The 54,096-nt window shown below is 74.3% G+C and carries 56 protein-coding genes (2 of these 56 only partly in view); 28 read left to right on the forward strand and 28 right to left on the reverse strand.

All coding sequences use genetic code 11. The features are described from left to right. On the reverse strand, nucleotides 1-1,090 hold the 5' portion of the coding sequence (gene metG / locus ACZ6A9_RS09750) for a methionine--tRNA ligase (protein WP_468981717.1). Its footprint begins 527 nt before the window's first position; the window shows 1,090 of its 1,617 coding nt (coding positions 1-1,090); the start codon lies at nucleotides 1,088-1,090; its stop codon lies beyond the left edge, outside the window. A 155-nt stretch (nucleotides 1,091-1,245) separates the two neighbouring features. Further along, nucleotides 1,246-2,985, reverse strand: coding sequence for a VWA domain-containing protein (locus tag ACZ6A9_RS09755; RefSeq protein WP_468981720.1), 1,740 nt, complete (start codon nucleotides 2,983-2,985; stop codon nucleotides 1,246-1,248). A gap of 277 nt (nucleotides 2,986-3,262) precedes the next feature. On the opposite strand from ACZ6A9_RS09755, the gene ACZ6A9_RS09760 reads away from it, so the two are divergent. Next, nucleotides 3,263-5,335, forward strand: a complete 2,073-nt coding sequence (locus ACZ6A9_RS09760; RefSeq protein ID WP_468981724.1) for a PhoX family protein — start codon at nucleotides 3,263-3,265, stop codon at nucleotides 5,333-5,335. Here ACZ6A9_RS09760 and ACZ6A9_RS09765 read toward each other — a convergent pair. Continuing rightward, nucleotides 5,275-6,291, reverse strand: a complete 1,017-nt coding sequence (locus tag ACZ6A9_RS09765; RefSeq protein WP_468981726.1) for a LysR family transcriptional regulator — start codon at nucleotides 6,289-6,291, stop codon at nucleotides 5,275-5,277. The genes ACZ6A9_RS09760 and ACZ6A9_RS09765 overlap by 61 nt on opposite strands. Nucleotides 6,292-6,492: 201 nt before the next feature. On the opposite strand from ACZ6A9_RS09765, the gene snpA reads away from it, so the two are divergent. Continuing rightward, on the forward strand, nucleotides 6,493-7,179 hold the full coding sequence (gene snpA / locus ACZ6A9_RS09770) for a snapalysin (RefSeq protein ID WP_468981731.1): 687 nt from the start codon (nucleotides 6,493-6,495) through the stop codon (nucleotides 7,177-7,179). Between the two features lie 199 nt (nucleotides 7,180-7,378). On the opposite strand, the gene ACZ6A9_RS09775 is transcribed toward snpA, so the two are convergent. From ACZ6A9_RS09775 to ACZ6A9_RS09785, 3 genes are all read right to left on the reverse strand, one after another. Beyond that, on the reverse strand, nucleotides 7,379-8,380 hold the full coding sequence (locus ACZ6A9_RS09775; protein WP_468981737.1) for an endonuclease/exonuclease/phosphatase family protein: 1,002 nt from the start codon (nucleotides 8,378-8,380) through the stop codon (nucleotides 7,379-7,381). 43 nt (nucleotides 8,381-8,423) lie between these two features. Continuing rightward, nucleotides 8,424-9,344, reverse strand: a complete 921-nt coding sequence (locus ACZ6A9_RS09780; protein ID WP_468981742.1) for a hypothetical protein — start codon at nucleotides 9,342-9,344, stop codon at nucleotides 8,424-8,426. Nucleotides 9,345-9,474: 130 nt separating this feature from the next. Continuing rightward, nucleotides 9,475-9,915, reverse strand: a complete 441-nt coding sequence (locus ACZ6A9_RS09785) for a hypothetical protein (RefSeq protein ID WP_468981748.1) — start codon at nucleotides 9,913-9,915, stop codon at nucleotides 9,475-9,477. Nucleotides 9,916-10,048: 133 nt separating this feature from the next. Between ACZ6A9_RS09785 and ACZ6A9_RS09790 the strand changes: the two genes are divergently transcribed. Further along, nucleotides 10,049-11,260, forward strand: a complete 1,212-nt coding sequence (locus ACZ6A9_RS09790) for a PP2C family protein-serine/threonine phosphatase (protein WP_468981753.1) — start codon at nucleotides 10,049-10,051, stop codon at nucleotides 11,258-11,260. Between the two features lie 64 nt (nucleotides 11,261-11,324). Next, nucleotides 11,325-12,404 carry a hypothetical protein gene (locus tag ACZ6A9_RS09795; RefSeq protein WP_468981756.1) on the forward strand — a complete coding sequence of 360 codons (1,080 nt, stop codon included), beginning with the start codon at nucleotides 11,325-11,327 and terminating at the stop codon, nucleotides 12,402-12,404. 229 nt (nucleotides 12,405-12,633) lie between these two features. On the opposite strand, the gene ACZ6A9_RS09800 is transcribed toward ACZ6A9_RS09795, so the two are convergent. Next, nucleotides 12,634-12,798 (reverse strand): hypothetical protein, encoded by a 165-nt coding sequence (locus ACZ6A9_RS09800; RefSeq protein ID WP_468981760.1) that lies wholly within the window; start codon nucleotides 12,796-12,798, stop codon nucleotides 12,634-12,636. Between the two features lie 97 nt (nucleotides 12,799-12,895). Between ACZ6A9_RS09800 and ACZ6A9_RS09805 the strand changes: the two genes are divergently transcribed. From ACZ6A9_RS09805 to ACZ6A9_RS09815, 3 genes are all read left to right on the forward strand, one after another. Then, complete coding sequence (locus ACZ6A9_RS09805) at nucleotides 12,896-14,239, forward strand: helix-turn-helix domain-containing protein (RefSeq protein WP_468981763.1); 1,344 nt, start codon at nucleotides 12,896-12,898, stop codon at nucleotides 14,237-14,239. Between the two features lie 181 nt (nucleotides 14,240-14,420). Further along, nucleotides 14,421-15,179: a GAF and ANTAR domain-containing protein gene (locus tag ACZ6A9_RS09810; RefSeq protein WP_468981766.1), complete on the forward strand. Its 759-nt coding sequence runs from the start codon at nucleotides 14,421-14,423 to the stop codon at nucleotides 15,177-15,179. 69 nt (nucleotides 15,180-15,248) lie between these two features. After that, on the forward strand, nucleotides 15,249-15,524 hold the full coding sequence (locus tag ACZ6A9_RS09815) for a hypothetical protein (RefSeq protein WP_468981767.1): 276 nt from the start codon (nucleotides 15,249-15,251) through the stop codon (nucleotides 15,522-15,524). 24 nt (nucleotides 15,525-15,548) lie between these two features. On the opposite strand, the gene ACZ6A9_RS09820 is transcribed toward ACZ6A9_RS09815, so the two are convergent. Continuing rightward, entirely contained in the window at nucleotides 15,549-16,361 is an 813-nt protein-coding gene (locus tag ACZ6A9_RS09820; RefSeq protein WP_468981769.1) for a hypothetical protein, read from the reverse strand. 296 nt (nucleotides 16,362-16,657) lie between these two features. On the opposite strand from ACZ6A9_RS09820, the gene ACZ6A9_RS09825 reads away from it, so the two are divergent. Continuing rightward, on the forward strand, nucleotides 16,658-17,641 hold the full coding sequence (locus tag ACZ6A9_RS09825; RefSeq protein ID WP_468981773.1) for a nucleoside hydrolase: 984 nt from the start codon (nucleotides 16,658-16,660) through the stop codon (nucleotides 17,639-17,641). Nucleotides 17,642-17,788: 147 nt separating this feature from the next. Next, complete coding sequence (locus ACZ6A9_RS09830) at nucleotides 17,789-19,492, forward strand: glycoside hydrolase family 13 protein (protein ID WP_468981776.1); 1,704 nt, start codon at nucleotides 17,789-17,791, stop codon at nucleotides 19,490-19,492. A gap of 95 nt (nucleotides 19,493-19,587) precedes the next feature. Here ACZ6A9_RS09830 and ACZ6A9_RS09835 read toward each other — a convergent pair whose 3' ends face one another. Both ACZ6A9_RS09835 and ACZ6A9_RS09840 read right to left on the reverse strand, forming a co-directional pair. Further along, on the reverse strand, nucleotides 19,588-19,959 hold the full coding sequence (locus tag ACZ6A9_RS09835) for a DUF6479 family protein (protein ID WP_468981779.1): 372 nt from the start codon (nucleotides 19,957-19,959) through the stop codon (nucleotides 19,588-19,590). A gap of 357 nt (nucleotides 19,960-20,316) precedes the next feature. Continuing rightward, nucleotides 20,317-21,516 carry a cytochrome P450 family protein gene (locus tag ACZ6A9_RS09840; protein ID WP_468981782.1) on the reverse strand — a complete coding sequence of 400 codons (1,200 nt, stop codon included), beginning with the start codon at nucleotides 21,514-21,516 and terminating at the stop codon, nucleotides 20,317-20,319. Between the two features lie 111 nt (nucleotides 21,517-21,627). Here ACZ6A9_RS09840 and ACZ6A9_RS09845 point away from each other — a divergent pair, with 111 nt between their 5' ends. From ACZ6A9_RS09845 to bla, 4 genes are all read left to right on the forward strand, one after another. Then, nucleotides 21,628-22,368 carry a TetR/AcrR family transcriptional regulator gene (locus tag ACZ6A9_RS09845; protein WP_468981785.1) on the forward strand — a complete coding sequence of 247 codons (741 nt, stop codon included), beginning with the start codon at nucleotides 21,628-21,630 and terminating at the stop codon, nucleotides 22,366-22,368. A 168-nt stretch (nucleotides 22,369-22,536) separates the two neighbouring features. Continuing rightward, the gene (locus ACZ6A9_RS09850; RefSeq protein ID WP_468981788.1) at nucleotides 22,537-22,917 is read left to right on the forward strand and encodes a MerR family transcriptional regulator; all 381 of its coding nucleotides are present in this window, start codon (nucleotides 22,537-22,539) and stop codon (nucleotides 22,915-22,917) included. Between the two features lie 241 nt (nucleotides 22,918-23,158). Beyond that, nucleotides 23,159-23,362, forward strand: a complete 204-nt coding sequence (locus tag ACZ6A9_RS09855) for a cold-shock protein (protein WP_004985680.1) — start codon at nucleotides 23,159-23,161, stop codon at nucleotides 23,360-23,362. Nucleotides 23,363-23,514: 152 nt separating this feature from the next. Next, the gene (gene bla / locus ACZ6A9_RS09860; RefSeq protein ID WP_468981790.1) at nucleotides 23,515-24,438 is read left to right on the forward strand and encodes a class A beta-lactamase; all 924 of its coding nucleotides are present in this window, start codon (nucleotides 23,515-23,517) and stop codon (nucleotides 24,436-24,438) included. A 24-nt stretch (nucleotides 24,439-24,462) separates the two neighbouring features. Here bla and ACZ6A9_RS09865 read toward each other — a convergent pair whose 3' ends face one another. After that, nucleotides 24,463-24,783: an antibiotic biosynthesis monooxygenase family protein gene (locus ACZ6A9_RS09865; RefSeq protein ID WP_468981795.1), complete on the reverse strand. Its 321-nt coding sequence runs from the start codon at nucleotides 24,781-24,783 to the stop codon at nucleotides 24,463-24,465. 309 nt (nucleotides 24,784-25,092) lie between these two features. On the opposite strand from ACZ6A9_RS09865, the gene ACZ6A9_RS09870 reads away from it, so the two are divergent. The 3 genes from ACZ6A9_RS09870 (at nucleotide 25,093) to ACZ6A9_RS09880 (ending at nucleotide 28,577) form a co-directional block, all read left to right on the forward strand. Next, nucleotides 25,093-26,232: a sugar ABC transporter substrate-binding protein gene (locus tag ACZ6A9_RS09870; RefSeq protein ID WP_468981798.1), complete on the forward strand. Its 1,140-nt coding sequence runs from the start codon at nucleotides 25,093-25,095 to the stop codon at nucleotides 26,230-26,232. Between the two features lie 87 nt (nucleotides 26,233-26,319). Next, entirely contained in the window at nucleotides 26,320-27,264 is a 945-nt protein-coding gene (locus ACZ6A9_RS09875) for an RNA polymerase sigma-70 factor (RefSeq protein WP_468981801.1), read from the forward strand. 92 nt (nucleotides 27,265-27,356) lie between these two features. Next, nucleotides 27,357-28,577, forward strand: coding sequence for an NAD(P)/FAD-dependent oxidoreductase (locus ACZ6A9_RS09880; protein WP_468981803.1), 1,221 nt, complete (start codon nucleotides 27,357-27,359; stop codon nucleotides 28,575-28,577). Nucleotides 28,578-28,632: 55 nt separating this feature from the next. Here the strand turns inward: ACZ6A9_RS09880 and ACZ6A9_RS09885 are convergent, their stop codons facing one another. After that, nucleotides 28,633-29,082 carry a DUF5707 domain-containing protein gene (locus ACZ6A9_RS09885; protein WP_468981805.1) on the reverse strand — a complete coding sequence of 150 codons (450 nt, stop codon included), beginning with the start codon at nucleotides 29,080-29,082 and terminating at the stop codon, nucleotides 28,633-28,635. A 265-nt stretch (nucleotides 29,083-29,347) separates the two neighbouring features. Here ACZ6A9_RS09885 and ACZ6A9_RS09890 point away from each other — a divergent pair, with 265 nt between their 5' ends. From ACZ6A9_RS09890 to ACZ6A9_RS09900, 3 genes are all read left to right on the forward strand, one after another. Further along, entirely contained in the window at nucleotides 29,348-31,633 is a 2,286-nt protein-coding gene (locus ACZ6A9_RS09890) for a sensor histidine kinase (RefSeq protein WP_468981808.1), read from the forward strand. Beyond that, nucleotides 31,630-32,313 carry a response regulator gene (locus ACZ6A9_RS09895; protein WP_468981813.1) on the forward strand — a complete coding sequence of 228 codons (684 nt, stop codon included), beginning with the start codon at nucleotides 31,630-31,632 and terminating at the stop codon, nucleotides 32,311-32,313. The genes ACZ6A9_RS09890 and ACZ6A9_RS09895 overlap by 4 nt, the downstream gene beginning before the upstream one ends. Nucleotides 32,314-32,394: 81 nt before the next feature. Further along, on the forward strand, nucleotides 32,395-32,769 hold the full coding sequence (locus ACZ6A9_RS09900; protein ID WP_468981816.1) for an SCO4225 family membrane protein: 375 nt from the start codon (nucleotides 32,395-32,397) through the stop codon (nucleotides 32,767-32,769). 46 nt (nucleotides 32,770-32,815) lie between these two features. Here ACZ6A9_RS09900 and ACZ6A9_RS09905 read toward each other — a convergent pair whose 3' ends face one another. Both ACZ6A9_RS09905 and ACZ6A9_RS09910 read right to left on the reverse strand, forming a co-directional pair. Beyond that, nucleotides 32,816-33,844 carry an MBL fold metallo-hydrolase gene (locus tag ACZ6A9_RS09905; RefSeq protein WP_468981820.1) on the reverse strand — a complete coding sequence of 343 codons (1,029 nt, stop codon included), beginning with the start codon at nucleotides 33,842-33,844 and terminating at the stop codon, nucleotides 32,816-32,818. An 83-nt stretch (nucleotides 33,845-33,927) separates the two neighbouring features. Beyond that, the gene (locus tag ACZ6A9_RS09910; RefSeq protein WP_468981822.1) at nucleotides 33,928-34,848 is read right to left on the reverse strand and encodes a serine hydrolase; all 921 of its coding nucleotides are present in this window, start codon (nucleotides 34,846-34,848) and stop codon (nucleotides 33,928-33,930) included. Nucleotides 34,849-34,911: 63 nt separating this feature from the next. Here ACZ6A9_RS09910 and ACZ6A9_RS09915 point away from each other — a divergent pair, with 63 nt between their 5' ends. From ACZ6A9_RS09915 to ACZ6A9_RS09935, 5 genes are all read left to right on the forward strand, one after another. Further along, nucleotides 34,912-35,883, forward strand: coding sequence for a LysR family transcriptional regulator (locus ACZ6A9_RS09915; RefSeq protein ID WP_468981825.1), 972 nt, complete (start codon nucleotides 34,912-34,914; stop codon nucleotides 35,881-35,883). Between the two features lie 116 nt (nucleotides 35,884-35,999). After that, entirely contained in the window at nucleotides 36,000-36,926 is a 927-nt protein-coding gene (locus ACZ6A9_RS09920; protein WP_468981828.1) for a hypothetical protein, read from the forward strand. A 24-nt stretch (nucleotides 36,927-36,950) separates the two neighbouring features. Beyond that, nucleotides 36,951-38,159: a hypothetical protein gene (locus ACZ6A9_RS09925; protein ID WP_468981830.1), complete on the forward strand. Its 1,209-nt coding sequence runs from the start codon at nucleotides 36,951-36,953 to the stop codon at nucleotides 38,157-38,159. Between the two features lie 55 nt (nucleotides 38,160-38,214). Then, nucleotides 38,215-38,631 carry an effector-associated constant component EACC1 gene (locus ACZ6A9_RS09930; protein ID WP_468981833.1) on the forward strand — a complete coding sequence of 139 codons (417 nt, stop codon included), beginning with the start codon at nucleotides 38,215-38,217 and terminating at the stop codon, nucleotides 38,629-38,631. Further along, entirely contained in the window at nucleotides 38,628-39,734 is a 1,107-nt protein-coding gene (locus ACZ6A9_RS09935; protein WP_468981836.1) for a caspase, EACC1-associated type, read from the forward strand. The genes ACZ6A9_RS09930 and ACZ6A9_RS09935 overlap by 4 nt, the downstream gene beginning before the upstream one ends. 258 nt (nucleotides 39,735-39,992) lie before the next feature. On the opposite strand, the gene ACZ6A9_RS09940 is transcribed toward ACZ6A9_RS09935, so the two are convergent. Both ACZ6A9_RS09940 and ACZ6A9_RS09945 read right to left on the reverse strand, forming a co-directional pair. Further along, nucleotides 39,993-40,577: a TerD family protein gene (locus ACZ6A9_RS09940; RefSeq protein ID WP_468981838.1), complete on the reverse strand. Its 585-nt coding sequence runs from the start codon at nucleotides 40,575-40,577 to the stop codon at nucleotides 39,993-39,995. Between the two features lie 146 nt (nucleotides 40,578-40,723). Continuing rightward, nucleotides 40,724-41,299: a TerD family protein gene (locus ACZ6A9_RS09945; protein WP_468981840.1), complete on the reverse strand. Its 576-nt coding sequence runs from the start codon at nucleotides 41,297-41,299 to the stop codon at nucleotides 40,724-40,726. 487 nt (nucleotides 41,300-41,786) lie between these two features. On the opposite strand from ACZ6A9_RS09945, the gene ACZ6A9_RS09950 reads away from it, so the two are divergent. Continuing rightward, nucleotides 41,787-43,199 (forward strand): phosphatase PAP2 family protein, encoded by a 1,413-nt coding sequence (locus tag ACZ6A9_RS09950; protein WP_468981844.1) that lies wholly within the window; start codon nucleotides 41,787-41,789, stop codon nucleotides 43,197-43,199. Nucleotides 43,200-43,256: 57 nt separating this feature from the next. Here the strand turns inward: ACZ6A9_RS09950 and ACZ6A9_RS09955 are convergent, their stop codons facing one another. Further along, the gene (locus tag ACZ6A9_RS09955; protein ID WP_468981845.1) at nucleotides 43,257-44,030 is read right to left on the reverse strand and encodes a polysaccharide deacetylase family protein; all 774 of its coding nucleotides are present in this window, start codon (nucleotides 44,028-44,030) and stop codon (nucleotides 43,257-43,259) included. A gap of 185 nt (nucleotides 44,031-44,215) precedes the next feature. Continuing rightward, complete coding sequence (locus ACZ6A9_RS09960; RefSeq protein WP_468981848.1) at nucleotides 44,216-44,719, reverse strand: TspO/MBR family protein; 504 nt, start codon at nucleotides 44,717-44,719, stop codon at nucleotides 44,216-44,218. Between the two features lie 163 nt (nucleotides 44,720-44,882). On the opposite strand from ACZ6A9_RS09960, the gene ACZ6A9_RS09965 reads away from it, so the two are divergent. Beyond that, entirely contained in the window at nucleotides 44,883-45,317 is a 435-nt protein-coding gene (locus ACZ6A9_RS09965) for an ATP-binding protein (protein ID WP_468981852.1), read from the forward strand. Between the two features lie 114 nt (nucleotides 45,318-45,431). Here ACZ6A9_RS09965 and ACZ6A9_RS09970 read toward each other — a convergent pair whose 3' ends face one another. After that, nucleotides 45,432-45,602, reverse strand: coding sequence for a hydrophobic protein (locus tag ACZ6A9_RS09970; RefSeq protein ID WP_189557396.1), 171 nt, complete (start codon nucleotides 45,600-45,602; stop codon nucleotides 45,432-45,434). Between the two features lie 138 nt (nucleotides 45,603-45,740). On the opposite strand from ACZ6A9_RS09970, the gene ACZ6A9_RS09975 reads away from it, so the two are divergent. Continuing rightward, a complete protein-coding gene (locus ACZ6A9_RS09975) occupies nucleotides 45,741-45,914 on the forward strand; it encodes a CsbD family protein (protein WP_468981856.1) in 174 nt (57 codons plus the stop codon). Between the two features lie 153 nt (nucleotides 45,915-46,067). Here the strand turns inward: ACZ6A9_RS09975 and ACZ6A9_RS09980 are convergent, their stop codons facing one another. The 9 genes from ACZ6A9_RS09980 to ACZ6A9_RS10020 form a co-directional block, all read right to left on the reverse strand. Next, nucleotides 46,068-46,712 carry a response regulator transcription factor gene (locus ACZ6A9_RS09980; RefSeq protein ID WP_468981859.1) on the reverse strand — a complete coding sequence of 215 codons (645 nt, stop codon included), beginning with the start codon at nucleotides 46,710-46,712 and terminating at the stop codon, nucleotides 46,068-46,070. Further along, on the reverse strand, nucleotides 46,703-47,926 hold the full coding sequence (locus ACZ6A9_RS09985) for a sensor histidine kinase (protein ID WP_468981863.1): 1,224 nt from the start codon (nucleotides 47,924-47,926) through the stop codon (nucleotides 46,703-46,705). Before ACZ6A9_RS09985 ends, ACZ6A9_RS09980 begins: the two co-directional genes overlap by 10 nt. Nucleotides 47,927-48,030: 104 nt before the next feature. Continuing rightward, entirely contained in the window at nucleotides 48,031-48,684 is a 654-nt protein-coding gene (locus ACZ6A9_RS09990) for a DedA family protein (protein ID WP_468981866.1), read from the reverse strand. A 233-nt stretch (nucleotides 48,685-48,917) separates the two neighbouring features. After that, the gene (locus ACZ6A9_RS09995) at nucleotides 48,918-49,370 is read right to left on the reverse strand and encodes a protein-tyrosine phosphatase family protein (RefSeq protein ID WP_468981868.1); all 453 of its coding nucleotides are present in this window, start codon (nucleotides 49,368-49,370) and stop codon (nucleotides 48,918-48,920) included. Between the two features lie 107 nt (nucleotides 49,371-49,477). Further along, the gene (locus ACZ6A9_RS10000) at nucleotides 49,478-50,815 is read right to left on the reverse strand and encodes a UDP-glucose dehydrogenase family protein (RefSeq protein ID WP_468981870.1); all 1,338 of its coding nucleotides are present in this window, start codon (nucleotides 50,813-50,815) and stop codon (nucleotides 49,478-49,480) included. A 30-nt stretch (nucleotides 50,816-50,845) separates the two neighbouring features. Further along, the gene (locus ACZ6A9_RS10005; protein WP_468981872.1) at nucleotides 50,846-51,076 is read right to left on the reverse strand and encodes a hypothetical protein; all 231 of its coding nucleotides are present in this window, start codon (nucleotides 51,074-51,076) and stop codon (nucleotides 50,846-50,848) included. Nucleotides 51,077-51,191: 115 nt separating this feature from the next. Next, nucleotides 51,192-53,108 (reverse strand): AfsR/SARP family transcriptional regulator, encoded by a 1,917-nt coding sequence (locus ACZ6A9_RS10010; RefSeq protein WP_468981875.1) that lies wholly within the window; start codon nucleotides 53,106-53,108, stop codon nucleotides 51,192-51,194. Next, nucleotides 53,105-53,284 carry a hypothetical protein gene (locus tag ACZ6A9_RS10015; protein ID WP_468981877.1) on the reverse strand — a complete coding sequence of 60 codons (180 nt, stop codon included), beginning with the start codon at nucleotides 53,282-53,284 and terminating at the stop codon, nucleotides 53,105-53,107. Before ACZ6A9_RS10015 ends, ACZ6A9_RS10010 begins: the two co-directional genes overlap by 4 nt. A gap of 236 nt (nucleotides 53,285-53,520) precedes the next feature. Then, nucleotides 53,521-53,826 carry a hypothetical protein gene (locus tag ACZ6A9_RS10020; protein ID WP_468981880.1) on the reverse strand — a complete coding sequence of 102 codons (306 nt, stop codon included), beginning with the start codon at nucleotides 53,824-53,826 and terminating at the stop codon, nucleotides 53,521-53,523. Nucleotides 53,827-53,978: 152 nt separating this feature from the next. Between ACZ6A9_RS10020 and ACZ6A9_RS10025 the strand changes: the two genes are divergently transcribed. Beyond that, nucleotides 53,979-54,096 carry the 5' portion of a LuxR C-terminal-related transcriptional regulator gene (locus ACZ6A9_RS10025; protein WP_468981883.1) on the forward strand. 869 nt of this gene lie beyond the right edge of the window, so only the first 118 of its 987 coding nucleotides appear in the window; its start codon is at nucleotides 53,979-53,981; the stop codon falls past the right edge of the window.

A 54,096-nucleotide genomic window follows, 5' to 3' on the forward strand; every position in this document is an offset into this window, starting at 1 on the left:
CGCTGGTGTAGCGGGCGGAGAAGTCCTCCCAGGAGAAGCTGCCGTCCTGGCCGAAGGCGATCGCCCGCAGGAAGTACCAGCGGTACGCGTCCACACCGAAGTGCGAGGTCAGGTCCTGCGGCTTGATGCCGGTCAGGTTCGACTTGCTCATCTTCTCGCCGCCGACCATCAGCCAGCCGTTCGCGGCGATCTTGCCCGGCAGGGGGAGGCCCTGCGCCATCAGCATGGCCGGCCAGATGACCGCGTGGAAGCGGAGGATGTCCTTGCCGACGAGGTGGACGTCGGCGGGGAAGGTCGCCTCGAACTTCTCCGGGTTCTCGTTGTAGCCGACCGCCGTGGCGTAGTTCAGCAGGGCGTCGACCCACACGTAGATGACGTGCTTGTCGTCCCACGGGACCGGCACGCCCCAGTCGAACGTCGAGCGGGAGATGGAGAGGTCCTGGAGGCCCTGGCGGACGAAGTTCACGACCTCGTTGCGCGCGGACTCGGGCTGGATGAAACCGGGGTTCGCCTCGTAGTGGGCGAGCAGCTTCTCGCCGTACTCGCTCAGCTTGAAGAAGTAGTTCTCCTCGCTGAGGATCTCCACCGGCTTCTTGTGGATCGGGCACAGCTTCTGGCCCGCGTGGTCGCCCTCGCCGTCGAGCAGCTCGCCGGGGAGCTTGTACTCCTCGCAGCCCACGCAGTACGGGCCCTCGTAGCCGCCCTTGTAGATCTCGCCCTTGTCGTACAGGTCCTGCACGAACTCCTGGACGCGGTCGGTGTGCCGCTTCTGCGTGGTGCGGATGAAGTCGTCGTTCGCGATGTCGAGGTGCTCCCACAGGGGCTTCCACGACTCCGTGACGAGCTTGTCGGCCCAGGCCTGCGGGGTGACCCCGTTCGCCTCGGCCGTGCGCATGATCTTCTGACCGTGCTCGTCCGTGCCGGTGAGGAACCACACCTTCTCGCCGCGCTGGCGGTGCCAGCGGGTGAGCACGTCGCCTGCGACGGTCGTGTAGGCGTGGCCCAGGTGAGGAGCGTCGTTGACGTAGTAGATGGGGGTCGAGACGTAGTACGCCTTCGCCCCCTGCTTCTCTGATCCAGTGGCCGCCATGGGCGAAATCCTACTGGCCCGGTGGGGGTCGGCTCACACGCGTTTCGGGGGGCGGACGGAGGGCTTCCGGTGCTTCCGGTGCCCTGTCCCGTCCACCCCCCGGGGTGTCGCGGTGCGGCTGCGGTGTGCGGCTGCGGTGTGCGGCCCGGCGATCCCTACGGGCGCCAGGACGCCAGGACGGCCTCGTACAGCTCCTTGTCGGTGAGCTCCCGCGGGGTCTCGCCGGCCATGAAGTGCGCGGTGTTCGGCGTCTTGAGCTTGCGGAGGTAGTCGAACGCCTTGTTCTCCGGGTCACCGAACGCCACGAACGAGAAGAAGACACCGGGGTGGGACTTCGCGGCCTCGGTGAGGGCCTGGGTGGCCGGGGTCTTCGCGTCCGGGGCACCGTCCGTCTGGAAGACCACCAGGGCGGGTGTGCCGGGGCCGGCGTCCGACGCGTCGTACTGGGCGAGGACCTCGGCGACGGCCGCGTGATAGCTGGTGCGGCCCATGCGGCCCAGCGACGCATGCAGGGTGTCGATCTTGTCCTCGTAGTCGGTGAGGGTGAGGTCGCCGGTGCCGTCGAGCTCGGTGGAGAAGAAGACGACCTTGAGGGTGGCCTCGGTGGCCTCGGTGGCCTCGGTGGCCTCGGGGTCGAGGTGGGCGGCGAGGGCGAGGGTCTGCTCGGCCAGCGCCTGCGCGGAACCGTCCTTGTAGTACGGACGCATGGACGCGGAGCGGTCGAGGACGAGGTACACCTTGGCGCGCGTGCCGGTGAGGTCGTGCTGGGCGAGGGTCGCCCTGGCGGCGTCGTAGGCGGTGGTGAGGGCTGCGGGGACGGAGGGTTCGGATCCGGCCTCGGCGGTGGCCTCCGGCTTGGGGTTCGGCTCGGATCCGGCCTCGGCTTCGCCTTCGGCCGGGGTTTCGTTCCCACCCGCACCGCCCGTGCGGCTTTCGTCGTCGGGTGCGGGTGGCCCCTGAGGGGCGGTCTCGCCGTCGGCGGCCGCGGGGGAGTCCTCGGTGGCGGGAGCGGGCTCGGCGGCTTCCTCGTTCTCCGGCCCGGTTTCGGCCTCGGGCTCGGCCTCGGCCTCGGGCTTCGCCTTGGCCTCGGGCTTCGCCTTGGCCTCGGGCTCCTCCGCCTTCGGCTTGGGCTGGGCTTCGGGCTTGGCGTCCGCCTGCTGGTTCGCCTTGGGCTCGGCTTCGGGCTTCGTCTCGGCCTTGGGCTCCTCTGCCTCCGGCTCGGGCTTGGGCTCGTCTACCTCCGCCCCCGCTTTCGAGTCCGGCTGGGGCACGGGCTCGGCGTCCGCCTGCCGCTTCGCCACCGGCTCGGGCTCGGCTTCAGGCTCCGGCTCGGGCTCGGGCTTTGCCTCGGCCTCCGGCTCCGGCTCCGGCTCGGGCTCGGGCTTTGCCTCGGCTTCAGGCTCCGGCTCCGGCTTCGCCGCGGCCGCGGCCTCGGGCTGGGGCTGGGGCTCGGGCTCGGCTTCGGGCTTCGTCTCGGCCTTGGGCTCTTCTGCCACCGGCTTGGGCTCGGCGTCCGCCTGCGGGTTCGCCTCGGGCTCGGGCTTGGGCTCGTCTGCCTCCGCCTTCGGCTCCGGCTTCGTCTCGGGCTTGGCCTCCGTCACCGGCTCCGGGGCCCGGGCGGGGGGTGGGTTGTCGTCGGAGGGGGTGGTGGGGTGGGGGACCGTGATGTTGTCGAACGCGGCGCTCACGAGGTCGTGTTCGTCGCGTTGTTCCGGGACCGAGGGTGTGGCGGGGGTCGGTTCCGGGGACGGGGAGGGAATCGTCGGGGCCGGCTCGGGCGATGTCGGAGCGGCCGTTTCCGTCGGCTCGGCGGCCTGCGCCGTACCCTCCGCTTCGGCGGACTTCGCTTTGCGTGACCGTCCGAACGCGTTCCGCAGGAGAGTGAGAATGCCCATGTGCGCAACCCTTCGCGTGAGTTGATGCCCGTCAATCCCTGGCCAGGACGGACACGTAAGGTTAGCGGCCCGCAAGGGCGATCTTGGGCAGGGTTGGGTTTGCGGAAGCGTGTATGTCAAGGGCGCGATCCGGCCTGCGGGCGGCGGCTCGGTGTACCCCGGCCCAACTTCCCTCATGCCTCCGCAGGTTCACCCGTCGTTCACCCGGGCGCCCGGCCACCGCACATATGTGCTCCTACGGTCTCGCTGACACCACGGGCACCCAAGGAGAAAAAACGTGCGAAAGCTGCTGCCGTTGATCGGAACCCCGTCCGGTTCGCACCCCGGCGGCCGGTCCGCCCTGACTTGTCGTTTCCGGTGTGGTGACGCCTGCTTCCACGAGGTGCCCAACACCAGCTCCAACGAGTACGTCGGCGACGTCATCGCCGGCGCCCTCAGCCGCCGCTCCGTGATGCGCGCCGCCGCCGTGGTGACCGTCGCCGCGGCCGGTGCCGGTGCGGTCGGTGTCGCCGCCGCTCCCGAGGCGCAGGCGGCCCCGGTCGCCAAGGGCCGCCCCCAGCCCAAGCCGAAGGGCGCCCGCGGTCTGCGGTTCACGCCCGTCGCGCCCAACACGAACGACGCCGTGACCGTGCCGGAGGGCTACCGGCAGAACGTCGTCATCCGCTGGGGCGAGCCCATCCTGCGTGGTGCGCCCGCCTTCGACCCGGAGCGGCAGACCGCCGAGGCGCAGGCCGGGCAGTTCGGCTACAACTGCGACTTCCTGTCGCTGCTGCCACTCAAGGGGGAGCGCGGCCGGCAGCTGCTCGTCGCCAACCACGAGTACACCGACGAGATCCTGATGTTCCGGGACTACGACGCCGACAACCCCACCCGCGAGCAGGTGGAGATCGCCTGGGCCGCGCACGGCCTGGCCGTGGTCGCGGTGGAGGAGGAGCGCGGCAGCGGCCGGCTGACGGCCGTCGGCCGGCACCAGCTCAACCGGCGGCTCACCGCCACCTCCGAGTTCCGGCTGACCGGGCCGGCCGCCGGGTCGGACCTGGTGAAGACGTCCGCCGACCCGACCGGGCGGAAGGTCCTCGGCACCCTCAACAACTGCGCCGGCGGCACCACCCCGTGGGGCACGACGCTGCACGGCGAGGAGAACTTCAACCAGTACTTCGCCCACGGCAGCAGTGCGGCCGACAAGCGGTACGGGATCGGCACCGGTGCCACCGAGCGCAAGTGGGAGCGGTTCGACAAGCGGTTCGACCTGGCCCAGGAGCCGAACGAGGCGCACCGCTTCGGATACGTCGTCGAGCTCGACCCGTACGACCCCGACTCCGTGCCGCGCAAGCACACCGCGCTCGGCCGGTTCAAGCACGAGGCGGCGACGGTGCGGCTGACGCACGACGGCCGTCCGGTCGTCTACAGCGGGGACGACGAGCGGTTCGACTACTTCTACAAGTTCGTCGGCAGCAAGCGGATGCGGCACGGCAACAGCCGCTCCGCCCGCGAGCACAACCTGTCGCTGCTCGACGAGGGGACCCTGTACGTCGCCCGGCTGACCGGTGACTCGCCCGACATCGAGATCGACGGCACGGGCAAGCTGCCCCGGGACGGCGAGTTCGACGGCAGTGGCGAGTGGATCCCGCTGGCCACCGCGACCGCCCGCGGTGCCGTCTCGCACGTCAAGGGCATGACCGCCGAGGAGGTCTTCGTCTTCACGCGGCTGGCCGGTGACAAGGTGGGCGCCACCAAGATGGACCGGCCCGAGGACATCGAGCCCAACCCGGTCACCGGCAAGGTGTACGTCGCCCTGACCAACAACTCCCGGCGCGGCGTCGACACCCACCCCGAGGCGGACGAGGCCAATCCGCGCAACGCCAACAAGCACGGGCACGTCCTGGAGCTGACCGAGCGCTGGAACCGGCCGGAGAGCACCAGGTTCGCCTGGTCGCTGTTCCTGGTCGCCGGTGACCCGGAGGACCCGGCGACGTACTTCGCCGGCTTCCCCAAGGACTCCGTCAGCCCGATCTCCTGCCCGGACAACATCGCCTTCGACGACCACGGCAACCTGTGGATCTCCACCGACGGAAGCGCCCTCGGCTCCCACGACGGCCTCTTCGGCGTCGCCACGCGCGGTGACCGGCGCGGTGAGCTGAAGCAGTTCCTGACCGTGCCGAAGGGCGCGGAGACCTGCGGTCCGGTCATCCAGGACCGGCGGGTGCTGGTCGCCGTGCAGCACCCGGGCGAGGTGGACGGGGCGACGGTCGACCAGCCCGCCAGCACCTGGCCGGACGGGCCCGGCACCTACGTCCGTCCGTCGGTGGTCGCGGTGTACCGCGCGGACGGGAGGGACATCGGCGTCTGACGCGGGACGTCAAAGGGAGGGGCCGGGGGACGTGGGGCCGGTGGCACCAGGTCCTCCAGCCACTCCCGGTACGCCGGTGCCTGGCGGGCCACCTCCCGGTAGGCGTCGGCCAGGTCGGGATAGACGCCCTCCAGTTCCGTGTCCGTCCGTGCCGCCAGCAGCAGCCGCACGCCGAGGGGATCCCCGTGCAGCCGGCGCACGGCGGTCTCGGGGCGGGAGGGCGACGTCGGCTGGCAGACGGTGACCGCCTCGCCGGTGGCGACCAGCGACGCGGCGGTGTGATAGTCGCCGTGCAGCACCCGCGGACTGATCCCGGCGGCGCGCAGGACACGGCGCAGGGCGTCCCACTCGCCGTCGACCGTCGGGTCGATCATCCAGCGGTCACCGGCCAGCTCGGACAGGTGGACGACCGGCCGCGCGGCGGCCGGATGGTCGGCCGGGAGCGAGACGCACTGCGGTTCCCGCTCGATGAGGACCCGCGTGCGCAGGCCCTCCGGGACGCGCAGCGGGCAGCCCTCGACCTCGTGCACGAAGGCGACGTCGAGCTGGCCGTCGGCGACCATGCGCAGCAGGGCGTTGGCCGAGACGTCCATGTGCAGGGTGGGCTCCTGCCCGTGCCGGCGCAGTCGGCGGAGCCAGCCGGCGAGGGCGCGGCTCGCGGTGGAACCGATGCGCAGCTGCCGGCCGCCGACGGCGGCGGCACGGGCCTCGGTGACCAGGGAACGCAGCTCGGCGACGAGCGGGCGGGCACGGCTGAGCACCAGCCGTCCCAGCGGTGTGGGACGGCAGCCGGTGTGCGCGCGTACGAACAGGGCGCCGCCCAGCTCCTGTTCGATGCGCCGCAACTGCGTGCTCAACGAAGGCTGCGAGACGCCGAGTTGACGTGCGGCACGGTGCAGACTGCCGGTGTCGGCGATCGCGCACAGCGCCCTGAGGTGCCTGACCTCGAGCTCCATGCCCTGGGAGGGTAAAGCGGAAGTTCAGCTTTCACCAGACTCACAAATCCCGTCCGTTCAGGCGGAGTCGGGCGGGCGGGACGGCTTGGCCGGAGAGCGGCGATAGCACGGTCCTATCGCCGGTTGCCATCATCCCAGCCGCCGCAGGGGCGCGGACACTCACCGATGACACGTGACTCACCCCCACCGAAGGAGTCATCGATGCGTACGCGTACGCGCATGTCCCTGTCCGTCCTCACCGCCGCCGGCCTGAGTGTCACGGCCCTCGGTATCGGTGCGGCCCCGGCGGCCGCCGCTCCCGCTCCCCTCGACGCGGCGCCCTCGTTCGCCGCGTACGACGGCTCCTCGGAGGAGGCCGCGGCCAACCGCGCGTTCTTCGAGGCGGTGCTGAAGTCGGCGGCGCGGAAGCGGGCCGCGAACCCGTCGGGCACGGCGGCCGTCACCGTCGTCTACAACGCCTCCCGGGCGCCGTCGTTCGCCACGCAGATAGCCCGCAGCACGCAGATCTGGAACAGCTCCGTCTCCAACGTGAGACTCCAGGCCGGCACGTCGGGTGCCGACTTCTCGTACCGCGAGGGGAACGACTCGCGCGGCTCGTACGCGTCGACGGACGGGCACGGACGGGGGTACATCTTCCTCGACCACCGGCAGAACCAGGTCTACGACTCGACGCGGGTGACCGCGCACGAGACGGGGCACGTGCTGGGGCTGCCGGATCACTACTCGGGGCCGTGCAGTGAGCTGATGTCCGGGGGCGGGCCGGGGCCGTCGTGCACCAACGCGTACCCCAACTCCGCGGAGCGGTCGCGGGTGAACCAGTTGTGGGCGAACGGGTTCGCCGCGGCGCTGGACGAGGCGGAGAAGGCGTTGCAGAAGTCCGCGCGGTGACTTGGTGACCCGGTCACCCCGGTGGCCGGTAGTCCCGGAGTCCGGTGGCCGCACGGTGTGGTGGCGGCCGGGGGGTGTGGCGCAGCCCGGCGTTTGCGGGGTGCCGCCGCACCCACCCTCCCCCGTCGCCCCAGCGGCACGACTGCCCGCGGTTCGCGGGCCGACTGTCCGCGGTTGGCGGGTGGGGTGCCCGCGCGGGTCAGGGTTGGTGCAGGGTCAGGTTGACGAGCAGGGCGCGATGGTCGGTGTCGGGGAGGTCGAGGAAGCGGGCCCGGGTCGCGGTGAAGTGCCGCGAGACCAGGACGTGGTCGATCTGTGCGCCGAACGCCGGTGTCGTGCGGGTCGGCCACGTCGGGGTGCGGTCGGCGCCGTCGAGGCGGGCCGCGTCGCGCAGACCGGTGTCGAGGATGTCGCGGAAGGCCGCGTGGTCCTGGGTGGCGTTGAAGTCCCCGGCGAACACGGCCGGGATGTCCGCCCCGGTGGCGGCCGCGTCGCGCAGCCGGCCCAGCTCCCGCTGCCACAGGCGGACCTCTTCGGGCAGCGGCGGCATGGGATGGGCCAGCTGGAGCCGTACGGTGTGGCCGTCGACGTCGGCGAGCGCGCCGGGCATGCCCATGGTGCCCCGGACGCCGCCGGTGGGCCGGAGCGGGTGGCGGCTGAGGATGACCGAGCCCTCGGATCCGCCGCCCTCCACGGCCTGCCGGTGCGGGTGGGTGGCCGCCAGCTCCCGCTTCAGGGCCGCGTCGCAGGCGTACTCGCACTCCTGGACGAACACGATGTCCGGTTCCTCGCGGCGCACGGTGTCGATCAGCGCGTCCGTGGCCTGCCCGAACTCCACGTTGGAGGTCAGCACCCGCAGCTCGGCGACGGGCGGCCCGACGGGGTCGCCGGTCTTCCCGTACGGCTCGATGTACCAGGCCAGCAGGCCGAGCAGGACGACGCCCCACACGGCGCCGGTCCACCAGCGGGCGAGGAGGGTGAACAGCAGACCGGCGGCGGTGGGCACGAGCAGCCAGGGCAGGAAGGCGAGCAGCTGGGGCACCGGCGTGACGCCGTCGGTGTCGGCGGCGCGGCAGCCGACGACCGTGCTCACCCCGGCGAACAGCAGCACCGCGCACCAGGTGCCGAACCGTCGCCCTCCCCCGGGCCGCCGCCCCGCCGTGTCGTCGGTGACGGTCGGGTCGGCAGTCGCAGTGTCCAAGGTTCCGGTCCTCCGCTCGCGGGTGCGATGTCCGAATCCTCCCTCATGGACGAGGGAGCGTGGCGGGCGGCTGCCGGAAACGGCCGTCCGGAGCGGTCGCCGGTGACCGGGTGCCGCGCGGGCGCCCGCGGCGGCCGGTCCCCCAGGAGAGCAGCGCCACCGTCAGGCCCAGCGCGAGCAGCAGCCAGGAGGCGGTGCGCAGGGTGGCGGTGAGGGCGTCGTAGATGGCGGCCGCGGCCGGACGGTGGTGGCGGTCGGGCAGGTCGGCCAGGGTGAGCCGGCGGCCGGCGGCGACCGCGACGGCCAGCAGGGCACCGCCCAGGGCCGTGCCCAGGCCGGTGGCGGTGAGCGCGCGGCGGCGGCGGGCGGCGGCGGCGATCCCGGTGACGGCGAGGACGACCGTGGCGAGCGGCAGCCAGAACGCGGCGGCGTCCAGCACGTCGTACCCCTTCCGGAGTCCGGCCACCTCCTCGGCCGGCACCACCGGGACCCGGGTGTGCTCGACGGGGATGCGGTGGGCGTAGGGCATGCGGTCCGCGGCGAGCCGCTGCTTCACCTGCGCGGTGACGGGGGCGAGGTCCACGGTGACCGGGCCTCGGGGTGCGGTGTCGTCGCGCAGGGCGTGCAGGACCGCGTCGTGGACGGCTCTGTTCCCCGCCTCCCAGGCGGTGCGGAACGCTTCGGTGCGGGTGAAGGAGTGGACGGCGTCGCGGACGAACGGCGCGAGGGCGGCGCCGGCGTCCGGGTCCGCCGGGGCGGGGGCCAGTGTGCGGGCGACCTCGTCGCCGACGGCGTCGGCGACCGCGTCCCGTACGGCCGGGTCGGTGGCCAGGGGGGCCATGGTGTCGACGTAGCGGCCGGTGTCGGCGAGGCCGAGGGCCGCCCAGGCGGCGAGGGTGGCGCAGGGGGCGAGGAGACAGGCGAGGGTGAGGAGGGTGGCGGAGAGGGCGTCGCGGAGGGGCATCCTTTCAGGCAACGGGGTGAGGGCCCGGTGCGCGAGTGGTGGGGCGCGTACGGGTGCCGGGGCGGCCCGCACCGGCCGCCGCGGCACGTCCGGGCCCCGGGGGCGCGGCGGCCCGCCGGGGGCGGACAGGTCAGCGCAGGCGGTGACCCTGGGCGTCCTCCTGGGTGTAGAAGCGGTAGAACATGATGGCGAAGACGCCCGCCGTGACCACCAGGCCCAGGGCCGTGGCGCGCAGGACGCTGCCGCCGGACTGGCTGAAGAGGAAACCGACCGCTGTGCCGCAGAAGGCGGCCCAGGCCGCCGCGTGGAGTTCCCGCCGGAGTTTCGGGGCCAGGGTGAGCAGTGCCATGAGGACCACGGCGAAGACGACCCCGGTGAGGATTCCGAACAGGAGGTTCCAGCCGGTGATGGGGCCGCCGTAACGCCGGTTGGCGGCCGCCCAGTAGCCGTACACGAGTCCGAGGACGACGGGCAGCGCGACCACTGCCGCCCGGTGGACCTTTCCGCTGAAGAGGTCCGTCGTGCCGCCCCGCTCGATCGCCTTCCGGGTCCGGGGTGCCGCGTGCGCCATGTGAGCACTCCTCTCTTCGCCCCCGCTTACCAGGGCACACCCGCGGGGAACCGTCGGCAAGTCGGCCGTGCGGGGCGGGCGGCCGGCTCGGGGACCGGATGCGGGCCGTGCGTGCCCGTGTTTCGCTGGGGCGGTGCGTCCGGGCAGCGGGGGACACGGCCTGCACGACCGGCACCCGCGGGCCGGCCGTCGCGAGGTCGTGCACCGGCACGAGATGCTCCAGGTCGGGGGCCGCAGTGTCGCCTGGGTGCTGCCGTTGTTCCTCCTCGTCACCATCGCGGTGGCCGACTACAACACCACCGGCGAGTTCCGGATCCTCTCCTGGATCGTGCTGGTGCCGGGTATCGCCGCCGCGCTCTGCGGGGTGTGGGGCACGGCCCTGTTCGCCGTGCTGGCGATGCTGGTGTACAGCGTCGTGGACAGTGCCTGGCCGCACCAGTTCCAGGCGGGGCTGCCGGACTTCATCCTCGTCGCCGCGGGAGGTGTCCTCGCCACACTGGCCTGCGTGGTGCGGGTGCGCGGCGAGCGCCGCGCGCTGCACATGCGGGACGTCACCGACACCATCCGCGGTACCGTGCTGCGCCCGCTGCCGAAGGGATGGGGCGGCCTGGAGCACGCCGGGATCTACCTCACCGCGGACGCCGACGCCCGCGTGGGCGGCGACTTCTACGACATCCAGCCGGGCCCGTACGGCACCCGCGTGTTCGTCGGTGACGTGCAGGGCAAGGGGCTGGGCGCGGTGGAGACGGCGTCGGTGCTGCTCGGCAGTTTCCGCGAGGGCGGCTATCACGACGAGGAGCTGGCGTCCGTCGCCGACCGGCTGGAGACGCGGATGATCCGCCACCGGGAGTACACCACGGCGCTCGGCCGGAACGACGGCGACCGGTTCGCCACCGCCGTGCTGCTCGGTTTCCCGGCCGACCGCGTCGACGTCGTGGACGTGATCGTGTTCGGGCACGAGCCGCCGCTGGCCATCGGCCCCGCGGGCGTGCGGATGCTGCCGGTCACGGGAGGGCTGCCGCTCGGCTACCGCGACCTCGCACCCGGGGCGCCCCGAACCCGCCGGGTGCCGCTGGCCCCGGACGAGACGCTGCTGGTGGTGACGGACGGGGTGACCGAGGCCCGGGACGCGGACGGCCGCTTCTACCGGCTCGCCGAGCAGGTCACCGGAGCGGTGTCGGCGGACCCGCGGATCGCCGCACCGGCCCGGCTGGCCGCCTTCGTACGGGACGGCACCCTGCGGCACTGCGGGGGGCATCTGGCCGACGACACCACCGCGTTCGCGGTGCGGCGGACCCGCGCGACGGCGCGCGAAGGGCACGAAGGGGGACGTTCACCGCAGTGACCCCACCCTGTGCAGCCGCAGCCGTTACCGTGCTGCGTAGGTGATCGACAAGGGGGAGGGGCCCATGCCCGGAACCGTGCTGTTGCTGGCGGCCGCGCCGCTGGGCCGCGGGCGGCTGGTCGACGCGGCGTCCGTGCTCCCGGTCCTCGCCGCGGTGCCGCCCGCCGTGCTGTCCGGCACGGACACGGCGAACGTCGTCGAACTCGCCGACCCGCTGGAGCCGCAGGCCGTACTGACCCGGCTGCGCGCGGCGGCCGCGGCGCCGGGGCCGCTGACCGTGTACGTCACCGGCCAGGTCCAGCTCGACCGCCGGCAGCGGCAGCCGCACCTGGCGCTCGCCCGGACGACCCCCTCCACCGTGCGGTACACGGCGCTGCCCTGGCAGTGGTTCCGGGAGGAACTGCGGCTGCGTCCGGCGGGCGCGACCACCCTGTTCCTCGATCTGCACACCGACGCGGAGAGCTGGCGGTCGCTGTGCGCGCCGGGGCCGCCGGGTGCGTTCCCGCTGGACTGCGGGCGGGACAGCGCCGTGTACGGCCGCGTCGCACCGCCGCCGTCACGGCGCGCGGTCGCGGCACCGGACTACATGAAGGCGGTCGCGACGATCCTGCGCAGCGGGCGGCGGCCACCGGAGGAGGAGCTGCACCAGCAGGCGCTGACGCGGATCGCGCCGGAGAGCGCGGGCAGGGATCTGCCGCTGGCGCGGCCCGGGCCGCTGCCGGGCGATCCGCACGCCGCCGTCACCGCCGCCGTCCGGTCCGGGCGGCACGCGGACGCCGACGCGCTCGCCGCGCGGCTGGAGCGGGCGGCCGGCCTCGCCCACGGGCCGGGGTCCGAGGAGGCGATGCACTGGAGCGAGGTCCGGGCGGATCTGGCGATGCTGGCCGGGGACGCGGCCCGCAGCTGCCGCGGCTGGCTGTCGGTGGCCACCGCGCGGCTGGCCGCCGGTCAGCCGGCCGACGCGCCCGCCGTCGAGGCGGCCGTGGACCGGGCGCACCACCAGTGGGGACGGATCGGTGATCCGGTCCGCGCCCGTGAGCTGGGCGCGGTGCTGGCGGAGCTGCGCGGGCGGGTCCCCGGCCGGCGGGAGGGCGCGCTGGACCATGTGCGGCGGCAGCTGCGGCAGTTGCAGACGCAGGACTGAGTGACACGCGGGCCGCGCGGCCGGTTCCGGGAACCGCCGGGCGGGGTGTGCCCGGGGCACGGGTCCGGCCGGCCGAGTCCGACGGCACTCGGCAGCGGGTCGGGGAGCGGCTTGCTGCGGCCGGTCTCGTTGTCGGCTGCCGGTGTGGTTCCGTTCCGGTGTGCTTCTTGTGACGCGAGGCGCGGCGGTGCTACGGATCGCCCCGGCCGGTCGAGCCGGACCGCGTCCCCTACCGCACCGCGGCTTCGACGGGGGGCGTGGTCCGCAGGCCGGGTCCGGGGTCGGCGGCTCTGGCCGGGCCCGCGTTCGCCGCGAGGACCAACGCCGCGACCGCGGCGACGGCCGCGGCGAGGCCTCGGGCGTAACGCTCGGTGGAGCGTGTGCGTTCCAGCACGGCGACCTCGCAACAGCGACGGGTTAAGCACGTTTAATCCGCGGTTTAACCTAGGGGCTGCCGGACACGAACGGCAAGGGGCGCTGGGGGAGTTGGCATGGGGGATCGGGACGAGCCGGGGATCATCGGACGCCGGGTGCAGCGGCTGCGCGTCGCGCGCGGACTGACCCAGAGACAGCTGGCCGAGCCGGTGTACACGCCCGCGTACGTCTCCACGCTGGAGGCCGGCCGGGTGCGTCCCTCCGACGAGGCGCTGCGGCACCTCGCCGACCGTCTCAGAGTCGAGTTCGACGAACTGGCGACCGGACGTCCGGCCCGGCTGGTGACCGAACTGCGGCTGCGGCTGACCGAGGCGCAGCGCACGCTGGCCGCCGGTGAGGCGGAGGCCGCGGTGGAGCAGTACACCGGGCTGCTCGCCGAGGCGGAGACGCACGGTCTGGCCGAGGAGCAGGCCGCCGCCTTGCTCGGGCTCGGGGAGTGCTGCCTGGAGACCGGTGAACTGGAGCAGGGACGCGGGTACTTCGAGCGGGCCGAGGCGCGGCTGGCCGACGCGCCGCTGACCGCGCGGGTGCCGGCCCTGCGCGGACGGGCCGTCGCCCACTACCTGGCGGGGGAACTGCGGTACGCGGTCCACCTGCTGGAGTCCACGCTCGACGAGCTGAACCGGGGCGGTCTGCACGACCCGGACGCGCTGCTGCTGCTCTACTCCGGTGCGATCGGGCCGTACATGGACATGGGCGCGCACGCGCGTGCCGCGCAGGCGGCGGAGTTCGCGCTGGCCCTCGCTCCGCGGTCCGGTGACCCGGCGCTGGTGGCGCGCATGCACCGCTCCGTCGCCCGCACCCTGCTCGCCGAGGGCCGCCTGGCCGAGGCGGACGCCTCGCTGGCCAGGGCGGCGGAGCTGTACCGGGGGCTGCGGCTGCGCACCGAGCTGGCCCTCTGCCAGTGGATGCGGGGGTACGTGTACGCGCAGAACGGCGATCTGGGGCGCGCGGAGGAGGAGATGCGGGAGGCGCTGCGGATGCTGTCCTCGACCCGTGCGGCCCTCTACAGCAGTCAGCTCACGGTCGAGCTGGCGGACGTGCTGCACCGCAGTGGCCGCTCCCGGGAGGCGGCGGAGCTGCTGCGGGACGTGCTCGGCGGGCTGTCCCCCGAGCGGGGCGCGGTGCACGCGGCGGCCGCGCACCGGCTGCTCGGCATCATCGCCGAGGACGCCGGGCGGGCCGAGGAGGCCGAGGAGCACTACGTGCGCGCGCTGAGCCTGCTGGAGCGCGCGGGCGCCGCCGGCGACCTGGCCGACCTGTGCCGCCTCCTCGGCGACCTCCTGCGCCGCGGCGGCCGCGTCGAGGCGGCGCTGGACGCCTACCGCACCGGCCTGGGCCACCGCACGGTCCCCGGCACCACCACCCTGGGCCCGGCCCCGGCCCAGCCCCACCTCTGACCCACCGCACCGGACAGCACCGGCCCCCTGGGCCCCGGCCTGCGCCGCAGCGAGCCCTGAGGACCGCCGGCGGTGCCGCTCCGTGCGGCCTGCTCGGCCGTGGGTCTCCCGCGCCCGGAGCGGCGTTTCGGGGGCGGGCGCGGGGGTAGTCGGGCGGCGCTTTCGGACATGACGGGAGGCGGTGGGTGTGTGGCCCGGGGACGACCCTGGGGGTGACCCGGACGGCCCGGGCGCCGGGTCAGGGGTGTACGAGCAGGTCGCCGAGGCGATCACGGCCGGCCTGCGCGAGGCCGGGCCCGCCGACGTGCCGGGCCGGCTCTGCGGGGTGGCCGTCGACCTGCTGCCGGTGGACGGCGCGAGTGTGTCGCTGCGCGGTGACGCCATGCCCGTACAGCTCGCCGCTTCCAGCCCGTACGCCGCGCGTCTCGCCCAGTTGCAGGCCACGCTGGGTGACGGGCCCTGCCGTCACGTCCTGGAGACCGGCCGTCCCGTGCTCGTCCGCGACCTCGCCACCGCCGACGGCGCCCACCACTGGCCCGTTTTCGCCCAGCAGGCCCTCGGCGCCGGGCTGCGGGCCGTGTATGTGCTCCCGCTCGGCAGCGACGACGTCTGCGTCGGCACCCTGGACCTCTACCGCGACGCCCCCGGCGCACTCACCGCCCGCCAACTGCGCGCGGCGAGCCTGGTCGCCGGGGTGATGACCGCGGCGCTGATGGACCTGCCGTACGGCCTCCCGGAGGGCGACGAACCCTGGCTGAGCGGACTGGCCACCGATCACGACCGGGTCCACCAGGCCGTCGGCATGATCATGGCCCAGCTGGGCATCGGCGCCGACGAGGCACTGGCCCGGCTGCGCGGCGACGCCTTCGCCCACGGCCGTACCGCCCTGGAGGTCGCCCTGGACGTGGTCTCCCACCGCCGCCGCTTCGACAGCCGCTGAGCACCGTCGCCCGGACAGGCGTCGTCGAGGGGAGCCGTCGGGTGCGGACGCCAACTACGCTGCGGGACCATGGACATAGCCATTCTCTTCCTCACCTGCCTCGTGATCGCCGGCGTCATGACGGTCCAGACCGGCCTCTCCCGCGCCGAGCGCCGCGCGGCCCGCATCGAGCGCAAACTCGACCTGGTGCTCGGTCACCTGGGCCTGGAGGAGGAGATTCCGAGGAAGGACGAGATCATCGGCCTCGTCCGCGAGGGCAAGCAGGTCCAGGCGATCAAGCTGTACCGCGAGAGCACGGGCGCGGACCTGGTCGAGGCCAAGCAGGCGGTGGACCGCATGGTCTGACCGCAACGGGCGGACCCCCGCGGGTCAGACCCGCAGCCGCACCTGGCGTCCGACCTCCGCCAGGCGGTCCGCGCCGAGCTGGGTCATCGCCTGGGTGACCTCCGGGAGGACCGTTCCGAAACCGGCGTTGGTGAGGGTGATGGTGTCCGCGCCGACGCGGACCGCCGCGAGGTTCAGGGTGAACGCGGTGCGTGTCCCGCCGGGCGCCTCCCCGGTCATGCGCAGGCGCACGGCCGCCCGTGCGTCGCCCGCCTCGGGGAGCGGGAGCGGGGCCACCTCGACGAGCTGGGTACCGGCCCCGGGTGTCGTCGCCTCGAAGCGTGCGCACTTCTCGGGCAGGGTGCCCAGCCAGTCCAGGGCCCGGCCCACGTCGGCCGGCCGGTACGCGGCGATCTGGTAGCGCAGCTGGGTGTCGTGGGAGGTGTCGTCGAGGGTGGCCGTGACGCGCGGGCCGGCCGGAGTGCCGAAGAGCTCCTCCGTGTAGAGGACGTCGAGGAGGCGGCGGCATTCGGGGTCGTCCGTGGTGCCCTTCAGCAGTCCGTCCCGCCAGGTCGCCGCGCCCTGGCCCGTCGTCCACGGCTCCCCCAGGTCCGCGTCCGTGATCAGCGCCTCCCGCAGCTGCGCCTCGCTCAGCGTGGGCGGGGACGGCGCGGGCCGCTCGCCCGCGGAGGCGGAGGGGGACGCGGACGTCGACGGGTCGGGGGGCTGGGAGACGGCCTCGGGCAGTGCGCGCGGCGCGTTCCGGTCGTCGGCGACGCAGCCCGCCGCGGTGAGCAGAACCGTCACCGACAGCGCGGAGGCGAGGAGGACGCGGGCGGTGGCCGGGGCATGGGTCATCGGGGTGCCTCCTGGGGGACCGGGCCGTCCACGAGCGGCCGTGCCCCTACGCCACCACCGGGCCGACGGCGTCACCAGCGCGGCGGGCCGTCCGGGTGAGCGGCCCCCGCGGGGAGCCGGTGAGCGGCCCCACGGGGAGGACGGGGACGCGTCAGTCACCGGTCGGCCGGGGGAAGGGGAAGCGGCCCGGCGTCCAGCCCGTGCCGGGCACCGGCGCGGCGGACCGCGCACCGCACCGCGCCCGGAGACCCCGCGTAGGGTCACGGGGCAGGCCCGCCCTCGGAAGGAGCCCCGCCGTGACCGACGGTCCGCCCGTCCCGGTGATCATCGACTGCGACACCGGTGTCGACGACGCCCTGGCCCTGCTGTTCGCCGTACGCCACCCGGGGATCGACCTGCGCGCCGTCACCTGCGTGGCCGGGAACACCGACGTGGACGGCGTCGTGCGCAACACGCTGACCGTGCTGGAGCGGGCGGGCGCGCCGGACGTCCCGGTCGCGCGGGGTGCCGAGCGGCCGCTGATCGAGGAGCCGCGCTCCGCCCGCCACGTCCACGGCCACGACGGGATGGGCGACCTCGGTCTGCCCGCTGCGCGCCGAGCGCCGGCCGAGGTGGACGCGGTGACCCTGCTGCGCCGCGAGATCCTCGCCTCGCCCCGCCCGGTCACCCTCGTGCCCACCGCCCCGCTCACCAACATCGCGCTGCTGCTGCGCACGCATCCCGAGGTCACCCGCAACATCGGGCGGATCGTGTTCATGGGCGGCGCGGCGGGCGCGGGGAACGCCACCCCGGTCGCCGAGTTCAACGTGTGGCACGACCCGGAGGCCGCCGCGATCCTCCTCACCGCGGGTGTGCCGATCACCATGTACGGCCTGGACGTGTTCACCCGGGTCGTCGTCCCGGGCGCTGAGGTGCGCAGGCTGCGTGCGAGTGCCGAGCCGGGCGCCCGGCTGGCCGGCGACCTGCTCGCCCACCGTCCGGCCCGTCCGGGCAGCAGGCCCGACGACCCCGCCGAGGACGCGGGCGGTCTCGGTGACGCGGGCGCGCTGTGCGCGGTCGCCGACCCGGAGGGCCTGACCACCCACCGCCTCCCCGTCGAGGTCTGTCTCGCCCCCGGCCCGGCGCGCGGTCAGACGGTGGTCGACCGCCGCCCCTGCGCCGGCGAGTCCGAACTCCACGAGGGCGTGCGCGAGCAGGCCCTGGTGGACGTCGGCCTGGACGTGGACGTGGAGCGCTATGTGCGGCTGTACCTGACGGCGATCGAACGTCCGGCTGAGTGATCGGGCACCAGTTCGATTCTGTGGGCCGGGTGAGGGGTGCCGTTCGCCGCACCCGCTGGGAATGGCTCCCCGCTCCCGCTCCGTTCGCTTTTACGGTGTTCTGGACAGATTCTCCGCCGGTACCCGAACGCACCCAGAGGAGACCGCGTGACCGATCGCCCGAACCCCTCCGACGCCCGGCCGCCGCACCCCGCACCCGACGCCACGCCCGACCTCTCCTCCCGGAACCCCGACTGGTGGCGGCAGGCCGTCGTCTACCAGGTCTACCCCCGCAGCTTCGCCGACGCCGACGGCGACGGACTCGGTGACCTGCGCGGCATCACCCGCCGTCTCACCCACCTCGCCGCCCTCGGCGTCGACGCCCTGTGGCTGAGCCCCTTCTACCCCTCCGAACTCGCCGACGGCGGCTACGACGTCGCCGACCCGCGCGACGTCGACCCGCGCCTGGGCACCCTCGACGACTTCGACGCGCTGGTGCGCGAGGCCCACCGGCTCGGCCTGAAGGTGATCGTCGACATCGTCCCCAACCACACCTCCCACCAGCACGTCTGGTTCCAGGAGGCACTGCGCGCCGGCCCCGGCTCGCCCGCCCGCGACCGCTACGTCTTCCGGGACGGCCGGGGCGAACGGGGCGAACTCCCGCCCAGCGACTGGCAGTCCGTGTTCGGCGGCAGCGCCTGGCAGCGGGTGCCGGACGGACAGTGGTACCTGCACCTGTTCGCCGCCGAGCAGCCCGACCTCAACTGGGCGCACCAGGACGTCCGCGACGACCACCGCGCCACCCTGCGGTTCTGGAGCGACCGGGGCGTGGACGGCTTCCGGGTCGACGTGGCGCACGCCCTCGTCAAGGACCTGAGCGAGCCGCTGCGCGACCTCGGCGCCCACGCGGCGGGCGGTGAGGCCGCCCTCGCCGACTTCGCGCCGGGCACCCACCCGTTCTACGACCGCGACGAGGTGCACGAGATCTACCGCGACTGGCGCAAGATCCTCGACGCCTACACGCCGCCCCGGACGGCCGTCGCCGAGGCGTGGATCCCCGGGGAGCGGCGCGCCCTGTACGCCCGGCCGGACGAGCTGGGCCAGGCCTTCAACTTCGAGTACCTCGAGACCCCGTGGGACGCGGACGCCCTCCGCCGGGTCATCACCGACTCCCTCGCGACCGCCCACGCGGCCGGCGCCTCGGCGACCTGGGTGCTCTCCAACCACGACGTGATCCGGCACGCCTCCCGTCTGGTGCTCCCGCCGGGCACCGACGACAACGCCTGGCTGCTGTCCGGCGGCCGCGCCCCCGCCGTCGACCCCGAAGCCGGGCTGCGCCGGGCCCGCGCGGCCACCCTGCTGATGCTGGCGCTGCCCGGCTCGGCCTACGTCTACCAGGGCGAGGAACTCGGCCTGCCCGAGGTCGCCGACCTGCCCACCGAGGTCCTCCAGGACCCCATCTGGGAACAGACCGGTCACGTCCGCAAGGGCCGCGACGGATGCCGGGTGCCGCTGCCGTGGACCACGGACGGTCCGTCGTACGGCTTCGGGGCGGCCGGCGCGTGGCTGCCGCAGCCGCCGTCCTTCGGGGCGTACGCCGTCGAGGCGCAGGACGGGGTGGAGGGCTCCACCCTGGAGCTCTACCGCACGGCGTTGCGGCTGCGCCGCAAGCTGCTGGACGGCGAGACGCTGACCTGGGCGGAGGACACCCCGGCCGGGGTGCTGCGGTTCGACCGCGGCGACGGCTGGCGCTGCGTGACGAACCTGTCCGCCGCCCCCGTCTCCCTCCCGGCGGGTGAGGTCCTGCTGACCAGCGCCCCGCTGGAGGACGGCCGCCTCGGCCCCGACACCACGGCCTGGCTCGCCCGCTGAAACCGTGCCGCCCCGGGTGCCCGCCGCGCCGGGGCGGCCGCGGTGGTCACCCGTACGGCCCTGCGGCGCGGGCGGGCCGGCGGGGGGCCGTCATGTCAGACGTGCCCCGGGCCACCGCTGCCGAAGGCCCCGCTGGACCCGGGCAGCCAGCGCTTGCGCTTCTGGTCCTTGCCGGTCCTGGACCCGGCGTGGTGGATCTCGTAGGGCATGAGCCGGGACCCGCCCTTCTCCACCCGCGGCATCTCGTCCGGTTCCCGCATCTCCCGCATCTCGCGGACCGCGCCGCCCTCCGGCAGCTTCGGCTGTTGCTCGGGGGTGGGGCGGGGGGACTCCTGGTCCATCACCCGCATTCCGATCCGTACGGCCCAGATCAGTGCGCCGGCCACGATCAGCCCGCCGATGAGGAACGCGGTCACGTTCCACACGCTCGGATCGGCCGCCAGAAGTTCATACGTTGCGGTGCTCATGCTTTGAGTATGGGGGAGGAAATGCGATAAAGCGCACGGAATGTCCGAATCGTTGGCCAAGGGTCACCGGAGCCCCCGGGCCGCCGGCCGGGCGCGGTCCTCGTTCGGCTCGTCCCGGCGGGCGGCGGGCTCCGCCCGGTGGCAGATTTCGGCCAGAGGGAAGGCCGGGACGGGCCGTCGCGTCCCCACGTGTGCAGCTCGGGGCCCGGCCCCGGCCTTCCCGCGTCCGGCGACCCGTGCCCGACGCCCCTCCGGCATCCGACGACCCGCGCCCGACGACCGGTGTTCGACGACCGGTGTTCGACGACCGGTGTTCGAAGGCCCCTCCGGCGTCCGGCGTCCGACGACCGGCGGCCCTTACCCCAGCCGCACCGGCAGCGAGGTCAGGCCGCGCAGCAGGGTGCTGGTGCGCCAGGTGAGCGATCCGGGATCGGCGGCGAGGGCGAGGGAGGGGTGGCGCTCCAGCAGCAGACGCAGGGCGACGGCGGCCTCCGCGCGGGCGAGCGGGGCGCCGAGGCAGTGGTGCGCGCCGTGCCCGAAGGCCAGGTGGCCCCGGGGCCGGCGGGTGAGGTCGAAGCGGTCGGGGTCCGGGAAGGCCAGCGGGTCGCGGCAGGCCGCTGCGAGGGAGACGAGGACCGCGTCACCGGCGGCCACCGGGGTGCCCGCCAGGTCCAGCGGCTCCGCGGCGAAGCGGAACGCGCCGGAGTGGGCCGGTGCCGCGAAGCGCAGTGACTCCTCGATCGCGGCAGCGGTCAGGGCGGGGTCGGCGCGCAGCAGGGCGAGCTGGTCCGGGTGGGTCAGGAGGCTGTGCACCGTCGCGGAGATCAGGTTGACGGTCGTCTCGTGGCCGGCGACGAGGAGCAGGAAGGCCATGCCGAGGAGTTCCCCGGCGGCGAGTCCGGTCTCCGCGTCGTCCGGCGGTCCGGCGGCCGCTGCCAGGTCCGCGAGCAGGGAACCGTCCGGCGTGCGGGTCTTCCCGGCGATCAGTTCGGTGAGGTAGGAGGTCAGCGCGGCGGCCGAGGCGGCGGCGGCCTCCTGCCCGGTGGGCATGACGAGTTCGTGGGACCACCTGTGGAAGGCCGCGCGGTCGGCCCCGGGCACGCCGAGGAGGTCGCAGATCACCGTGACCGGAAGCGGCAGCGCGAAGGCGCTGACCAGGTCGGCGGTGCCCGTCCGCGGTAGCCGGTCCAGCAGCCCGCCCGCCACGGTCTCGATCCGCGGGCGCAGTGCGGTGACCCGGGCCGGGGTGAAGCGGTCCGCCACCAGCCGCCGCAGCCGGGTGTGGTGCGGAGGGTCGCTCTGCAGCATGTTCCGGCCGACGGCGTGCCCGCCGTCGGTCTCCCAGGTGGCGGAGTGCCGGATGTCGTTGCGCAGCCGGGGATCGGTCAGCGCGGCCCGTACCGCCTCTCGTGTGACGACCAGCCAGGCGTCACCGCTGCCCGGCACGTGGACGCGGTGCACCGGGCCCTTGTCCCGCAGGGCCGCGAGGACCGGGAACGGGTCGGCCGCCAGGTCGTGGCCCCCGGGGGCCAGTTCCTCCAGCGTGGGCGCTCGCACGTCGCCGTCCCCTCTCCGTCGAAATGGGGAGTGGTCCCCGTTTGTGGCCACGACGATAGCATCCGGGTCGGGGAGCGCTCCCCGCTTCGTCCGGAGGAAGAGAAGAACACGATGACCGTCGGTGAAGGACCCACCGGCCCCGAGGGCCGGGACCACGCGTCCGGGGGCCCTGCGCCCAGGCAGCGGCGGGACGCGCGGCGCAACCGGGACCGCCTGGTGGAGGCCGCGCACGCCGTCTTCTCCGAGCAGGGGCTCGACGCCCCGCTGGACGTGATCGCCCGCCGGGCCGGAGTCGGCAACGCGACGCTCTACCGGCACTTCCCCACCCGCGCGGCCCTCGTCGACGCCGTCTTCCACGACCAGCTGGCCGGCACCATGGCCGCCGGTGAGCACGCCCGCACCGTGCCCGACGCCTGGGAGGGGCTGACCGGCTACCTCCGCACCGTCTTCGCCACGCTCGCCGCCGACCGCGGCACCAACGACCTCATGACCACCCGCCTGGCGGACGTCGAGGTCCTCCAGGCCGTGCACGCCCACAACCGCCGGACCGTGGAGCTTCTGCTGGACCGGGCGCGTGAGCAGGGCGCCGTGCGCGCCGACGTCACCACCGAGGACCTGCTGTTCGCCCTGGCCGCCCTCGGTCGCGCCGTCCCGCCCCTGGTCACGGCCACCGCCCCCGACGCCTGGCACCGCCCCCTCGCGCTGCTCCTCGACGGCCTCCGCGCCACCGCCGGACCGGGCCCGCTCCCCGGTACCGCCCTCACCGGGGCCGAGCTGGGGGACGTGCTCGGGGAGATGGGCCCGCACCGCACCCGGACGGCCCAGGGCGCCGCAGGGAAGCGCACGGGGTAGTGACGGGCGGGGTGAGCGCCTCTGGAGGCGGCGTCCGCCGCGGTGGGGCCGGGCCGGCACATCTGCTTTGGCCGCGACAGTTTTTCCGCCGGGCCGACTAGAGTTCTTCCACGGGGAACCCGTCCCCGTGGCGGACCGTGCCCACCTGTGGTCCGCGGAAAGGCGCGCATGCCCCCGGAGAGCCAGCCGTACGCCGACGGCCGGCAGCCGGAACAGGACCGGCTCCCCGTCGCCGACCGGCTCGACGACGACCACTTCCCGGCCTACACCATGGGCAGGGCCGCGGAACTGGTCGGTGCGACACCCGCCTTCCTCCGCGCGCTGGGCGAGGCGGGGCTGATCACCCCGGCGCGCTCCGGCGGTGGTCACCGGCGCTACTCGCGCCACCAGTTGCGGCTGGCGGCCCGCGCCCGCGAGCTGATCGGCCAGGGCGCACCGCTCGACGCCGCGGCCCGCATCATCAGCCTCGAGGAACGGCTGGAGCGGGCCGAACGGGCCAACGAGGAGCTGCGCCGGCGGGAAGCGGGCGCGGCCCGGGGGCTCGGATGAAAATCTCCTCCGGCCGGAACAGAATTTCCCCCCTCGCTGCGGAAAATCTCTTTCCCTAAACACGCCATCGGGGTTTTATTCCAGTGATTTTCCTCGCTTGCCGTGAGCCCTTCCCGTGCTAGGCTGACGCCAGTTGCAGTTGTGGTTGCCAGTTTGCTACCGGGTCTCCGGGCAGGTGATCATCGCGACGATGTAGGGATTCGTAAAGTGCGAGTTCCGGCACTGTCTCAGGAGATTTGATATGGCCACCGGTACGGTGAAGTGGTTCAACTCGGAAAAGGGCTTCGGCTTCATCGAGCAGGACGGCGGCGGCGCTGACGTGTTCGCCCACTACTCGAACATCGCCACCTCGGGCTTCCGTGAGCTCCAGGAAGGCCAGAAGGTGACCTTCGACGTCACGCAGGGCCAGAAGGGCCCGCAGGCGGAGAACATCGTCCCCGCCTGACCTGTACGCAGGGATTCAAGAGCAGGGGTCCGCACTTCGGTGCGGGCCCCTGCTCTTTGTTTTCGCCCGATCGGCGCGATTCATTTACCTGCTATTCCGTATCCGCTCACCTGCCCGCGACGCCGTCGGCCGCCCGAAAGGAAGCATTCCCTGTGGCCCCCTCCCCCCGGCGCCGCGCGTTGCTGCTGGCCGCCGCCCTCGCCCCGGTGGCCGGATGCGCCACCGACGACGCACCCGCGCGCGCCGGCGACCGGGGCCCTGCGGCCTCCCCCGGCCGGTCCGCGCCCGCGCCGGTGACCCCGCGGGGCCTCGCCGATCTGGAACGCGAGTACGGCGCACGCCTCGGGGTGTACGCGCTGGCGACCGGTACCGGAGCCACGGTCGTCCACCGCGCCGACGAACGCTTCGCGTTCTGCTCCACCTTCAAGACGCTCGCCGCCGGGGCCGTCCTGGACCGCCGCCGGATCGCCCGTCTGGACGAGCGCATCCCCTACACCCGGGACGACCTGGTCGCGTACTCACCCGTCACCGAGCGGCACACCGGAGCGGGCATGACCGTCCGCGGCCTCTGCGACGCCGCCGTCCGGTACAGCGACAACACGGCCGCCAACCTGCTGCTGCGGGACCTCGGCGGGCCGCGCGCCCTCACCGCCCACCTGCGCGGACTCGGTGACTCCGTCAGCCGCCTGGATCATGTCGAACCCGAGCTGAACACCAATCCGCCGGGGGACCCGCGCGACACCACCACCCCCCGCGCCGTCGCCGCCGACTATCGCGCCCTCGTGCTCGGCGACGCCCTGCCGGCCGCCGAGCGGGCCCTGCTGACGGACTGGCTGGTCCGCAACACCACCGGTGACCAGCGCATCCGGGCCGGCGTCCCCCGGGGCTGGAGGACCGGCGACAAGACCGGCACCGGCGAGTGGGGCCGGGCCCACGACGTGGCCGTCCTGTGGCCGGACCGGGGCGCCCCGCTGGTGCTGCTGGCCGTCCTCACCGACCGCCCGGACCGCGACGCCGACCCCAGTGATCCGCTGATCGCCGAGGCCACCCGCCGCGTCCTCGCCGCCCTCGGCTGATCCCCAGGGCGGCGGCAGGGGCCGTCAGCCCTGCTTCGGCGCGGCCTGCTGGACCACCTCGAAGGACCACAGGGTGGCGTCCGTGGCCGCGGGGCGCGGCTTGTCACCGTGCTCGCCGCCGTGCGCGGCCTGGCCGCGGCCCGCCATCCAGCGCTGGAAGTCCTCCTCGGTCCGCCAGCGGGTGTAGACGAGGTAGGTGTCGGTGCCCTCGACCGGGCGCAGCAGCTCGAACCACTCGAACCCGTCCGAGTTCTCCACCGCCCCCGCCCGCGCGGCGAACCGCCGCTCCAGCGTCTCGCGCTGCTCTTCCGGGACCGTGAGTACGTTGATCTTGACGATGCTCATGTCCCGATTGTCCCGCAGCGGCGGCGCCGGGCACGCGCCGGGCCGGCCCTGGCCGCCGAGCGGCAGGCAGGCAGGCAGGCCGGCCGGTGGGGCGGAGTGTGCGGTCCGTGTGTTCTTCCTGCGTACGTTCCCGGCGCGCCGCGCGAGGAGGTCGTGACCACGCCCGCCGCACCGCCTCCCACCGGACACACTGCTGACCGACGTCCAGGGCGTGGCCGCGCACCGGCCCCGACGCCCTGCCGAGGTGCCGCGTCGGCTGCCCGGCCACGCGGCCGCCCACGCTGCCCGCCCGCCCGGAAGGCGCCCCACGTGAACCCCCGTACCGCCCCTGCCCCCACCTCCGTACGCCGTCGCGTCACGCTCCTCACCGCCGCGCTGTCGGCCCTCTCGCTGACCGGCTGCGGCGTCGTCGGCGCGACCGGCGCCGACGACGCGGGACCGGACGCCGCGAGCGACGACATCACCGTGGGCCTGCTGCTGCCCGACACGGACACGGCACGCTTCGAGAAGTTCGACCACCCGCTGATCGAGCAGCGGGTCTCCTCGCTCACCGACAAGCGGGGCGAGGTCGTCCACGCGAACGCCGGGGGCAGCAGCACCCGGCAGAGCGAGCAGTTCCGGCAGATGATCGCCGACCGCGTCGACGTGATCCTGGTGAACGCGGTGGACTCCGAGGCGATCGCGGCGGACGTGCGCAGGGCGAAGGCGGCGGACATCCCCGTCATCGCCTACGACCGTCTCGCCGAGGGCCCCGTCGACGCGTACGTCTCGCACGACAACGAACTCGTCGGCCAGGTGCAGGGCCGTGCCCTGGCGAACGCGCTCGGTGACGACGCCGAGAAGAGCAAGGTCGTGATGATGAACGGCGCGCCCGACGACCCGAACACGGCGCTGTTCAAGGAGGGCGCGCTCGGCGAGCTGAACGGCAGGGTCGACATCGCCCGGTCCTACGACACGGAGAAGTGGCTGCCCGAGGTCGCCGCGGAGAACATGCGCACGGCGATCGAGGAGGTCGGCGCCGGCAACGTCGCCGCCGTCTACGCGGCGAACGACGGCATGGCCGGGGCCGTCATCGAGACCCTCCAGGACGCCGGTGTGACCGATCTGCCGCCGGTGACCGGGCAGGACGCGGACCTCGCGGCCGTGCGGCGGATCGTGGCGGGGACCCAGTACATGACGGTGTACAAGCCCTTCCTCCAGGAGGCGACCGGGGCCGCGGAGATGGCGGTGGCCAAGGTGCAGGACCGCTCGATCCAGTTCGACGCGCTGGCCCGGGACCGCGTCGACAGCGCCACCCGGAAGGACATCCCGGCCATGCTGGTCCCGGTGACCGCCCTCACCAGGGAGAACATCGAGGACACCGTGGTGGCCGACGGCGTCTACACGGTGCGGGACATCTGCACCGAGCCGTATGCGGCGGCCTGCGCGGAGATCGGCCTCGTCCCGTGACCACGCGGCACCAGGGCCCCGGGGCCGGTGGCCGTGACCCGTCGTCCCTCAGGGCCGTCCCGCCCGACCGGAGTTAGGATCCGGGGCATGGCCCTGAGCGCGAGCGACGTGGAGCTGTTCACGGCCTCCAGGCCGCGTCTGGAGGCCATCGCCTACCGGCTGCTCGGTTCCGCGAGCGAGGCCGAGGACGCCGTGCAGGAGACGTTCCTGCGGTGGCAGGGCGCCGACGCCGCCGGCGTCCGGGTGCCCGAGGCGTGGCTGACGAAGGTCCTCACCAACCTGTGCCTCAACCAGCTCACCTCCGCCCGGGCGCGGCGCGAGACGTACGTCGGACAGTGGCTGCCCGAGCCGCTCGTCGCCGGTGACCCCATGCTCGGCCCCGCCGACACCGCCGAACAGCGGGAGTCGGTGTCGTACGCGGTGCTGGTGCTGATGGAGCGGCTCGCCCCGAACGAGCGGGCGGTGTACGTGCTGCGGGAGGCGTTCGACTACCCGCACCGGGAGATCGCGGAGATCCTCGACCTCACCGAGGCCGCCAGCCAGCAGGTGCTGCACCGCGCCAGGAAGCACCTCGCGCGGGGCAGGGCCCGTGCCGAGGTCGACGAGGCCGCCGCCCGCAGGGTCGTCGAGGAGTTCCTGGCCGCCGCCACCAGCGGCCGGACCGAGCCGCTGGTGCGGCTGCTCACCGAGGACGCCGTCGCGGTCGGCGACGGCGGCGGGAAGGTTCCCGCCCGCACCAAGGCGTTCGAGGGCGCGCTCGCGGTCGCCACGTTCATGCGGGGTCTGTTCACGCCGGGCAAGGGCAAGCGCGCCCTGGTCGGCGGCTCCCCCGGCATCCACGTCACGACCGTCAACGGCGGCCCCGCCCTGGTGGCGGTCGTCGAGGGCCGGGTCGTCGGTGTCATGTGCCTGGAGATCACCACCGAGGGCATCGCCGCCATCCGCAGCCAGGCCAACCCCGACAAGCTCGCCCGCCTGACGGAGCGCTGGGCGGCCGAGGACCACGGGGAGCCCCTGTTCCACGCCTTCTGAACGGGATATGACGCAGGTCACATCCCGTTCCTGTCAGGAAACGGCGGGCCGCCCGGTTCAAGGGGCGAACCCGCTGACGACAGGAGCAGGCCATGCAGCACCGCATCATCGTCCTCGGAGCCGGCTACACCGGAGCTTCCGCCGCCGGACGCCTCGCCAGGCGGCTGCGCCGCGAGGACACCGCCATCACCCTCGTCAACGCCGACCCCGACTTCGTCGAACGCGTCCGCAACCACGAGCTCGCGGCCGGCCGGCGGCTCCGGCGGCGGCCGCTCGCCGACATGCTCGCCGGCACCGGTGTGGAGCTGAGGATCGCCCGGGTCACCGCGGTCGACGTCGACCGGAGGGCCGTCACCGTCCGGGACGCGGACGGCGAGAGCGAGCTGGCGTACGACACCCTGGTGTACGCACTCGGCAGCGGCTGGAACGACCAGGGCGTCCCCGGTGCCGCCGAGCACGCCCACGAGATCGCCGGCCACGCCGGGGCGCTCCGGGTGCGCGAACGCCTCGCCTCGCTCGACGCCGGACAACGGGTGGTCGTGGTCGGCGGCGGTCTCACCGGCCTGGAGGCCGCGACCGAGATCGCCGAGGCCCGACCGGACCTCGACGTCGCCCTCGCCGCCCGCGGCGGACTCGGCGACTGGCTCTCGCCCAGGGGCCGCGGGCACCTGCGCACGGTCTTCGGGCGGCTCGGCATCACCGCGCACGAGCACACCGACGTCACCGCGGTCCACGCCGACCGCGTCACCACCGCCGCCGGCGCCTCGATCCCGTCCGCGCTCACCGTGTGGACCACCGGCTTCGCCGTCCACCCGATCGCCCGGGCCACCGGCCTGGAGACCACGGACACGGGCCAGATCGTCGTCGACGCCACCATGCGGTCCCTCTCGCACCCCGAGGTGTACGCCGTCGGTGACGCGGCCCTGGCCATGGGCCTCGGCGACAAGCCGCTGCGGATGTCCTGCGCCTCGGGCACCCCCACCGCATGGCAGGCCGCCGACGCCATCGCGGCACGCCTGACCGGGGGGAAGCTCCCCCAGGTGTCGATCCGCTACTTCAACCAGTGCGTCTCGCTGGGCCGCAAGGAGGGCCTCATCCAGTACGTCACCGCCGACGACCGCTCCGTGAACGCGGCCCTGACCGGACGGCTCGCCGCCCTCTACAAGGAGCTGGTCTGCAAGGGTGCCGCCTGGGCCGTGGCCCACCCGACGCTCGGACTGCCGACCCGGCGCCGCGCCGTACGCGCCGCGGCCACCACGGCCCCCGTGACACCGGCCACCGCGACGCACCCGGCGACCGAGACGGCGGCCTGACCCCGCGCCCCGGGCACAGGGGCCAGGACCACCGGGCGACCACCAGGCCCCCGGGTCAGCCGGTGAGGTCGAAGGCGGCGGCGCGCGGTGCGAACACCGTGCCGCCGTCCTCGGCCGTCGCCAGCGCCGAGACGTACCAGGTCCCCCTCTCCAGCCCGGCCGCCTCCTCCCGCGTCACCTCCAGCGTGTAGGTGCAGCGGGAGGTCGTGTCCGTGGTGGCGCGGCAGGTGGCGCGGTCCACGTGCCGCATCTCCGCCTCGGTCGGGTCGAGATGCGAACGCGCGGGCCACGCGAGGACCTTGACGTCCCGGACGCCCGAGTCGTCGCTCACGTCCGCGGTGAAGGTGATCGAGCCCGGTGCGGCGGCGGTCGGGGCGACGTGGCGGACCGAGGCGTTCCTCACGGCCGGCTCCGTGGCGGGCCGGGCCACGGCGAATCCGCCGGCGGCCACCCCGCCCACGACGACCGCACCGATGAGCGACGACACGACGATGTGCTTGTGCATGACGGATCCCCCTGGGACGAGTGTGTGGTGGAAGCGGGAAGGCGGTCGCGGTGACGGGTCGTCCCGCCGCCCTTCCGATGTGACCGAGCCTAGGAGCGGGCCGCCCCCCGGTCCTCGGGCCACGGGACGAGAACCGCCTGGAACCGGAGGTGGAGAACCCCGCTCCTCCATCCACCCGGCCCCCGTCTGCAACCCAGGTAAGAGGGCGGAATCCCCCTCCAGCCGGAGTCGTGCCGTCCCGGTGCCGCCCTAGCCTGAATCCGTCATGAAGCGAATCGACGACCGGCTGCTCCCGGTCCTGCTGCTGTGCGCCCAGGCCGTGGTGTGGCCGGGGGCGGCACTGGTGGGTGGGGACGTCCCGTCCACGTCCGCCCTCCTCGTGGCGGGCCTGGTCGCCGGGCCCGTCACCGCGCTCCTCGCCCTGCGCCGCGCCCGCCCGGTCACCACCCTGGTGGTGACCGCCGCCGCGTGCGCGCTCGGTGCGGGGCCACTGCCCGCCGGGGCGATGGCGGTGCTCGGCACCGCGGGCGTGGCGCTCGCCCTGTTCACGGTGGCGACCGAACGCGACACGTTCACCTCCGTGCTGTGCGTGGTGGCCCTCGCGCTGTGGCAGCTCCTGTACGGGCTCACCCTGCACGGGATCAGCGAACGCGACGGACTCGACCTGGTCCTCACCGCCCTGCTCTACGCCACCGTGTGCGGAGCCGGCCTGCTCGTCCGGCGCGCCCGCCGCACCCGGCGGGCGTCCGAACGGCTGCTGCGGCGGGCCGAGTCCGAGCGCCACCGGCTCCCCGCGGTCGAACGGCGCCGGATGGAGCGGGAGTTGCACGACGTCAGCGCCCACCACCTGACGGCCGTGGTGGTCACCGCGGGTGCCGCCCTGGGCCTGCGCGAACGCCGCCCCGAACTCAGCCAGGAGGCACTGCGGTTCGCGGTCGACACCGGTCACGAGGTGACCCGGGCGCTCGGCGCGGTACGGGCCCCGGCCCCCTCCGGCGAGGACCAGCCGTCACCGGAGGAACGGCTGCTCGACCTGGTCGCCGGGTTCCGGCGCCTCGACCAGCGGGTGGACGCCGAGATCGACCCGCTGCCGGACGGGGCCGTCGCGGACGCGGCGTACGGCATCGTGCGCGAGGCGCTGACCAACGTGGCGCGGTACGCCCCCGGAGCCCCCACGCGCGTGCTGTGCCGGTACGGCGACGACCGCACGGACGTCGTGGTCACCAGCGGGGCGCCGCAGCCCGGCACGCCGGCGTACGGCGCGGGCCTCGGCGGGGGACGCGGGCAGGGCTTCCTGCGCTCCCGGGCACGGGAAGCGGGCGGCACCCTGACCACCGGCCCCACCCGGGAGGGCGGTTGGGAGGTGCGCGCGGCCCTGCCCGGGCGGACCGCCGCCCTCACGGAACGGCCCGGGACGCGCGGCTACCGCCTGGCACAGGTGACGGCGGCCGCCGGACTCGTCCTGCAGCCCCTGCTGCCCACGCTGGTCATCCGGGCGGAGAGCCTGCAGACCGGGTCGCACGTGTCGGCCGGTGTGCTCTTCGCGCTGCTCGCCGCCGCGCAGGCCATCACGCTGCTGTGGCTGCGCCGCGCGCCGCTCACCGCCCACGGCGTGCTGTTCGCCCTGGCCGCGCTCTGGCCGGTGGCGATGGCCGCGGGCGGCTACGCCGGCCCCGTCGTCCTCCCGCCGGCGCTGAGCATGCTCGCCACCTGTGCCGCGCTCGCCGCGGACGCGTCCGGGGGCCGCCCGCGTCCCCTCCTGCCGGCCGCCGCCGCGGTGGTGCACGCGGCGGCCCTGACCGCCGCCGTCCTGGACCGGGGCACGACGGCCCCCGGGTGGGCGGTCGCGGTGTCCGCCACGGCCGCGGCGTCCCTGGCGGCCGGCGCGGCCCACGGGTGCGGCCTGCTGCGCGGCCGCCGCGAGCGGGCCGCCCGGGGTGACCGGGACGCAACGCTCGCCGCCTGGACCGAGGAGGCGGTGCGGGACGCCTGGGCCGAACGCCGCCGCATCGCCGGCGGGCTGGAGACCACCGTGCTGGCGCGCACCGCCGACATGGTCACGGAGGCCGAGGCGGGACGTCTTGACACCACCGCCGAACGCGCCCGTGAGGCCCTGGCCGCGATGCGCGCCCTGCTCGACACCGTCCGCGAGGGCGAGGGGGAGCGCGCACTGCGCCCCCAGCCGACCCTCCAGGCGCTGGACCTGCTCGCCCGCCAGTGCCGGGCCACCGGCCGCGAGGTCGGGATACGCCTGACCGACCGCGTACCGCGGCACCTGCCGACCGCCGTCGACCTGGCCGCCTACCACGCCGCCGAGACGCTCCTCGCCGCCGGCGGCGACGACCGTCCGGCGCTGCTCGAACTCGACATGTCGGAGGGTACGTTGACGATCACGGCCACCGGTGTCGCACCCGCCGCCCACCCGGCCGTGCGGGAGCGGCTGGCGCCCCGTCTCGCGGCGCTCGACGGCACCCTGGACGCCGGGCCCGCGGACACGGTCCGCCTCCGGCTGCCGCTGGCCACGGGCGGCGGGGAGGAGAGGGAACGATGAGTCTCAGGGTGCTGGTCGCCGACGACCAAGGCATCGTACGGGCGGGGTTCGCCGCCGTGATCGACGCGGAGGAGGACATGACGGTCGTCGGCGAGGCCGCCGACGGAGCCGAAGCGGTGCGCCTCACCGAGGAGTTGGCGCCCGACGTGGTCGTCATGGACGTACGGATGCCGGAACTCGACGGCATCGCCGCCACCAGGATCATCACCGGCCGCCCGGACGCGCCCCGGGTGCTGGTGCTGACCACCTTCGACCTCGACGCGTACGTCTTCGAGGCACTGCGGGCCGGGGCCTCCGGGTTCCTCCTCAAGGACGTGTACGCCTCCGAACTGCTCCAGGGCATCCGGGTGGTGGCCGCGGGCGAGAGCGTCCTCGCGCCGTCCGCGACCCGCCGCCTGATCGGGCACTACGCCTCCGGGGCGGCCGGCGGGATTCCGGGGGAGCGGAGCCCCGGCGCCCTGGACGGCCTCACCGACCGCGAGCGGGGCGTGCTCGCCCTGGTCGCCTCCGGACTCACCAACGCGGAGATCGCCGCACAGCTGGGCATCACCGTGGGCACCGTCAAATCCCATGTCAACGCCGTCCTGCGCAAGCTCGGGCTGCGCGACCGGGTCCAGGCCACGATCCTCGCCTACGACCTCGGTCTCGCCCGCCCGAACCCGCCCGGCACCCACCTCTGAACGCGCCCGTGCCGGACCCGGACCGACCCCGGTCCTGCGGCCCCGCACCACCTGACCCGCACACCCGGGAGGACCACAGCCATGACCGCAGCACCCGAGGAGACCACCGCCATGCCCAGCACACCCGAGGAGCCGGCCGCCGTGTCCGCATCCGATCGGTCCTTCGGCGGCCGCCTGCGCCACGTACTCGGTGACATCGCCGCCCTCGTCTACCTCGCGTTCATCGCCGCCCTGGTCATATGGGTGTACGTGGACAGCGCCGGCGGGAACGAGGACGCGTCCTTCGCCGGTGTCATCCCGCTGCTGGCCACCGCCCCGGCCAGCGTCCTCGTGCTCCTCGCCCCGGAATTCCCCGGGATGTTCGTCGTCGCCGTCACCGTCGGCGCGCTGGTCGACGCGGCGGTCATCGGCTGGTGCTCCCGGCGGCTGCGCCAGGGCGGCCGTGCGGCCCGGTAGGGCCGCCGGCCGGGGCGCCGCTCGGAGGGTGGTCCCGTCGCGGCGGCTACCGCCGTGCGGGACGCATGTCCCCGTCGTACACGGTGAGGTGATCCGGGACGACCACGCGGGTCGCGGGGGAGGCCTTGCGGGCCTGCGCGAGGAACGCCTCCAGGTCCATCGCCGGGTCCCGTACGGGCTCACCGCCCAGCGGCACCTCGAAGTTGTCCCAGTGGACGGGGACGGCCACGCGGGGGTGGTCCAGGGCGCGCAGCAGCCGGGGCAGGTAGCGGTGGGTGGCCGTGCCGGCGGGTACGGCGATCATGGCGAGGTCGGGACGCAGGCCCCGCACCGCCCGCTCGGAGAAGTCACTGGCCCCCATGAGGAACGCCGACGGCCCGTCCGTCCCGGCGGTCACCTGGAAGGCGAGGGTGTCGCCCTCGGGCAGGTCGGCGATGGTGGCCGGGGCCGTCGCGGGCGGGGCGTTCAGGGTGCCGGGGGCGAAGTAGGAACAGTTCTTGTTGCGGCTGTGCAGGCTCGGCACCACCTCCACGACGATCCCGCCGAAGTCGAGCACCTCGCCGCCCTTCACCACGGAGATCCGCCCCGCGTCCACCCCCAGCGCGACCAGCAGGTGGTACGTGGTCTCGGTGCCGACCACCCGGGCGCCCGTGGTCCTGGCGATGTGAGGCACGTCGGCGAGGTGGTCCCAGTGGGAGTGGCTGACCAGGACGAGTTCGGGGCGCCCGATGTGCGGGTCGACCGCCTCCGGCCGGCTCAGCAGCGGCGTCCGGGGGTCGAAGCCGTCGCCGAACAGGCCGGTGGGGAAGCGGGTGAGGTACGGATCGAAGAGCACGGTCCGCTCGCCGACGTCGATGCGCCAGCCGGCGGTGCCCAGCCAGCGCAGCGCCACCGCGCCGGCGGCCGGTTCCCGGCTCCGGCCGGGGGCGTCGCCGGCGGCCGTGGCGGTGGGGAGGGCGCCCGGGACCAGCGGGACGGCCGCGCCGAGCGCGGCGCCCCGCAGGACCGCACGACGGCCGAATCGGCGGCGGGAGGGAGTGCCGGATACGTCTGGGGCAGGTGATCGCTGGGTCATGGCGGCAGCAGATCAGCAGCCGAACGGCCTTGTCCAAGACGGGAATCGGGCCCGTGCGATACGCGAACGCGTATAGCGCCCGGTCACCGGCCGTCCCCGCTCCCGCGCAGCGCCCCGACCGCGATCGCGGCCGCCCGGCCGATCGCCGCGTCCACCGTGGCGCGGGAGGCGGCGAGGTCGTGGGTGCGGGCGAAGACGGCGACGGCGTAGGACGCTCCGTCGGGATAGCGCACCACACCCGCCTCCATGTGCAGCCCCGGCAGGGTCCCGGTCTTGGCCGCGACCGTCACCTCGTCCGGGAAGCCCGACACCAGCCGGTGCCGGAAGACCTGCCGCCCCATCAGGTCCCGTACGAAGGCGCAGGCCCGCGCGGGGCCGGCCGCGTCGCTCCACACGAGCCGCAGCAGCCGGGTGATCTCGCGGGGTGTGCTCGCCGTGGTGTGGCGGGGGTCCAGTACGGCCAGCCGGCGCTTGCGGTCCTCCGGCAGCGCCGGGTAGCGGACGGCGAACTCACGCTCGTCGCGTGCCCCGGTCTCCGCGAGCATCGACTCCAGCAGGTGGCGCGGGCCGCCCACGATCCGGGTGCGCTCCAGGCCGAGTTCCGCCGCGAGGAGCCGTACGGTGTCCAGACCCACGCGCTCCAGCAGCAGGTCGGCGGCCGTGTTGTCGCTGACGGACATCGCGAAGTGGGCCAGGTCGCGCAGCGACAGCTCGACGTCGTCCACGCAGCCGGCGGTCCCCCAGCCGCCGAGCCGGTCGGCCGCGGTGACCCGCACCCGCTCCCGCGGATCGAGCTGCCCGGCGGCCACCTGCCGGGCGAACTCCAGCACCAGCAGCACCTTGAAGATCGAGGCGATCACGACCGGATCGTCGGCCCCCACCGCGACCTCACCGTCGCCGTCCGCCCCCGCGCGCACGGGCACGGCGTGCAGCTGACCCCCGGCCCGCGCGCCCGCGAAGACCCCCCGGACCCGTTCCCCGGCCTCCGACACCCCTGCGACCACCGCTCATCCTCCCCGCGTCGACGGCCCCGATCATCCCTCACCGGCTCCCGTACGATCCCCGCTGTGAATCTCTTGCGTCACCTGCGTCTCTTCGTCACCGTGGCCGAGGAGTTGCACTTCAGCCGGGCCGCCGAACGGCTGGGCATGGCGCAGCCGCCGCTCAGCCAGGCGATCCGCCGGCTGGAGCGGGAGCTCGGCGCGGAGCTGTTCGACCGCTCGCCGCCCGGGGTCCGGCTGAGCGCCGCCGGGGCGGCACTCCTGGAGGAGGCCCGGGACCTCCTCGCCCGGGAGGAGCGGCTGCGGGTGCTGGCCCGCAGGGCCGCCGGCGGGGGTCTTGGCACGCTCCGCGCGGGCGTGCCGCCGGACACCTCGGCCGCCGTGCTGTCCGCGCTGCTGGCCGTCTGCGCCGAGGACGCCCCGGGGCTGGCCGTGGACCTTCAGGAGGTCACCACGCAGGAGCAGGTCCGGCTGCTGGTCTCCGGCGGGCTGGACGTCGGACTCGTGCACCACCCCGTCGACGCCACCGAACTGCGGCTCGGCCCCGAGGTCTCCCGTGACCTGGGTGTGGTCCTGCCCCGGACCTCCCCCCTGGCCCGGCTCACCGAACCGGGGCTCGCCGACCTGTCGGGCCACGACCTGGTGCTCTTCCCCCGGGCGAACGCGCCCGGCTGGTACGACCGGGTCCTCGAGGTGTGCCGCGCCGCGGGCTTCGTGCCCGGCCGGCTCCGCCACGCGTCCAACCCCGAGTTCCTGCTGGCCCTCGTCGCCGCCGGCCACGCGGTCGCCTTCGACCAGGGACGGCTGGCCCGCAAGGAACCCCGGGTCGCCTGGCGCCCGTTGGCGGGACGCCCGCTCGCGCTGCGCGTCAGCGGCGCCTGGCCCGCCGCCCGCACCCCGCACCCGGCCGCCCGCCGCTTCGCGGACCTCGCGGCCGGTGTCCTCTCCCGTGACCACACATCGGCCGCACCCGGCACCACCGCCGCACGTCCCCCGGACGACATCCCGCGCCCCTGGTCGGTGGTCTACGGCCCCTGACGCACGGTGGGCGCAAGAACCCGCGGGAGCACGGGAGTCGCTCCGTCACACTTTTGAGACCTCCCGGTGCGTGTGACCGTCCGGCGACGGTGGGTAATCCTCGCTACCTTGGATCCGTGACCGTCCAGGGGGGACATGTGAACGAGAACGGGTACACCAGCCTGCCGGGATGGCGGGGCGGCGACGCCAACGCCGCGTATCTCGACAAGAACCTCAGGCACCTGCCGGTGGAGACGAACCTCGACGACTCCGTCAGCTGGCGGCAGCTGCTCCAGTTGTTCGTCTACGCCCTCCTCGCCTCGTTCCTGGCGTTCCTGCCGGTGTTCTTCTTCGCGCTGCTGTTCCTCCTCGGGGGCAGCGGCGAGGGGTTCGCCGCCATGACCGCGCTGGCGTACATCGCGTCGGGTCTCGCATTCTGGGTGACCCTGCTCGGGATGCGCCTGGTCGAACCGATCGCCGAGTGGCGGGTCCTGCTGGCGGACCGGAGCGGATCGCTCGACTCGGCGTACATCTCCATCGCGGGCACGCTCGCCCGCCGCTACGTCCCCGTCGACCGCGCGGAACGGATCATCGCGACCGGGCTGGGCCGCGAACAGGTCCGCAACCGCCTGGTGCTCTCCGAGGGCAGGTGCCAGGTCTACGTCTCCGTCTTCTCGTACGGCACCAGCCTGTACCTGGGGTGGCAGATGTGGCGTTCGCGCCGCGGGTACGCCCTGATCGGCGGGTTCGTCTCGGACCTGATGGCGTCGATCATGGGCCGCCTCGGCCCCGAGCGGATCATGATGCGGACCGAGGGGGTGCGGGCGATGCGCGAGGCGGTGCACGCGGCGTGCCGGGAGGGACTGGCGACGGCGGTGGACCAGGTCGTGGTGCCCGCCACCTACGCCTTCCCCCAGGGTTTGCCGCCGGTTCAGGCCGACCCCGCGCGGTCGGCCCCGGCGCCGGCCGCACCGCCGGTCCCGGAGACGTCACCCGACGCCACGGGGTCCTGGGGCCCGCCGCAGGCCGGGCCGCGGACGGACGGCGCCCCGCCCCGGAACTGAGGCGGGAGCGGGAGGGGAGAGCCGATGACCGGAGCGGGAGCGGAGGGCGTGCTGCTGCGCGCCGCCCCCGGCGGGGAGACCTGGGCGTACGCCGCCTTCTCGCTGAGTCCTGCCGCCCTCCCCGGCGGCCTGCACCCCGAGTTCTCCGAGGCCCGGCGCGCGGCCGACCGGGTCGCCGCCGAGCGGACCTGGCTCGCGGCCCTGTGGACGGACCGCACCACCGCCCGCTGGGACCTGCGGTTCATCGGCGATCCGGCGAGCGGCCGGATCGGGGCCTTCCTCGTCGCCCAGGTGTACGGCGCCCACCGGGCGGCGGCGCTGGAAGCCCTGCGGGAGGCGCTCCCCGTCCTTCAGCGGTTCCCGGCGCACGTGACGGCGACCCGGGTCGGGGACACCGACCGGGTGGCCCGCCTGCTCGCCCCGTTCGTGCCGCGGTGGGGCGCGATCGCCGAGATCCGCAAACGCCTCACCTGCCGGACCCTGACCCGCCCGTGGGGAGCGGAACGCGTCGCGACCGCGGTGTCCCGGTTCGACGCCGCCACCCCGTCCTGGACGCCGGTCTGGACCCAGCTGGCCGCGGAACCGCGGCGGACGGTGGTCAGCGTGTGCCTGGAACCGTGCTCCGCCCCGGCCGGGCTCGTCGAGGGCCTGACGATGAGGGCGCAGGCGTTCGCGACGCTCGCGGCACCGGGCACACCCGATCCCCTGTACGGGCTCCCGGTCCCGGGCGACCCCTTCGCCCGGGAGGCGCACCGTCTGTACGACACCGCCGCACGGCGGTACACCGGGCGGCTGCACCGGGTGCGGGTGTCGGTCGCCGCCGAGGGGGAGGGCCCCGTCCCGGAGGTGCTGGCCGGCCTGATCGGCCACACCCTCGCGCCGGAGAGCTCCGGTGCGGTCGTCGTGCGTCCGCTGGGCCAGGAGGACCACCGGGTGGCCTGCGGCAACCTGCTGGGCGTCAACCGGGACTGGCAGCCGGGCGCCTCCTGGCAGGAGGTTCCCGCGTTCCTGCGGCCGCCCGCCGCGGGGCAGCTGTGGCTGAGCGATCCGGGCACGGTGACGGCCCTCGCCGATCTGGTGGACGCCGACGAGGCCGCCGCCGCCTTCCGCCTGCCCCACGAGGAGCCCGGCGAGCCCGAACTGTTCGCCCTGGAGCACCGGACCGCGCATCCTTCCCGCGTCCCCACCGGCAGCACCGACGCCGGCTGGACCGACTTCGGTCCCGGCGACTGACCGCCCCCGAAGGCGGGCCACGCGACGACCCGACGACGAACAGGAGCCACCGCACATGCCCGAAACCCCCGCCTCCCAGGCGCCGCAGAACGCCCTGACCTTCACCTTCCCGGGAACGCGGGCGCCCGCCGACACCCTGAACCGGGACCTGGCGGAGTGGATCAACGACACGGAGCAGCTGGGCGGCAGGGCGAGCCTGCGCACCGCGCCGCCCGCCCCCGGCGAGCAAGGGGACGTCGCCGTCGCCGTGGACATCGTCAACGCCTCGGCGGCGGTGATCGCCGCGGCCACCAACGCGTTCTTCCTCTGGCTCCAGCAACGGCGGACCACCCACGGGCGGATCGAGTTCGAGGCGGTGCGGCCCGACGGCACCCGGATCAGCGCCACGGTCGACGACGAGGCCCAACTGACGGCCGTAATGGACCAGTTGTCGCAGTTCGCGGTGCCCCCACCGCCCGGAGAAGGTGAATGACCTGGGCCGTGTGGCCTCCCGCCCCCACCACCGCGTACGCGCTGCTCGTCGGCACCGGCCGGCACGTCCGGCCCAGTTCCCTGCCCCCCATGCCCCAGGCGGTGACCACGGCCCGGGCCCTCGGCGCCGCCCTCAGCGGCGACCGGGGGGTGTTCGACGCGCGGCGGACCACGGTGGTCCCCGACCCCGCCGACGCCCGCCAGGTCCTCGACCCGCTGCGCCGGATGGTCCGGGCGCCGGACGCCGACCTGCTGCTCTTCTCCTACTGCGGTCACGGTCTGCTCGGCCGGGGCGACCGTCTCTGTCTGGCGCTCACCCCCTCCGGCCAGGACGGCGGTGGGGGCGACCCGAGCCCGTCCCTGCCGTTCGCCGAAGTCGCCGGTCTGCTGCGGGAGTCACCGGCGCGACACAAGGTCGCCCTCCTCGACTGCTGCTTCTCCGGCCGCGCCCTCGGCCCGGACGGCCACGGCATCCACCTGCTCACCGCGTGCGGCCGCACCCAGAAGGCCCTCTTCCCGCCCGGGGGAGCACTGACGGGCTTCGGCGGTGAACTCCTCAGGGTCCTCGACGAGGGCATACCCGACGGCCCCCGCGACCTGTCCCTCACCGCCCTCTACGACCGGCTGGCGGTGGTCCTGCCGACCACCCCCGCACCGCGGACGGGCATCGTCCCCACCGGATACCCCGCTCCCCACCAGCAGACCGTCGACGGCTCGGGCCACCTCGCGCTGGCGGTCAACCCCGCCCACGGCACCCACCGGACACCGGCGGGACTGCGCGCCCGCGGCGCCTTCGCCCAGCGGCTCAAGAAGCTCACCGAGCCGTCCCCCGACACCCCGGTACCCGACCCGGCGAGGCTCCCCCAACTCCTCGCGGTCCTGGCCGACCTGTCCCGGGACGCCACGGAAGTCCTGGGCCCCCTCGACGACTTCGCCATCGGCGCCCGCCGCAACCACGCCGTCATGACCGGTGCCGCCGGCTCTCCCGGGCAGGCCGCGGCGCTCCTCTCCGCCCTGGCCGACACCCTCCGCGCCACCTCCCCCACCCACCCGGCCCTCCCCGCCACGGAACGCGCCCTGGCCCACTGGAACGGGCGGTTCTGACGGCCCGACACGGGGGAACGCTTCGGCACCGGTGCGCGTCTCCCCTCTCCGGAGCACGGGGGGCGGTGCCACGTCCCGTTCCACTGCGCCCGCCCGCTTCCAGGGCCTCGCCCGGGTCCGTCCGGTCGCTGCCCGCGCCGGCGGGGCGCACGGGACGCCCGTGGAGGGGGACGCGCACCGCACGCGCCGGGAGCGCCCCGATGGAGGCGGCCCCCGCGAGCGGCGGCGCGCCGGTCGCGCACGCCCCCCGCGGAGGCGCTACTTGCTGACGGCGAAGCGCATCAGGGCGTGCTCGTCGCCCTGCTTGACCTTGCCCGTCTCGTTGATCACCTCGAGCTTCCAGGAGCCGCCCACCCGCACGGCCTTCGCCACGGCACAGCCGTTGTCCTGGCTGAGCAGGCTGGGCCAGATGTCGGCGACCTGCTGGGTGCTCCCGCCGGTGGCGTCGTAGACCTTGAAGCTGATGTTGCGGGCCTTCTGGAAGGAGCTGCCCTTCTTGTAGGCGGCGGCGACGAACACGACCGACGTGATGGCGGAGGGCAGCCGGGCGAACTCGACGGTCACCGTCTCGTCGTCCCCGTCGCCGTGGCCGGTCTGGTTGTCGCCGCTGTGGAGCAGCGAGCCGTTGCCCATGGGGTCGAGCGAGTCGAGGCCGGCGAGGCGGACCGGGTCCCCGCCCTGCATGGCGACGGCTATCAGGTCGAGGTCGGTGCCGGTCTTGCGGCGCAGCTTGCCGAGCACTCCGCCGCTGCTGCCGGCGGTGGGGTCCCAGGAGACCCCGATGGACAGGTGGGTGACCCCGTCCAGGTCCGCGGGTCCGTCTTCCTTGGTGAGCGTGATCATGCGTGAGTCATCCTCCGTCTGCGGAACTGAAGCCCCGAGTCTGCCTGGTGCCGTGAAGATCCGATATGGCGGGTCTGTCACGGCTGTGGCGGCCGGGCGGGATCGGGTGTCCCGGCCCGGGTGCCCGCCCGGCCGGGGCGGTCGGATCAGACGTTGACGCCGAAGTCGGCGGCGATGCCGGCCAGCCCCGAGGCGTATCCCTGTCCGACGGCCCGGAACTTCCACTCGGTGCCGCTCCGGTACAGCTCGCCGAAGACCATGGCGGTCTCCGTCGAGGCGTCCTCGGACAGGTCGTAGCGGGCGATCTCCACGTTGTTCGCCTGGTTGACGACCCGGATGAAGGCGTTGCGGACCTGGCCGAAGCTCTGGCCGCGGTTCTCCGCGTCGTGGATGGAGACCGGGAAGACGATCCGGTCGACGGTGCCGGGCACGGCGGCGAGGTTCACCTTGACCGCCTCGTCGTCGCCCTCGCCCTCGCCGGTGAGGTTGTCGCCGGTGTGCTCGACCGAGCCGTCGGGGCTGGTGAGGTTGTTGTAGAAGACGAAGTGCCCGTCCGAGAGCACCTTGCCGGACGCGTCGAGGAGCAGGGCCGAGGCGTCGAGGTCGTAGTCGGTGCCGGTCGTGGTGCGTACGTCCCAGCCCAGGCCGACCAGCACGGCGGTCAGGCCCGGCGCCTCCTTGCTGAGTGAGACGTTGCCGCCCTTGGCCAGGGAGATTCCCATTGCGTACTCCTTCTCGGCAGGTGTGGTCACGGTCCGTGCGGTGGACGGGACCAGGTGTATCGAGGACATGGAAGACGTCCTGAGGGGGTGGTCAGTTCCGGGACCTGCCCCACAGCCGCTCCGGCGTTCCCTTTCGCCGCCGCGTCCGTCGGGCGCGGGTCCGTACACCCTATCTTCTACACGCATGTAGAGGATAAGGGGGTGGCGGCGGAAGGGCTGGGTGAGAGAGGGCGGCGGAACGCGCGGCGCGTCCCGTCCGTCTTGCTTCCGAACGGCTGTTCCTTGCAGGACGGGCACGGTCCCGATCAGAAGATGGGACGATATCCGCCCCGACGCGAGCACCCTCTAACAAAGCTGACAGAAGTTGAGACACATACCGCCGCAGAACGTTCAGCGCAGACGCATACCCGGGACGGCCGAGGCCGGCGGGACGGCCGAGGCCGCCGAGGCCCCGATAGGGCGCCGCCCACGGACCGTCCTGTGGACCGTGGCCGCCGTCGTGACCCTCGGCTTCCTCGTCGCGCTGGAACTGGCCGCACGCCGCTACGGCACACCGGGGCCGATCACCCTCCAGGCGCGCGAAGTGATCCACGCCCCCAAGTCGGGGGGCCTGCTCTACGCCTCCATGGCGCTGATGACGGTGGTGCTCACCTGGCGGCAACGGTTCGTCGTGGTGGGTGCGGCCGTCGCCGTCGACCTCGCCTTCCTCGCGGTGCGGTGGGCCGCCGACATCGACACGGCGGGCGGCCACCCCTTCGGCAACGGCGCCCTGTGGGCGACCCTGGGCGTCGCGGTCGTCGCCGTCACCCGCCGCACCGGCCCGGAACGCACCCTGCTGCTGAAGGGCGTCGGCCTGGCCCTGCTGCTGATGGCCGGCCGCAAGACGGGCGACACCTGGCTGCTCATCACCTCCAAGACCCGCCCGATGGTGCTCGACCAGTACCTGGCCGCCGCCGACCACGCGCTGGGCAACCCGTCCTGGCTGGTGGGCCGGGTCGTGGAGGCCACCGGTGCCGTCGGCTTCAACTTCCTCGACTTCGTCTACGGCAATCTCGCGGTCGCCGCGGTCATCGCCGCGCTGTACCAACTGCGCCACGTGGCGGCCGAGCGCCGCTTCCCGCGCCACCACCTGGTGCGCACGTTCCTGGTGATCGGCCTCGTCGGACCGGCCTTCTACATGATCTTCCCGGTGGTCGGCCCGCTCTTCGCCTACGGCACGGGCACCGAGCACTGGTCCGCCATCAGCCTGTGGGCCCCGGACATGCCGGCCACCGCACCCTGGGCCGTGGGGGAGCTGTGGCCGGGGACACCGCCACCGGCCGACGCCCCCCGGCCCATGCCGTTCGACGAGATCACCCCGCGCAACTGCATGCCGAGCCTGCACACGGCGTGGGCCGTCGCCATCTACCTCCACTCCCGCTCGGGTCCGCGCCTCCTGCGGTACGCGGGGACGTTCTGGCTGATCGCCACCCTCTGCGCGACCCTGGGCTTCGGCTACCACTACGGCGTGGACCTGCTCGCCGGCGTCGTCTTCACCCTCACCATCGAGGCGGCCCTGCGCGCGTACGACCGCGGCTGGGACCGCGCCGGACTGCGGCTCGCCGCCTACGGCACGGCGGTCTTCGCCGCGCTGCTGCTGGCGTACCGCTGGCTGCCCGTGGAGATGGCCCGGCTCCCGTGGCTGGCGGGTCCGCTGCTCCTCGCGGCGACGGCCTCCGTCGTGTACGGCTACGTACGCGTCACCGGGGCGTGGTCACGGGAGACCGCGCCGGCACCGCTCCCTTGCTCGGAGCCGGAGCCGGCCCGGGCCGTGCTGCCGGCGCCCGCGGGTCCCGTGCGGCCGGCGCCCGCCGACCCCGTGCCGGACGACCGCGCCCAGGACGCGGTCGACAGCGTGTGACCGGCCGGGAACGGGACGGCCGGACGCCCGGTGCGCCGGACATCGGCGCACCGGGGATCAGCGCACCGGGAAACCGAAGGTGTACCCCTGCTCCTTGAGCCGGGGGAGGACGCGGCGCAGCGCGTCGACGGTCTGGGAGCGGTCGCCGCCCGCGTCGTGGAAGAGGAGCGTCGGCCCGTTCGGGAGTTCCCGCTCGACCGTGGCGACGATGGCGTCCGCGCCGGGCCGCTCGAAGTCCTTGGTGTCCACGTTCCAGCCCAGCGGGCGCATGCCCCGGGAGGCGGCCAGCTCGCGGCTGTAGGGGGTGAAGGCGCCGCCGGGCGCCCGGTAGTACAGCGGGCGCACTCCCCCGGACGCCTCGGTGATCGCGCGTTCGGCGTCGAGGATCTGCTGCGACTGGTAGGCCTCGGACTTCCTGTCCATGGCGGTGTCGTGCGAGACGGAGTGGTTGCACAGCCGGTGCCCGTCCGCGACCACGTCCTTCACCAGGTCCGGGTGGGCCTCGGCCTGGGTGCCCGTCACACAGAAGGTGGCCTTGACCCCGTGCTCGCGCAGCAGGTCGAGCACCTGAGGGGTCCACCGGGGGTCGGGGCCGTCGTCGATGGTGACGTTGACGCCGCGCGGCCCCGCGTCGGAGGCGTGCACGATGGTCTCCGAGACCCGCCCGACCGCGCTCCCCGGCGCCGCGGACGCGCCCGCCCGCGGCGCCGGGCCGCCCGTGACGTCGGCCTGCGCGGTCCACACCGAGGCGCCGACGGCCAGCGCCGTCACCCCGAGTGCCGCACCGGCCACCTTGCCGTACCAGCCCCGCCCACCACCGTGCCGTGCCATGCCCGCCCCGCTTCCGCACCGTCGCCCGCCCCCGGTTCCCCCGGGAACCACCTGGAGGGACGGGGGACGGACGGCCGCGGATGCGTCCGTTACCGATCACGGACGAATTCGCGGGATTTCACGGACAACGGCACCACGGACGCCGGGAGCGGGCCGTGACGGCGCGCCCGCACCGCCGGGCGGGTTCAGGCGGCCGGATTGCGCCGGACCAGGGAGAGGTTCAGGGCGGTGGCGAACAGGCACCAGGCGGCGTAGGGGGCCAGCGCGGCGGCGGCGGTGCGGTCCGCGCCGGCCACGCGGCGGACGAGGTGCGCGTTGCTGAGGTCGAGCGCCAGGGTGCCGGCCAGCCCGGCCCGCGCACTGCGCCGGCCGAAGAAGGCGTGGTTCCAGCCCGCGTTGAGCACCAGGTTCACCGCCAGGGCCGTGGCCAGCCGCGCCCGCTGCCGGCCGCGCGTCCTGCTCAGCCCGCGCCCCGCGCTCCAGGCGACGGTCGCGTACAACGGCGTCCACACCGCACCGAACGTCCAGCCCGGCGGTTGCCAGGCCGGCTTGTCCAGGGACCGGTACCAGGAGCTGTCGGCGTCGACCGCCCGGGCGCCGGCCACCGCCGCGGCCGCCACGGCGACGGCGGAGCCGGCCGTCCACGCGGCCCGGCCGGACGGTCGCGCATCCTCACTGATGAGCCTCATGCCGTCCGGGTACCCGTCGGAGCTCCTGACAGCTCACCGGCCGACGCCGGACACCGCACCAGCCCCAGGAGACTCATGAGAACGGACACAGTGGGTACGCGAACGCCATCGAAGACGACAATCCGTGATCAGAAGGACGTCGAGCAATGACGGAGACACTTTCATGGTCATCCCGCTCATGCCGCAGGCCGGGGACGACACCCGGCCGGAACCGCTGCGCTTCACCACCGCCTGGGACCTGACGGGTGTCCCCATCGCGGACGCGCGGGACGCCGTGAGCGCCCTGCTGGCGCGCGCCGGCCACCGCGCGGACCAGGAGTCGGCGCTGAGCGCACACCTGGTGGTCAGCGAGCTGGTCACCAACGCGGTCCGCCACGCCCCCGGCCCCGGCTCGCTCCTGCTCGCCCTCGCCCCCGGCGTGGACCGCCTCGACATCGCCGTCCGTGACAGTTCCCCGCACCCGCCCGTGGTGCGGCCGCGCGACCCGCACCGCATCGGCGGCCACGGCCTGCTGCTGGTCACCCGCCTCTGCGAGTACCTGCACACCAGCCGGCTGAGGATCGGCAAGCAGGTCATGGCCCGCATGCTCCTGACCTGAGGGCCGGGACGGCACGCCTCCGTCCCGCCCGGCCGTCGGACCGGTGGACGCGCCGAGGGCCCGGCCACCGTGGTGGCCGGGCCCTTCACGGGTGTGGTGCGGCGTCGGGACGCCTCACCACCGGTACCAGCGGCCGCGACCACCGCCGGCGGACGTGGAGCGCATGACGAAGCCGAGCAGCCAGATCACCAGCACGGCGATGGCGATCCACCAGAGGATCTTCACGGCGAAACCGGCACCGAAGAGGATCAGGGCCAGAAGCAGAACGAGCAACAGGGGAACCATAGTTATCAACCTCCTGGACCACCGAATGCCCTCGGTCGGCACTCTCACTCCTCGATACCGCCTTGTTTGTGAAGGAGGAGTGCGGGCACTCGCTCGGCACCACGACAGCGGCAAGAACGCTACGAGGAGGCGTGTTCCATGAGTGCCGGCGAGAAGGCCAAGGCGAAGACCGAGCAGGCGCAGGGCAAGGCCGAGGAGACCCTGGGCCGCGCCGTCGGGAACGACCGCATGGCAGCCGAGGGGCAGGCCAAGAAGAGCAAGGGCGACGCCCGCGAGTCCAAGGAGAAGGCGAAGGACGCCTTCAAGCACTGACGCCACCAGGCTGTGAAGCAGGGGGCTGCCCCGGGGTGCGACCCGGGGCAGCCCCCTGTCCTCATTCCACCGGTTCCACCTGCCGGGCGCGGTCATCAGGGCCGACCGCACGAAGACGCGGATCGCCTCTCCGGCCGTGCCCCGGGTGCATGCCTACGACTCCAGGTAGCGCAGCACCGCGAGGATGCGCCGGTTGTAGCCGGTGGTGCGCGGCAGGTCCAGTTTGTCGAAGACGGCGTTGAGGTTCTTCTCCACCGAGCTGAGCGAGAGGTGCAGCTTTGTCGCGATGGCCGTGTTGGTGTGACCCATGGCCAGCGTCTCCAGCACGCTGCGCTCCCGCGGGGTGAGCCGGGCCAGCGGATCCCCGTGCGTCGTGCGGATGAGCAACTGCCGTACGACCTCGGGGTCGATGGCGGCCCCGCCCGCGTGGATCCGCTCCAGCGCGTCCAGGAACTCCTCGACCTGGGCCACCCGGTCCTTGAGCAGGTAGCCGACCCGCTCGGCGGTGGAGGCCAGCAGCTGGGCGGCGTAGGTGCGCTCGATGTGCTGCGAGAGCACCAGCACGCCGACGTCCGCGAAGCGCTCGCGGATCTCCACGGCGGCCCGCAGGCCCTCGTCGGTGTGGGTCGGCGGCATCCGGATGTCGGCGACGACGACGTCCGGCCGGTGCTCCTCGACCTCCTTGAGGAGCGTCACCGCGTCGCCCAGCGCCGCCACCACCTCGTGGCCCTCGTCGGCGAGCAGCCGGACCAGGCCCTCGCGCAGCAGGGTCGAGTCCTCGGCGAGGATCAGGCGCATGGCAGCTCCGCGGAGATGGTGGTGGGTCCCCCGAGAGGGCTGTCGATGTGCAGCGCGCCGTCGAGGGCGGCCACCCGGCCGCGCAGCCCGGCCAGCCCGCTGCCGGCCGGGTCCGCGCCGCCCCGGCCGTTGTCCTCGACCCGTACGGTGAGCCGCGCCCCGGTGAGCGCCACCCGCACCTCGATGGCGGTGGCGGCGGAGTGCTTGGCGGCGTTGGTGACGGCCTCGGAGACCACGAAGTAGGCCGCCGTCTCCACCGGCTGGGGCAGCGGCGCGCCGGCTTCGAAGTGGATGCGCAGCGGGATGCCGCACCGTTCGGCCACCCCGCCCAGCGCTTCCTTCAGGCCGAGGGTGTCGAGCGCCGAGGGGTAGGCGCGCCAGGCCACTTCGCGCAGTTCGTCGAGGACCCCCTGGGACTCCACGTGCGCCTGGAGCAGCAGCGCGTCGGCCCGCTCGGGGTCGCGGCTGCGGCGGGCCCGGCCGAGCAGCATGGCCAGTGCGACCAGGCGCTGCTGGACGCCGTCGTGCAGATCGCGTTCGATGCGCCGGCGTTCGGCGTCGACCGCCCGCACCACCGCGGCCCGGCTGGCGGCGAGTTCGTCGATCCGCTGCTGGAGCAGTTCCCGCTCGGAGGGGCCGAAGCAGTCGCGGGCGGTGCGGGTGTCCAGGGCGGCCAGCGAGTACAGGCCCTGCACGTCGAGGAAGAGCAGGACGCCGCCCAGCACCGCCTGGGTCAGCAGCTCGCTCCAGCCGAGACCGCCCCGCACCACCCCGCTGATCAGCAGCCCGGCCAGTACGGCACCGAAGCCGAGCAGTCCGATCACGACGGCGCACAGCAGCCCCGTGGAGCAGCGGACGGCGAGGTAACGCAGGATCCTCTGGTCGCAGGTCGTGTAGTGCTCGGGGAACCGGTCGCCGAAGAACACCGAGCGGCGGATCCGTTCGAGCGCCGTGAGGCGGCGCGCTCCGGCCATCAGCACGCGCAGGGCGTCGGGGCGGGTGCGCGGCCACAGCAGGAAGGGGCCGAGGAGGACCCCGGCGGCGAGGAAGTGGAGGGCTTCGAGCAGGGCGGTGGCGCAGCCGAGCAGCACACCCAGGCCGCGGCGCGGCAGCGCCGGGGACGGCGAGACCGCGCCCCGGTCGTCCCGGGACGCCGCGGTGCCGGGGGCTTGCGCGGGACCGCGGGAGACGGCGCCGGTCACGTGCTCCTGCACAGCGGCCGAGCCTAGAGCGGCCGCACGGCCCCGGGCAAGGTCACCGGGGGCCGTGGGCGGGGGCACGGGGCGCGCGTCGGCGGGGGAGCGGGGACCGGGGCGCATCAGGCGCGGCGGTGCCGGGCCGTGCCACGGCGGCCCTTCACCCGTACGGCCACGAAGGCGGCGAAGGCGACGGCGACCAGGACCAGGACGGCCTTGCTCAGGGCGCCGACGTAGGTCTCCACCTCGCTCCACCGCTCGCCGAGCCAGTAACCGGCGAGCACCAGGACGCTGTTCCAGATCAGGCTGCCGAGCGTGGTGAGCGCGACGAACACGCCCGTCGGCATCCGCTCGATACCGGCGGGCACCGAGATCAGGCTGCGGAAGAGCGGCACCATCCTGCCGAGGAAGACCGCCTTGGTGCCGTGCCTGGCGAACCACTCCTCGGTGCGCCGCAGGTCGGAGGTCTTCACCAGGGGCAGCCTCGCCCACAGCGCGTACATCCGCTCCCGGCCGATGAGCGCGCCGATCCAGTAGAGGGCGAGCGCACCGGCCACCGAGCCCAGTGTCGTCCAGAACAGTGCCGAGGCGAGGCTCAGCACCCCCTGGCCGGCGGCGAAGCCGGTGAGGGGGAGGATGATCTCGCTGGGCAGCGGCGGGAAGAGGTTCTCCAGGGCGACGAACAGGCCGGCCCCGGGGCCGCCCAGCGCGTCCACGAGGTCGGCGGCCCACCCCGCGATGCCGTCCGCGGGCTCCTGGGGCAGCGCCACGGTCATGTGATGCACAGTCGGTCTCCAAGGTGGGGGCGGTGCAGCGGGGCGGCTGCACCCGTCGGCCTCCAACCTAGGAACCGGGGACGGGCGGCGGTACGTGGGTTGCCACCCGGTCCGACGCGGTTCCCCGCACCGGGACCCTGCGGAAAACCGCAGGGTCCCGGTGGCGCGCGCGGTCCCGGTGCGGAACCGCCGGACCGCTCGCGCCCGGTGCGGAACCGCCGGACCGCTCGTGCCTACGACCGTCCCGAGCCCGTCGCGTCGGCGGCCCGGCGGACGAAGCGCCGTTGCCACGGCACCTCGACCGCGCGGGAGTGGTAGTTCCGCCGCACCCACCTGACCGCTTCCCTGGGGGTCATGCCCTCGAAGACGCAGAGCGCGGAGAGTGCCGTGCCGGTCCGTCCGACGCCGCCCCCGCAGCAGACCTCCACGCGTTCGTCCGCGGCACGGTCGTACGCGGTGCGCAGGGTGCGCAGGGCGTCCTCGGGGTCGGTGGGGAGCCAGAAGTCCCGCCAGGGGATCCAGAGGGACTCCCAGGGCGGCGCGGGCGGCCGGTGGTCCGTCAGGTGGACGGCCAGGGTCGGGGTCTGGCCCTCCGGCAGGTCGTATCTCAGTCCGCGTCCGCGGATCCTCCGCCCCGAGGGCAGCGTGATCACTTGGCGGGTGGCGGTGTGCCACGGTTCGGTCATGACGCATCCCGTTCCGGTCGGCTCGGCTCGAATGACGTGCCGGCCGCCGCTTCCCTTCCCCGACGGGGGCGGCACGTCTGTCGGGCGGGAAGGTTAGCGCGCCGCCCTCACCCTCCGCCGGTCCGCGGGAGCGGGCCGTGCGGCGCGGGCCGGGTCGCCCGGCCCACGCTCATGAAGGTGAAGCCCGCTTCGGACAGGGTGGCCGGATCGAGCAGGTTGCGGCCGTCGAAGAGCAGCGGGCGGCGCATGCGGCGGGCCGCGGCCGGCCAGTCGGCGGCCTTCAGTTCCGGCCAGTCGGTCACCACGATCGCCGCGTCCGCACCCGTCACCGCCTCCAGCGGTGAGGCGTGCCGCGTCACCGAGGTCCACGGCTCGACCGGGCCGGGGCGGCCCATCGGGTCCCAGCCGGTCACCTCGGCCCCCTCGGCGAGCAGCCGCGAGGCGATCACCGCGCTGGGGGCCTCGCGCATGTCGTCGGTGCCCGGTTTGAAGGTCAGGCCGAGCAGCGCGACCCGGCGGCCCCTGAGCCCGCCGAGTTCCTCCTTCAGGCGCCGCACCGCCCGCCTCGGCTGCAGTTCGTTGACCTCGATGACCGCGTTGAGGAGCTGGAAGGGGTATCCGGAGTTGCTGGCCATGGCCCGCAGCGCGCGGGTGTCCTTCGGGAAGCAGGAGCCGCCGTAGCCGAGGCCGGCGTCGAGGAAGTGCCCGCCGAGCCGGTGGTCCATGCCGACGGCCCGGGAGACCCGCTGGATGTCCGCCCCGGTCGCCTCGCACACCGTGGCGATCTCGTTGATGAAGGTGATCTTCGTGGCGAGCAGGGCGTTGGAGGCGAGCTTGACCATCTCGGCGGAGGCCACGTCCATGATCTCGACCGGCGCGTCGACGCCGTCGTACAGGTCCCGTACCCAGTGGGCCGTGGCCTCGTCCGAGGCGCCGACGACCACCCGGTCGGGGCGCAGGAAGTCCTCGACGGCCCGGCCCTCGGCGGTGAACTCGGGGTTGGAGGCGTATCCCACGTGGCCGAGCCCGGCCTTGTCGAGCGCGGCCCGCACCCGGGTGCCGGTGCCCACCGGCACCGTGCTCTTCACGACCACCGCGACGAGGCGCGAGGCGTCCTCGAGCGCGTCGACGACCGACCAGACCCGGGACAGGTCCGCGTCGCCCGACGCCGTGGGCGGGGTGTCGACGCAGACGTACACGGCCTCGGCGTCCCGCAGGGCCTCCCGGGCGTCGAGCGTGAACGACAGCCGTTCCTTGTTCTGGGCGATCAGATCACCGAGCCCGGGCTCGAAGAGGGGCACCTCCCCGGAGCGCAGCAGCCGGATCCGCTCCGGCTGGATGTCGCGCACCACGACCCGATGGCCGAGCCGGGCGAAGCACGCACCGGTCACCAGGCCGATGTAGCCCGCGCCGAAGACGGCGATGTTGCGTGGGTTGTCGCTCATGTGCGGAAGTCGTCCTCCGTCATGACGCCCTCAGTTCCGGCGTCCCTGGTTGCGTGGATGGTTGCGGGCCGTGCGTTCGTTGCCGAACTTGTACGAGCCGGTCCAGCGCGCCATCACCTCCTGCTCGTCGCCGGCCTCCACCTCCTCGGTGAAGCGGACGGCGCGCTGGCCGCGCAGGGTGGTGGCCTGGCGGCCCCGGTGGGTGATGACGACGGTGCCGTCGGCACGCGTCTCGTAGCTGAATCCGTACGGTGCGGGCATGGCCGGCTCCACCTCGTGTCTGTCGTGTCGTGCGGATGCGGTGTCGGTGCACGCACGCCGTGGGGCGAGGGCCGGTGGACGACCGGCGGCCGGCGCGCGGCGGTACGCGCGGACTCTAACCGGTGTGCCGGGCCGCCCCGCCCAGAACGGCCGGTGCCGGTGAGTGGTGCACCGGGAGGGGCAGCGGGACCGTTCCCTCCTCCTCGGCGAGGCGGGCGCGGGCGAAGAGGCGCACCAGCGGGTGCAGCCGGTAGCCGTGTCCGCCGCGCCACGGGACCGCCTCGCACCAGTGGGCCTCGGCCAGTTCCGCGAGCAGTTCCTCCGCCCGGTCGGGTGCGGTTCCCAGTGCCCCCGCCGCGGCGTGCGGCAGCAGCGGGTGCGGGCCGAGGGCCGAGTGGAAGCGCAGGGCGCGCCGGCTCCGCGCGTCCAGCCTGCGGTAGCCGGACCACAGGCGGTCCGCCAGGGAGAGGTCGGCCAGGGTGAGTTCGGCCAGGGTGCGCCGGGGATCGGCCAGCCGGTCCGCGAGCCGGGCCAGCGGCCAGTGCGGCCGGGCCGCGGCCCGGCCGCCGGCGATGCGCAGGGCGAGGGGGAGCCCGGCACAGGACTGGAGGACGCCGGCCGTGGCACCCGGCTCCGCCGACGCACGGGAGTGTCCCGCGAGCTTCTCGAAGAGGGTGCGCGCCTCGGCCGCGGGCAGCGGCCCGAGCGGGGTGCGCTCCGGCCCGTCGAGGGCGTACAGGCCCGAACGGCTGGTGACCAGGGTCGCGCAGCCGCCGGTCGCGGGCAGCAGCGGACGGACCTGCCGCTCGTCGTCCGCGTCGTCGAGGACGAGGAGCAGCCGGCGGCCCGCGGTCCGGGTCCGGTAGGCGCGGACCCTCTCGTCGAGCGTGCCGGGTGTCCGTCCGGCCGGCACGCCGAGCAGGCGCAGCAGCGCGCCGAGGGCGTCCGCCGGGTGCAGCGGGTCGGGGCCCGAGCCGCGCAGATCGAGGTGGATCTGCCCGTCCGGGTAGTGGCCGGCGACGCGGTGCGCGGTCACGAGGGCGAGTGCCGTCTTGCCGACGCCCGGCATCCCGGTCACCGTGTGGACGGCGGGGCCCGTGCGCTCCCGGGTGAGTGCCTCGGCCAGTCGCTCCACGTCGTGCTCGCGACCGGTGAAGTCGGCCGGTGCGGGCGGGAGTTCGGCGGGCGGGGACGCGAGTACGGCGGGCGGTCCGGCCCGGTCCGCGCCGGTGGCCGGCGTGGCCCGTACGGTGGTGCGCGGCAGCAGTGACGGGTGCCCGGTGAGCATCGCCTGGTGCAGCCGCTGGAGTTCGGCGCAGGGTTCCAGGCCCAGCTCCTCGGCGAGCGTGGCGCGTGCGGCCCGGTAGGCGGCGAGCGCGTCGGCCTGCCGCCCGGAGCGGTACAGGGCGGTCATCAGCCGGCCGCGCAGCCCTTCGCGCAGCGGGTGGGCCGCGACCAGCGCGATGAGTTCGGGAACGACCTCGGCGTGCCGCCCCAGTTCGAGGTCGGCGCTCAGCCGCTGCTCCAGGGTGGTGAGCCGTTCCTCCTCGAGCCGGTCGCGTTCCAGGTCGGCGAGCGGGTCGCAGACCCCGCCGAGGGCCGTGCCGCGCCAGACGCCGAGCGCCTGGCGCAGCACCCGGGCGGCGGTGCCGGGAGTGCCGCCGGCGAGCGCCCCGGCGCCGCGCGCCGCGTACTGCCGGAAGTCCGCGAGGTCGATCCCGACGCCGTGGTCCGGCAGCCGGAGCAGGTATCCGGGGCGCCGGCGCTCCACCGTGACGGCGGGGCCGAGCAGCCGGCGCACCCGGGAGGCGTAGGTGTGGATCTGGGCCGGGCAGGTCACGGGTGGCGACTCGCCCCACAGCAGTGCGGTGAGTTCCGAGTCGGGTACGACCCGGCCCCGGGCGAGCAGCAGGGCGGCCAGTACGGTGCGGGGTTTGGCCCCGCCCAGGTCGACCGGTTCCCCGTCGCGGTGGGCCTCGATCGGACCCAGCAGGTTCAGGGTCAGGCTGTCCTGAGCGGCCACGGTGTTCACGGGCCCCAGATGTTGACCGGCTTGGCCGTGGCGGGCGGGCCCTGCGGGGCGCCGACCGTGGCCACGTGCGGGTCGGACGCCGGACCCCCGGTGGTGCCGGTGACGGTGACGGCCGCGGCGAACGCGGCGGTGAGGGCGACGGTGGACGTGGCGATCAAGCGGAACGAGAGTCTCATCGGTACCACCCCTGTGGACAAAACGGTCGTCTGGCTCCGGCCGGGTGCGCACGCGGACGTGTCCGGCCGGATCCGTCCGGGTCGATTCGCGCCATGGTCGCGGTGCCCCTTCCGGTGGGATCACTGTGATCGCCGGCGCCGGTTGTGGACAGGGGTTACCCGTGTCAGGGAGCTGCAGTGGCAGGACCCTGACAAAGCGACGGGCGGCGGGCCGGACGTACCGGGGACCGCGCCGCTCAGCGCTCGCTCTGCTCGCTGAGCAACTCGACCAGGAGGGGCAGGGGCACGGAGGAGTGCCTGGTGAACCGGGGGCCGCCGGCCGCACAGCGACCGAGGACCGTGTCACAGCACCGCTCCGCCTCGGCCAGGGTGGGCCGTTCGACGAAGAGCACCGCTTCCACGGACGGACCGTACGGCTGCGCGTAGATGTGCTCCACGCCGTCGCCCGGGCGGACGGCCGCCCACAGCAGGTCGCGGGCCTCCGGGAGTGAGGGCGAGTGGACGCCGTCGACGATGTCGAGCCGGACATTCACTAGATACACGACTGTTGCCCCACAAAGATTTTCCTGGTGCATCGTGAAACGACACAGATTTCCGGCCATCGCATAGAGTGTGGCTCCACAGCGGCACTCCGGCCTGAAAACGACGGAGACGTCGGCGGTCGCCCGGGCCGCCACCCTTGGGGGAGGGAAGCATGCTTGGGGAACTGGGTCTCGGTCCTGACGAGGAAGCCGTGTACCGGACCATGCTCGAGGAGGGGGCGGGCGGTGTGGCCGGCCTCTGCGAGGCGCTGGGATGGAGTCAGGAGCGCG

The organism is Streptomyces sp. NPDC041124 (genome assembly GCF_055592385.1).

Bases quoted from the DNA above. Each gene is read 5' to 3' on its own strand.
- ACZ6A9_RS09890 (WP_468981808.1), top strand. From the start codon at position 29,348: ATGAAGCGAATCGACGACCGGCTGCTCCCGGTCCTGCTGCTGTGCGCC.
- ACZ6A9_RS09845 (WP_468981785.1), top strand. From the start codon at position 21,628: ATGACCGTCGGTGAAGGACCCACCGGCCCCGAGGGCCGGGACCACGCG.
- ACZ6A9_RS09900 (WP_468981816.1), top strand. From the start codon at position 32,395: ATGACCGCAGCACCCGAGGAGACCACCGCCATGCCCAGCACACCCGAG.
- ACZ6A9_RS09935 (WP_468981836.1), top strand. From the start codon at position 38,628: ATGACCTGGGCCGTGTGGCCTCCCGCCCCCACCACCGCGTACGCGCTG.
- ACZ6A9_RS09850 (WP_468981788.1), top strand. From the start codon at position 22,537: ATGCCCCCGGAGAGCCAGCCGTACGCCGACGGCCGGCAGCCGGAACAG.
- ACZ6A9_RS09855 (WP_004985680.1), top strand. From the start codon at position 23,159: ATGGCCACCGGTACGGTGAAGTGGTTCAACTCGGAAAAGGGCTTCGGC.
- ACZ6A9_RS09980 (WP_468981859.1), bottom strand. From the start codon at position 46,712: ATGCGCCTGATCCTCGCCGAGGACTCGACCCTGCTGCGCGAGGGCCTG.
- ACZ6A9_RS09780 (WP_468981742.1), bottom strand. From the start codon at position 9,344: ATGCCCCTCCGCGACGCCCTCTCCGCCACCCTCCTCACCCTCGCCTGT.
- ACZ6A9_RS09835 (WP_468981779.1), bottom strand. From the start codon at position 19,959: ATGAGCACCGCAACGTATGAACTTCTGGCGGCCGATCCGAGCGTGTGG.
- ACZ6A9_RS09960 (WP_468981848.1), bottom strand. From the start codon at position 44,719: ATGAGGCTCATCAGTGAGGATGCGCGACCGTCCGGCCGGGCCGCGTGG.
- ACZ6A9_RS10000 (WP_468981870.1), bottom strand. From the start codon at position 50,815: ATGAGCGACAACCCACGCAACATCGCCGTCTTCGGCGCGGGCTACATC.
- ACZ6A9_RS09805 (WP_468981763.1), top strand. From the start codon at position 12,896: ATGGGGGATCGGGACGAGCCGGGGATCATCGGACGCCGGGTGCAGCGG.
- ACZ6A9_RS09995 (WP_468981868.1), bottom strand. From the start codon at position 49,370: ATGACCGAACCGTGGCACACCGCCACCCGCCAAGTGATCACGCTGCCC.
- ACZ6A9_RS10005 (WP_468981872.1), bottom strand. From the start codon at position 51,076: ATGCCCGCACCGTACGGATTCAGCTACGAGACGCGTGCCGACGGCACC.
- ACZ6A9_RS09795 (WP_468981756.1), top strand. From the start codon at position 11,325: ATGCCCGGAACCGTGCTGTTGCTGGCGGCCGCGCCGCTGGGCCGCGGG.
- ACZ6A9_RS09990 (WP_468981866.1), bottom strand. From the start codon at position 48,684: ATGACCGTGGCGCTGCCCCAGGAGCCCGCGGACGGCATCGCGGGGTGG.
- ACZ6A9_RS09975 (WP_468981856.1), top strand. From the start codon at position 45,741: ATGAGTGCCGGCGAGAAGGCCAAGGCGAAGACCGAGCAGGCGCAGGGC.
- snpA (WP_468981731.1), top strand. From the start codon at position 6,493: ATGCGTACGCGTACGCGCATGTCCCTGTCCGTCCTCACCGCCGCCGGC.
- ACZ6A9_RS09880 (WP_468981803.1), top strand. From the start codon at position 27,357: ATGCAGCACCGCATCATCGTCCTCGGAGCCGGCTACACCGGAGCTTCC.
- ACZ6A9_RS09895 (WP_468981813.1), top strand. From the start codon at position 31,630: ATGAGTCTCAGGGTGCTGGTCGCCGACGACCAAGGCATCGTACGGGCG.
- ACZ6A9_RS10015 (WP_468981877.1), bottom strand. From the start codon at position 53,284: ATGAGACTCTCGTTCCGCTTGATCGCCACGTCCACCGTCGCCCTCACC.
- ACZ6A9_RS09755 (WP_468981720.1), bottom strand. From the start codon at position 2,985: ATGGGCATTCTCACTCTCCTGCGGAACGCGTTCGGACGGTCACGCAAA.
- ACZ6A9_RS09820 (WP_468981769.1), bottom strand. From the start codon at position 16,361: ATGACCCATGCCCCGGCCACCGCCCGCGTCCTCCTCGCCTCCGCGCTG.
- ACZ6A9_RS09885 (WP_468981805.1), bottom strand. From the start codon at position 29,082: ATGCACAAGCACATCGTCGTGTCGTCGCTCATCGGTGCGGTCGTCGTG.
- ACZ6A9_RS09970 (WP_189557396.1), bottom strand. From the start codon at position 45,602: ATGGTTCCCCTGTTGCTCGTTCTGCTTCTGGCCCTGATCCTCTTCGGT.
- ACZ6A9_RS09955 (WP_468981845.1), bottom strand. From the start codon at position 44,030: ATGGCACGGCACGGTGGTGGGCGGGGCTGGTACGGCAAGGTGGCCGGT.
- ACZ6A9_RS09905 (WP_468981820.1), bottom strand. From the start codon at position 33,844: ATGACCCAGCGATCACCTGCCCCAGACGTATCCGGCACTCCCTCCCGC.
- ACZ6A9_RS09785 (WP_468981748.1), bottom strand. From the start codon at position 9,915: ATGGCGCACGCGGCACCCCGGACCCGGAAGGCGATCGAGCGGGGCGGC.
- ACZ6A9_RS09765 (WP_468981726.1), bottom strand. From the start codon at position 6,291: ATGGAGCTCGAGGTCAGGCACCTCAGGGCGCTGTGCGCGATCGCCGAC.
- ACZ6A9_RS09930 (WP_468981833.1), top strand. From the start codon at position 38,215: ATGCCCGAAACCCCCGCCTCCCAGGCGCCGCAGAACGCCCTGACCTTC.
- ACZ6A9_RS09945 (WP_468981840.1), bottom strand. From the start codon at position 41,299: ATGGGAATCTCCCTGGCCAAGGGCGGCAACGTCTCACTCAGCAAGGAG.
- ACZ6A9_RS09815 (WP_468981767.1), top strand. From the start codon at position 15,249: ATGGACATAGCCATTCTCTTCCTCACCTGCCTCGTGATCGCCGGCGTC.
- ACZ6A9_RS09865 (WP_468981795.1), bottom strand. From the start codon at position 24,783: ATGAGCATCGTCAAGATCAACGTACTCACGGTCCCGGAAGAGCAGCGC.
- ACZ6A9_RS09940 (WP_468981838.1), bottom strand. From the start codon at position 40,577: ATGATCACGCTCACCAAGGAAGACGGACCCGCGGACCTGGACGGGGTC.
- ACZ6A9_RS09965 (WP_468981852.1), top strand. From the start codon at position 44,883: ATGGTCATCCCGCTCATGCCGCAGGCCGGGGACGACACCCGGCCGGAA.
- ACZ6A9_RS09925 (WP_468981830.1), top strand. From the start codon at position 36,951: ATGACCGGAGCGGGAGCGGAGGGCGTGCTGCTGCGCGCCGCCCCCGGC.
- ACZ6A9_RS09875 (WP_468981801.1), top strand. From the start codon at position 26,320: ATGGCCCTGAGCGCGAGCGACGTGGAGCTGTTCACGGCCTCCAGGCCG.